The sequence below is a fragment of the Dactylosporangium sp. NPDC049525 genome (assembly GCF_040676755.1).
GTDB lineage: Bacteria > Actinomycetota > Actinomycetes > Mycobacteriales > Micromonosporaceae > Dactylosporangium.
Window position 1 is genome coordinate 1 of the sequence record NZ_JBFAPO010000077.1, and the last position, 45,308, is coordinate 45,308.

The 45,308-nt window shown below is 72.3% G+C and carries 32 protein-coding genes; 10 read left to right on the forward strand and 22 right to left on the reverse strand.

The features are described 5' to 3' along the window. The 9 genes from AB0K00_RS51600 to AB0K00_RS51640 all read right to left on the reverse strand — a co-directional run. Positions 1-1,768 (reverse strand): hypothetical protein (locus AB0K00_RS51600; RefSeq protein ID WP_363538208.1); only part of this gene is annotated, 1,768 nt, incomplete at its 3' end. A 20-nt stretch (positions 1,769-1,788) separates the two neighbouring features. Continuing rightward, complete coding sequence (locus AB0K00_RS51605) at positions 1,789-3,438, reverse strand: CHAT domain-containing protein (RefSeq protein ID WP_363538209.1); 1,650 nt, start codon at positions 3,436-3,438, stop codon at positions 1,789-1,791. Positions 3,439-3,541: 103 nt separating this feature from the next. Beyond that, positions 3,542-4,564 carry a hypothetical protein gene (locus AB0K00_RS51610; protein ID WP_363538210.1) on the reverse strand — a complete coding sequence of 341 codons (1,023 nt, stop codon included), beginning with the start codon at positions 4,562-4,564 and terminating at the stop codon, positions 3,542-3,544. 242 nt (positions 4,565-4,806) lie between these two features. After that, a complete protein-coding gene (locus AB0K00_RS51615) occupies positions 4,807-5,031 on the reverse strand; it encodes a hypothetical protein (RefSeq protein ID WP_363538211.1) in 225 nt (74 codons plus the stop codon). A 71-nt stretch (positions 5,032-5,102) separates the two neighbouring features. Continuing rightward, positions 5,103-7,643 (reverse strand): caspase family protein, encoded by a 2,541-nt coding sequence (locus AB0K00_RS51620; RefSeq protein WP_363538212.1) that lies wholly within the window; start codon positions 7,641-7,643, stop codon positions 5,103-5,105. A gap of 28 nt (positions 7,644-7,671) precedes the next feature. Continuing rightward, a complete protein-coding gene (locus AB0K00_RS51625) occupies positions 7,672-10,590 on the reverse strand; it encodes an AAA family ATPase (RefSeq protein ID WP_363538213.1) in 2,919 nt (972 codons plus the stop codon). A gap of 127 nt (positions 10,591-10,717) precedes the next feature. Next, entirely contained in the window at positions 10,718-11,638 is a 921-nt protein-coding gene (locus tag AB0K00_RS51630; RefSeq protein WP_363538214.1) for an alpha/beta hydrolase, read from the reverse strand. A 179-nt stretch (positions 11,639-11,817) separates the two neighbouring features. Beyond that, positions 11,818-15,756, reverse strand: coding sequence for an FxSxx-COOH system tetratricopeptide repeat protein (gene fxsT, locus AB0K00_RS51635; RefSeq protein ID WP_363538215.1), 3,939 nt, complete (start codon positions 15,754-15,756; stop codon positions 11,818-11,820). After that, positions 15,756-17,000: a TIR-like protein FxsC gene (locus AB0K00_RS51640; RefSeq protein ID WP_363538216.1), complete on the reverse strand. Its 1,245-nt coding sequence runs from the start codon at positions 16,998-17,000 to the stop codon at positions 15,756-15,758. Before AB0K00_RS51640 ends, fxsT begins: the two co-directional genes overlap by 1 nt. A gap of 129 nt (positions 17,001-17,129) precedes the next feature. Between AB0K00_RS51640 and AB0K00_RS51645 the strand changes: the two genes are divergently transcribed. Then, a complete protein-coding gene (locus tag AB0K00_RS51645; RefSeq protein ID WP_363538217.1) occupies positions 17,130-18,101 on the forward strand; it encodes a pyridoxal-phosphate dependent enzyme in 972 nt (323 codons plus the stop codon). A 55-nt stretch (positions 18,102-18,156) separates the two neighbouring features. Continuing rightward, positions 18,157-18,882, forward strand: a complete 726-nt coding sequence (locus AB0K00_RS51650) for a TylF/MycF/NovP-related O-methyltransferase (protein WP_363538218.1) — start codon at positions 18,157-18,159, stop codon at positions 18,880-18,882. A 31-nt stretch (positions 18,883-18,913) separates the two neighbouring features. Here the strand turns inward: AB0K00_RS51650 and AB0K00_RS51655 are convergent, their stop codons facing one another. The 11 genes from AB0K00_RS51655 to AB0K00_RS51705 all read right to left on the reverse strand — a co-directional run bounded on the left by AB0K00_RS51655 (position 18,914) and on the right by AB0K00_RS51705 (position 32,935). Then, positions 18,914-19,366: a hypothetical protein gene (locus AB0K00_RS51655; RefSeq protein WP_363538219.1), complete on the reverse strand. Its 453-nt coding sequence runs from the start codon at positions 19,364-19,366 to the stop codon at positions 18,914-18,916. 90 nt (positions 19,367-19,456) lie between these two features. Further along, positions 19,457-20,407, reverse strand: coding sequence for a sortase (locus AB0K00_RS51660; protein WP_363538220.1), 951 nt, complete (start codon positions 20,405-20,407; stop codon positions 19,457-19,459). Then, positions 20,404-23,160: a hypothetical protein gene (locus tag AB0K00_RS51665; protein ID WP_363538221.1), complete on the reverse strand. Its 2,757-nt coding sequence runs from the start codon at positions 23,158-23,160 to the stop codon at positions 20,404-20,406. Before AB0K00_RS51665 ends, AB0K00_RS51660 begins: the two co-directional genes overlap by 4 nt. Further along, a complete protein-coding gene (locus tag AB0K00_RS51670; RefSeq protein WP_363538222.1) occupies positions 23,157-24,794 on the reverse strand; it encodes a substrate-binding domain-containing protein in 1,638 nt (545 codons plus the stop codon). The genes AB0K00_RS51665 and AB0K00_RS51670 overlap by 4 nt, the downstream gene beginning before the upstream one ends. A gap of 50 nt (positions 24,795-24,844) precedes the next feature. Continuing rightward, positions 24,845-25,990, reverse strand: coding sequence for a phosphate ABC transporter permease PstA (gene pstA / locus AB0K00_RS51675; RefSeq protein ID WP_363538223.1), 1,146 nt, complete (start codon positions 25,988-25,990; stop codon positions 24,845-24,847). Positions 25,991-26,011: 21 nt separating this feature from the next. Then, on the reverse strand, positions 26,012-27,049 hold the full coding sequence (gene pstC / locus AB0K00_RS51680; RefSeq protein ID WP_363538224.1) for a phosphate ABC transporter permease subunit PstC: 1,038 nt from the start codon (positions 27,047-27,049) through the stop codon (positions 26,012-26,014). After that, complete coding sequence (locus AB0K00_RS51685) at positions 27,046-27,903, reverse strand: phosphate ABC transporter ATP-binding protein (RefSeq protein WP_363538239.1); 858 nt, start codon at positions 27,901-27,903, stop codon at positions 27,046-27,048. The genes pstC and AB0K00_RS51685 overlap by 4 nt, the downstream gene beginning before the upstream one ends. Before the next feature lie 251 nt (positions 27,904-28,154). Next, complete coding sequence (locus AB0K00_RS51690) at positions 28,155-28,988, reverse strand: LPXTG cell wall anchor domain-containing protein (RefSeq protein WP_363538225.1); 834 nt, start codon at positions 28,986-28,988, stop codon at positions 28,155-28,157. Continuing rightward, positions 28,985-30,016, reverse strand: a complete 1,032-nt coding sequence (locus AB0K00_RS51695) for a DUF916 domain-containing protein (RefSeq protein ID WP_363538226.1) — start codon at positions 30,014-30,016, stop codon at positions 28,985-28,987. Before AB0K00_RS51695 ends, AB0K00_RS51690 begins: the two co-directional genes overlap by 4 nt. Before the next feature lie 92 nt (positions 30,017-30,108). Further along, entirely contained in the window at positions 30,109-31,827 is a 1,719-nt protein-coding gene (locus AB0K00_RS51700) for an Ig-like domain-containing protein (RefSeq protein WP_363538227.1), read from the reverse strand. A 55-nt stretch (positions 31,828-31,882) separates the two neighbouring features. Continuing rightward, positions 31,883-32,935, reverse strand: a complete 1,053-nt coding sequence (locus tag AB0K00_RS51705; RefSeq protein WP_363538228.1) for a hypothetical protein — start codon at positions 32,933-32,935, stop codon at positions 31,883-31,885. A 411-nt stretch (positions 32,936-33,346) separates the two neighbouring features. Here AB0K00_RS51705 and AB0K00_RS51710 point away from each other — a divergent pair, with 411 nt between their 5' ends. The 6 genes from AB0K00_RS51710 to AB0K00_RS51735 all read left to right on the forward strand — a co-directional run bounded on the left by AB0K00_RS51710 (position 33,347) and on the right by AB0K00_RS51735 (position 39,602). Continuing rightward, positions 33,347-35,164, forward strand: a complete 1,818-nt coding sequence (locus AB0K00_RS51710) for a serine/threonine-protein kinase (RefSeq protein ID WP_363538229.1) — start codon at positions 33,347-33,349, stop codon at positions 35,162-35,164. A gap of 207 nt (positions 35,165-35,371) precedes the next feature. Beyond that, the gene (locus tag AB0K00_RS51715) at positions 35,372-35,782 is read left to right on the forward strand and encodes an Rrf2 family transcriptional regulator (RefSeq protein ID WP_363538230.1); all 411 of its coding nucleotides are present in this window, start codon (positions 35,372-35,374) and stop codon (positions 35,780-35,782) included. Between the two features lie 71 nt (positions 35,783-35,853). Then, a complete protein-coding gene (locus tag AB0K00_RS51720; protein WP_363538231.1) occupies positions 35,854-36,891 on the forward strand; it encodes a sulfate ABC transporter substrate-binding protein in 1,038 nt (345 codons plus the stop codon). Then, positions 36,888-37,736, forward strand: coding sequence for a sulfate ABC transporter permease subunit CysT (gene cysT / locus AB0K00_RS51725; protein WP_363538232.1), 849 nt, complete (start codon positions 36,888-36,890; stop codon positions 37,734-37,736). The genes AB0K00_RS51720 and cysT overlap by 4 nt, the downstream gene beginning before the upstream one ends. Further along, positions 37,729-38,595: a sulfate ABC transporter permease subunit gene (locus AB0K00_RS51730; RefSeq protein WP_363538233.1), complete on the forward strand. Its 867-nt coding sequence runs from the start codon at positions 37,729-37,731 to the stop codon at positions 38,593-38,595. The genes cysT and AB0K00_RS51730 overlap by 8 nt, the downstream gene beginning before the upstream one ends. After that, positions 38,592-39,602: a sulfate ABC transporter ATP-binding protein gene (locus AB0K00_RS51735; protein WP_363538234.1), complete on the forward strand. Its 1,011-nt coding sequence runs from the start codon at positions 38,592-38,594 to the stop codon at positions 39,600-39,602. The genes AB0K00_RS51730 and AB0K00_RS51735 overlap by 4 nt, the downstream gene beginning before the upstream one ends. A 211-nt stretch (positions 39,603-39,813) precedes the next feature. On the opposite strand, the gene AB0K00_RS51740 is transcribed toward AB0K00_RS51735, so the two are convergent. After that, positions 39,814-41,670 carry a M14 family zinc carboxypeptidase gene (locus tag AB0K00_RS51740; RefSeq protein ID WP_363538235.1) on the reverse strand — a complete coding sequence of 619 codons (1,857 nt, stop codon included), beginning with the start codon at positions 41,668-41,670 and terminating at the stop codon, positions 39,814-39,816. Positions 41,671-41,801: 131 nt separating this feature from the next. Further along, positions 41,802-42,134 carry a VOC family protein gene (locus AB0K00_RS51745; protein WP_363538236.1) on the reverse strand — a complete coding sequence of 111 codons (333 nt, stop codon included), beginning with the start codon at positions 42,132-42,134 and terminating at the stop codon, positions 41,802-41,804. Between the two features lie 108 nt (positions 42,135-42,242). Here AB0K00_RS51745 and AB0K00_RS51750 point away from each other — a divergent pair, with 108 nt between their 5' ends. Together AB0K00_RS51750 and AB0K00_RS51755 are read left to right on the forward strand one after the other, a co-directional pair. After that, positions 42,243-43,070, forward strand: a complete 828-nt coding sequence (locus tag AB0K00_RS51750; protein WP_363538237.1) for a ceramidase domain-containing protein — start codon at positions 42,243-42,245, stop codon at positions 43,068-43,070. 106 nt (positions 43,071-43,176) lie between these two features. Beyond that, positions 43,177-45,308: BTAD domain-containing putative transcriptional regulator (locus tag AB0K00_RS51755; RefSeq protein ID WP_363538238.1), on the forward strand; the 2,132-nt coding region annotated here is incomplete at its 3' end.

Consider the following 45,308-nt stretch of genomic DNA (forward strand, 5'->3'; position numbering starts at 1 on the left):
CGGCCTCCAGCGCCGTGAACGCCTCCGCGGCCCGGCCGTCGGCCAGCATCCAGCCGGCGAAGCAGGCGGCCCAGGCGGCGTCCTGGCCGGCGCCGCGCAACGCGGCGAGTCCCGCGGCGCGGCACTGCTCGGCGTCCCCGGCCATGCCGCGGCGGCGGTGCGCGGTCGCCAGCCGCCACCAGGTCCTGTCCCTGAGCCCGCCACCCACGCCGCCCGTGCCGGCCGCGTCATCCGCGTCGGCCGCGTCGAGCGCGTTGGCCGCCGGGCGCAGCACGGCGATCGCCCCGTCGAGGTCGTCCTGCTGCAGGAGCACCGCCCCGGCGATCGCGGCCTCGAGCGGGTGCGTCGCGGGCAGGTCGCCGGCCGCCGACCGCAACGCGGCCGCGTCGTCACCGTCGAGGGCGACCAGGACCGCGGCAAGCGGTGACGGCTCGGCCGCCGCGGCGGCGCGGACCCGGGCGTGGTCACCGGACCGGACCGCCTCGGCGAGCCGCAGGTGGACACCCGCTCTGCCGAGCAGCGGGCAGAGCGGATGGCCGGCGGGCACCGCCTCGACGGCACGGACGAACGCGTCGGCGTGCACGGCCCCACCGTCGCGCAGCGCGGTGATCGACCGGCACAGCAGCCCGAGCGCGGTGACCACACCGGTCGGGCCGGCGACCGCCGCGGCGTAGCCGCCGAGCGCGGCCGCGACGTCGGCGCCGGGTCCGCACAGCGGCCGGGTGCCGTCGAGGAACGATCCGAACGCCTCGACCACGGCGCCGGCGGCCGGGTGCGCGGGCGGGATCCGCTCCGCGGCGGCGCGCAGGTGCCGCGCGCCGGTGCGCAGGTCGCCGCTCGTCTCGTAGGCCGCCCCGGCTCCCCAGCCGCCGTCGTCGGAACGGCCGCGCAGGCACAGCGCCGCCGCCAGCAGCAGCAGGTCCAGGCCGGCGCCCGGCGCCTCCTCCCGCGTCGCGACGTCGACGGCGTTGGTCGCCGCCCCCACGAAGGCATCGAGCTCACCCACCGGCAGGTCCGCCGGCCCGGCGCCGAGCAGCCGCAGGACCTGCGTCCACGGTTCGCCGTGGCGGTCACCGCTGAGCCCGGCCAGCCTGACGCGGGCCGCCCGGCGTGCGGCGCCCAGACCGACGCCGGCCACCGCCGGGACCGCGCCAGGCACGGGTGCGGCCCGGCTCCTCGGATCATGCACCGTCGCGGGACGGCCCGGCGGGCCGGCCGCGACCGGTGCGGACGGCGCCACCCCGACGCCGGCCGCCACGAACGCCGGCAGCTCCCGTTCGACCTGTTGCAGCATGGCCATCACCCCCGTCATCCGGCCCCCGTCCACCCCGTGGCCGGGGCGTATCGCTTGCAGTGCTTCGGCCGCGGTGAGCAGGTGCTCGACCGCCGCCGCCGTCCCGGTGGCCGCCGGCGGCCCGTCCCGCACCTCGCGCAGGCACCGCACCGCGTCCTCGATGTCGGACCCGGCGGCCGGCCGGAGCTCGCCGGCGGCGCCGGACGAGCGCAGCCGCACGGCCGCGCGGCCGAGATACAGCTGCCCGAGCATGAGCCGGGCCAGGGCGCCCGGCCCGGGCGGCAACTGCCCGGATCGCAGCGCTTCCTCGCAGGCGTCGATCGCTGCCGTCAGGTCCGCCGGCCCGGCAGGGTCAGCGGGACCGGCACGCCGGCACCGTTCGCTCAGCGCCCGGCCGAGTTCCAGCAACGTGGCGGCACGCGCCGCGCCGGACAGCTGTGCCAGCCGTGCCCGCAACGCTGTGACGTCGTCCATGGTGTCGTCCCTCCGACCGGTCACTGTCCCGAGTGAACGAAGCCGGCCCACGCGACAACGTGCGCCGGGTCGGTGTTGCCGAGCATCTGACGCAGGCGGACGGGCATGGTGACGGGCGCTTGGCGGGCGTCGTCGAGCATCCACAGCTGCGCCCGGCGCAACGCGTCCCAGGCTGGGCGGCGTTCGGCCATCAGGTAGTGGTGGAACATGAACATCAGCAGTGCGGTGGCGCGCTCCGGCCCGCTCCACCGCGCCGACAGCACGCTGCGCACGCCCGCGGCGAGCAGCGCCGTGCCGAGGTGGTGGGTCTCGTCGTAGCCGTGCGCCGGCTGCCCGGTGTGGCAGGCGGCGAGCACGACGAGTCCGACCGGGTGCCGGGCGCCGGCCGTGCCGGCGGCCAGTTCGTCGGCGGTGAGCCGGGCGCCGCCGGCGAGCAGCAGCTGGGCCGGGGCGGCCCGCATGCCGTGCTGCGTCTCCCCGTGCGTGGCGAGGTGCAGCACTGCGCCGGCCTCGGCCCCGTCGGCCCGCAGCCAGTCCCGCACGTCGTCGGGCGAGCCGGCGCCGGACCGGCTCGTGCGGCCGTCCGGGTACCGGCCGACGTAGCGGGCGCCCAGGTAGAACGCCTGGTGGATGGCGTAGGCGTCGACGCGGGCGGCGGCGAGGTCGGCAGCCTGCCCGCCGGTGTCGGGGTCGGCGACGATGAGGCCCGCGGACGTCAGCGGCACCGGCACGGCGGCGGCCGAGGCGCACAGCATGCGGGCCGAGGCGGCCTGCGAGAACGCGGCGCGCTGCACCGCGTAGACCCGGTCGGGATCTCGGGCCGCATGCCACGGGACCCTTGCGAGGTCGCCCATCGGCACCAGCACGAAACGCGGCACGCTACCCGTGGCGCGGCCGGTGTCGAGGGACCGCTGCAGCAGCGGGCCGACGGCCGCGGTCCACGCCCAGCCGCACAGGTCCTGCATGCTCTGCCGGAGCTGGTTCGACGCGTCGTCGCCGGTCCCGTCAGGCCCGGTCGGGCCGGCGGCGAGCGCCCGCAGATACCGCGCGACGGGCGAACCGTGCTCGACGGTCAGGTCGGCCAGCGGGATGGACAGCGGCGCGCCGTGCGCGGGAGCGAGCACCGCCCAGCCGCCGTCGGGACGGACGCCGGGCACCAGGTACACCAGGGCGTCGGCGTCGAGGCGGCGCAGCGCCGCCTGGATCTCGGCGAGCCCGGGCGGGTCCAGCAGGCCGGCGTCGCGGGTCAGCACCTCGAGCACCGCCCGGCGCAGGTCGGTGCCGGGCGGTCCGGGTGCGGCACCCAGCCAGCGCCCGGCGAGCTCGGCGTGGCCCGCCTCGACCAGCCGGGTGGCCGGGTCGCGCGGTTCGACGGCGGCGAACAGCATCAGCCCCCGGCCGGTGTCCAACGCCTGCAGGGCGCCCGCCGGGTCGTGCTCGACCAGGCACCGGACGGCGAGTGCCGTGGCGCCTTCCTCGGCGTCCCGCGCCGCGCTGCGGGCCGACGCCCGGTCCGGCTGGAGCAGGACCCGCCAGGCATCGTCCCGCAGCCCGTCCAGGGCGACCTGACGCGCCGGCGCCGGGTCGTCGACGAGGCGGACGCCGTCGACGAACCTCCAGCTCACGGTTGCGGCGCCAGGTGCGAAGATGTCGGCGGGTTCGTCGGACACTGATACTCCTCGGTCCGGGTGGACGAATTAGGTGCTTCCTGCTCTGACGGACGGCAACGGCGGTCCGTGCCGGTGTTCCGGAACGAACCGCCGTCCGGGGCCGCTACCGGGCGGCCTCCTCCCGCAGCAGGACGAGGACCGCGTGGACGATGCGCTTGCGCCGGGCCGGGTCGCGGACCAGCTCGGCGGCCCGCTCCAGGCCGTCCGTGCGTGTGCCGGGAAGGCGGTCGAGCCCGTGCGTGGCCGATGGCGACCCGAACACCGTCTCGATCACCTCCGGCACGACCCGGTCGGCCGGTTCGCCGCCGCGGACCCGGCTGCGGACCGTGTCGAGCGCCGCCGCGGCGAGCTCGGTCATCAACATGTCGTTGACCTCGTCGACGCCGACGAGGATCAGGGGTTCCGGGTCCGCCGCAGTCCCGTCCGGCGCCGGCCATTCCTTCCAGACGGGTGCCTGCTTGCGGCCCAGCGGGCGTTCGATGTTGCGGTCGTACCATGCGGGCTTGCGGCGCATGGCGGTCAGGACGGTCTCGACGTCGGCCGCGACCGCCGCCTCGTCGGGCCGGTGGTCGCCGAGACGGACCGCACGCCGCTGCGCCCAGACCGTCAACGGCCACACGTAGCTGCCCGCGGTCGACTCGACGCCGACCCAGTCGAGGATCGCCACCGACAGTTCCAGCAGCCACGGGTCGTCCCCGAGGGCCCGCCGGATCCAGGTCGTCAGGCGCGGCCGCTGCGCGGCGCCCCGCTCGCTGCGGCGCCGGCGGTGCCCGTCGACGGTGGCCCGCTGCAGGCACATGACCAGCCAGCCTTCGAGATTCTGGATGGGGATGCCGGCGTTGGCGAACAGGTGGTCCAGCACCGCCTCGACGTCGTCGTGGAACCGGTCGAGGCACTCCGGTTCCAGCCGGTGAAACGCGGTGGCGCACAGGAAGTGGCCCCGGCTGTGCTCGAACCGCTTGGTCACCCGGGCGTACACGAGCGGCCAGACGATCTCGCAGGCGCCGGCCCGCAGCCACCGCCGCCGCGCCTGCGACCCGGTCGACATGTGATATTTGAGTGTGCCGTTCCGGGCGAGTTCACGAACGAACTCCGCCGCGCCGGGCAGTTCATCGGTATTCACCACAGGCCCGCGCCTCCATGTCGACTGTTGTGTCACCGCAGTCGCCGGAGGGCATGGAGTTACCCGCGGAAATATCCCGCGAAGCGCCTTCGAGCTGCGGACATCGATGCTTCGATTCGACCGCAGCGAGACGTGGGAATGTATTTCTGGCCGGCGATGTACCGTGGATTACGTAGGCGGCCGGCCGGCTACGTACGGGTGGGCCGGGTTCCCGCGCAGCGGGCCCCGGCCCAGGTCCGTGCCGGTCAGGCCATCTCGCTCGGGCGCGGGTCGTCGTCGAGGTCGAGCACCGCGGTCGCCGCGATCCTGCCGTTGAACAGGACGGTGACCGTCCGGCCCGTGTCGTCGACCAGGGGCAGGTCGACCAGCGAGCCGGTCTCCATCGCCTCCCGGACCTGCTTGACCACGACCGGCGCGTCCCGGTCGCTGATCTCCCACTGCGACTGGCCGACGATCAGCTTCTTCGCCATTGTTCGGTTCCTTTCGTCGTGCTTCGGATTCGGGTGTTCCCAGTGCTTTCCTGACGGACCGCTCCGGTGATTCAGGCCACCGGCTCGACCGAGAATGTGAACGAGAAATCCTGCGGGTGCCGCTCGTGCCGGCCGATACCGAACTGCTCCTGGGCGAGCAGCGACGTCCGGTACAGGCCGATCGCCGGCCCGATGATGCCCAGCAGCGCCCGGTACGCGGTGTTGACGACGGTCGCGCAGGCACCGGCCGTCGCCACGGCAACCGCCGCGTGCGGCGCGACCCCGGCCAGCTGCACGCTGGCGGCCTGCAGCGCGGGGTCGTTCAGGCTCTGGGTGAGCAGGTCCCCGATGGAGAGGCTGCCCTTGGTGTCCCGGGACACCCAGATCGCGATGTCGAGGAAGTCGACCGCGGGGCCGTGGTAGATGAGGAGGTCGTCCAGCGGCAGCCGGTGGCCGTCGCGGATGTTGCTGCACCGCACCGTCTCCGCGCGGTAGACGGGCAGCCCCGCCTGGTCGCCGGTGAGCACCACGGTGTCCAGCCGGACGTCGGCCTCGCCGAAGGCGCGGTTGCGATGGACGACGACGTCGGTCAGCCGCACCGCGACCCGGCCCGGCAGCGTGCCGCGCGGCGACAGCAGGCGCACCGGTTCGGTGGGCCGGTCGTCGAGGAGGAACGGCGCGTCCTCGGCCGTCGGCGGCGCGGTCGGGCTGACCGTGAAGTCGATCGGCACGACCGCATAGCGGACCTTCGCCCCCGGCGCGCTGCCGACCTCGCGGAACGCGCCGGTGACGGCCTGGGCCAGCAGGCGTTCCAGCGCCGAGCCGTGCACCAGCCGGTCCGGCACGGGCCCGGCGCCGCGGACGCCGGCCTGTTGCAGCACGCTCACGTCGACCGGCCGGTTGCTGATGACGGCCAGGACCGTCTCGGGCCGGGGGAACGTCGTCTCCACCCCGACCGGCCAGGTCACGTCGACGCCCACCAGCCGTTGGCTGTCGTCGTTCCAGCCGTACGTGTAGCTCGTGCGGGGTTCGATCTGGATGCCGCTCGGGTCGGCCCCGGTCAGCAGCCCGATCCGGGACGAGATGCCGATGTCCACAAGGGACACATACACCGGCGTCGTGCCGTCGTTGTGCAGCTGGATGTAGATGCGTTCGTCGCGGTGGGCGTACAGCAGGGCGCCGGACGCCGGCAGCGGCTCCCGTTCGTCGCCGCGCACCCGCCCCAGCTCCACCCGCACCTGGTGCTCGAACGGTGCGGTGTCCGACCCGAGCCGGCGCAGCGCCGCGGCCTGGGCGAGCCGTTGCAGGTTCGCCACGATCCGCGCGATGTCGTGCGGCGCCGACCCGCACGGCTCGTGCAGCGGGCCGACGAGGTCGTGGACGGTGAGCCGGCCCGCGGCGTCGACCTGGACCGAGACCGCCGTCTCCTCGCCCGGGTCGGCGACCCGCACGAGCGGCCGCCCGGTGATGGCGTCGCGCAGGTCGTCGCGCACGGGATGCCCGTCCGGCAGGCGGACCGGCAACGCCGGCGCACCCGCGACGGTCCGGTGCGCGCGGGCGTCCACGGGCACCTCGTCCCACCCCGGCGCGAGGTGCAGCGTGGCCGTGGCCGCCATCTGGACGACCTCCTCGACCGTCGCCGTGGCGATCGCGCGCGGGTCCGCCGGGTCGGTGACGGCCTCGGCCGTGTCGCCGGGCATGATGACGAACTCGTCGCCCCGCTGTACCTCGATGAGCGGCGCGCCGAGCAGGCTGATCCGGTTCCGGCCGGTGGCCACGACGGGGAGCGTGGCGAGCGGGGTCAGGTCGGTCACCTCGAACGGTTGCCGGTTCGACGGGCCTTCCGCCTCGGGGCGCTGTGCGGACTCGAAGTTCTGCACGTCGCGGCGGATCGCGTCCATCAGCGTCAGCCAGTTGACCCGCATGTCCTGCGTGGCCAGGAGCCTGCGCGTCAGCGCGTCGGTGAGCAGGCCCATGTCGACCCCGTCGACGTTGGCGCTCTCGAAGGCGGACTCGTGCGGCGCGCACGCCACGATCCGCACCGCGTTGCGATTGCTGTGAATATCCCGGGGGGCGTCCTTGAGCCCGTTGGCGACGAGCTGGTCGACGTGCCGCCGCACGTTCGCGTACGTGACGTTGGTCGACTGCCGCAGCAACGCCTTGACCCGCCGGGGCTTCTTGGACAGGTGCGCGGAGTGGCAGCAGTCGAGCACGACGGTGGCGTTCGGGGTGACCGCCGTCAGCTCGGCCAGCAGCGCCGACAGTTGCGTGCCGGTGATGCCGCGGAAGTCGTCGTCGGTGGAGTCGGTGTAGTCGTGCGGGACGATGAACTGCAGGTCGGCCTGCGACCTGCTGGTGCCGTCCCGCTCGGCCGGCGCGCGCAGCAGACCGCCGTGCCCGCTGTAGTAGACGACGCAGGCGTCGCCGGGACGGGTGTCGGCGATGAGCTTGCGGTAGGCGTCGAGGATCCCGTCCCGGGTCGCGTCGGAGCCGGTCACCGTGTCGATGCGGAAGTCCCGCGGCTGCAGCGCGCGGACCATCGCGGCGACGTCGTTGTCGACCCCCTGCAGCCCGTTGGTCTGTGCGCCGATCAACAGCGCCCTGTGCGTCATGCACCTCTCTGACGGACGGCGGTGGAGGTCAGCGGCCGAACGTCCCTTCGCGCAGCGCCTTGACGATCGCGTCGGACCGGCTGTGCACGCCGAGCTTGGTGTAGATCCGGCGCAGGTGCGTCTCGACGGTGCGGGTCGAGATGCTGCGACGCTTCGCGATCTCCGTGTTCTTCAGCCCCTCGTACAGCAGCCCGAAGATCTCGAACTCGGTCCGGGTCAGCTCATACGGCCAGCCCACCGGTTCGCGCCGGACGGCCAGGTCGAGCTGGGCGGCGGCGGCGAGGGCCTCCACCTGCCGCTGCAACGGTTCGGCGCGCAGCGCGTGGGCGGTGGCGTACGCCGCCCGGGCCGCGTCCTTCGCCTGATCCGGGTGCTGCTCGGCGACGGCGGCCTCGGCCTCGCGCCACCGTGCGTACGCCGCCGGGTACCGGCGGTCCAGGTTGGCCCAGCCCTGGGCGACACCGGCCCACATCATCGTCATGTTCCGGCCGCCGAGCAGCCGTTGCCGTTCGGCCTTGCCCAGCAGGACGAGCTGCTCGATCTCCGCGGTGCGCGACGCGTCCTTCACCGCCACCGCGGCCAGCTGGGCCAGCCGGTCGCTGAGCGAGCTGCCGGAGTCGCCGCGGTCCGCCGCGCAGCGCAGCCCGATCGCGCACAGCCGCAGCATCTCCAGCACGTTCTCGCCGCCCTGGACCGCCGCGATGCCGAGCCGCACCTGCTCGACCGCGTCGGCGTGCCGCCCCTCCCACAGCGCGAGCTCCGCCTGTACCGCATGGAACGGGCCAAGGAACCGCACGTCGGTGACCTGTTCGACGATCGACAGCGAGGCGATCATCTGCTTCGCCTGTGCGAACCGGCCGCGGGCGACCTGCACCTCGGCCAGCGTGAGCCTCGGGTACAGGCTCTCCCCCACCTGCCGGCTGAGCATCGACTGGGTGATGATCGCTTCCGCCTCGTCCCAGTACCCGAGCAGGACGAGCACGACGCTGGCGTTGTTGGCCAGCACACTGCCCTGGCGGGTGTCCTGCACGTCCAGCTGCTGCGCCTCGGCCAGCCCTTCCTTCGCCAGCTCCGCCGCGTCCATGAGCCGGCCGCCGTGCTCGAGCACCAGGCAGAGGTTGCTGTACGCCCGGAACAGGTCCTCGAGGTTGTGCACCTCCCGGGCGATGGCGAGTGCCTCGCGCAGGTGCCGCTCGGCCCCGGCGACGTCGTCGAGCATGCCCAGCGCCACCCCGGAGACGTTCAACGCCCGGCCCTCCTCGGCGCGGGCGTCGACGTCGCGCGCCATCACCAGCGCCTTCTGCGCCATCCGGCGGCCGTCGCGGTGCCGGCCCGCCCGCAGCTCCGCCAGCGCCCTCGCCGCCACGACGCGGGCCTTCCCGGCCGAGGCGGGCCGGTCGGTGAGCAGCGCGGCCGCCCGCGCGTACGCCTCGTCGGACCGCTTGCGCTGGCCGTCCTCCCAGAGGTGGTTGCCGAGCCGCTCGTGCAGCTCCCCGGCGAGGTCGGGATCGGTGACCGGGTCGACCAGCGCGATCGCCGCCTCGACGTGCCCGACCGCCTCCTTGAGGTGCCCGGACCAGCGCGCCGCGTCGGCGGCCGCGGCGAGGACCTCGACCAGCGGCAGGCCGGCCTGCTTCTCCGCGTCCTCGACCGCGTTCCACAGCTCCAGCACCCGGTCGAACTGCAGCTCCGCGGACGAGAAGGCGAGGGTGCGTTCGGCCGCCCGACCGGCGCGGACCGCAGCCCGCAACGCTTCCGGCAGCCGCCCCGCCCGGTGCCAGTGGTACGCCTCCTCGGCATCGGCGGTGACCGCCTCGCCGACGCTGAGCCGGGGGTCGGCGACGATCGCCTCGGCCATCGCCACGTGCAGCTCGGCCTTCGTGCCGGTGGCGGTGCGCTGGTACATCGTCTCGCGCAGCAGCGCATGCCGGAACCGGTACACCCCGTCGGCCTGGTCGGGCACCAGCATCCTGCGGTCCAGGCACACCTGCAGCGCGTCATTGAGCGTGTCACCGGCCAGCCCGCTGACCTTCCGCAGCAGCCGGTGGCTCATCCGCCGCCCGGCGACCGCGGCGACCCGCAACACCTTGCGGGCCTCCTCGCTCGCGCCGGAGACCTGCGACATCATGACGTCGTCGAGGATCGGCGGCAGGCGCACGTCGTCCTCGTCCAGCACCCCGGCCGCCATCAGCTGCTCGGCCTGGAAGGCGATGCCGTCCGACCACTCCATGCAGCGCCGCAGGACTGCGTCCGGGACCGGCGCGCCGCCGATGTCGCCGAGGAACTGCCGCAGCTCCTGCTCCGTGAACGCCGGCAGCGTCATGTGCTCGACCCGGCGCACGAAGTCGGCGTTGGCCAGCATCCCCCACAGCGGGGTGTCGCGCACGAGGTCGCTGGGGCGGTGGCTGCACACCAGCATGGTCCGGCGGCCCTCGGGCCGGGCCCGGGCCAGCGCGCTGACCAGCCCGAGCGTCGACAGGTCGGCCCAGTGCAGGTCCTCCACCACCAGCACGACCGGCCTTTCGGCGCCGATCTGGTCCAGCATCCGCCGCAGGGCGAGGAACACCTGATGCGGTGCGCCGAGACCGTCGGCGGCGGGCTGCCCGGTGCCGTTGAACAGGTCGGTCAGCAGCGAGTAGGAGGGCCCGCCGAGCTCCTTCGCCTTCGCCGTGCCGTGGTCCCGGTCGAAGCCCTCGAGCGCCTCCATGAGCGGCAGGTAGGGCATCAGGCCACCGAGGTGCTCGTCGCACGAGCCGTGCAGCAGGTATGCGCCGGAGTCCCGCGCGATCCTGGTGAACTCCCGCAGCAGCCGGCTCTTGCCGACCCCGGCGTCGCCGCTGACCAACATTGTCTTGGCCAGGTTGTCGCCGCTGACGGTGGCGAGGCGGAGCCTCAGCCGCTCGAGCTCCTCAGCGCGCCCGACAAACGTCTGGTCTTCGCTGTGCATGACCCATCCTCAGCAGCCTCCCCCGTGGCTGTCATCGCCCTTGCGTGTGGTCAGGTTCACCGTTGGCCTTCGCGACCCTACCCTCCGGGCGGTGCCGCGCACATCAGTCGCCGGTGTACACGGCGCCTCAGCGCTCCCATCGCCGGCCCGAGCGGGCACTGACCAGCTCCGGTGCCGGCCAGGATGCGCTCGCGTCCGGAGCGGCCAGCCAGGTGAGGACCTCGGGGAGCACCTCGACGGCGCCGAAGTGCGCGGTCTCGGTCTCGACCCGGATCTCCGCCCGGGGGATCCGGGCCGCGAGCCACCGCGCGTGACTCACCGGCGAGAAGTTGTCGTCGGCGCCGTGCCAGACGAGCACCGGCTGGCGGATGTCGGCGACGTTGAACCCCCAGTCGGACCGCAGCGCATAGACGTCGTCGATCCAGCCGTACGGCCCCGGCCGCAGCGCCTCGGCGTAGGTTTCGGCGAGGAGGCGCTGGATCGCGATGTCGTCGACGACCCGCAGGTCCGGGTCGGTCATCTGCCGCTGCAGCGACTTGACGAGGCTCACCGGGTCGCGGCGCACCCGCTCGGCCTGCAACCGGACGCGTTCGACGAGCTTGTGCCAGTCGGCGTCCGCGGTCGAATACTCCCGGATGTTGGCGTCGGTCATGCCGGCGTACCAGTCGAGGTCGTCCGCGTTCGCGGGCGCGACACCGACGAGCACGGCCGTCCTGGTGACGTGCTCCGGCAGGCAGGCGGCGGCGGCGAGCGCGTGGGGTCCGCCGCCGGAGCGGCCGACGACGGCGAACCGGTCGACGCCGAGTTCGTCGGCGATCGCCTGGATGTCTGCGGCGGCCGACGCGACCGTGCGCTCCCTGTCCCGATCGGATCCGCCGTACCCCGGACGGTCGTAGCAGATCAGTTGAATGCCGAGCCGGTAGAGGACGCCGCTCCTGGGTTTCGGCCCCACCCTGCTGCCGGGGGTGCCGTGCAGGAGGAACACCGGTGAGCCGGAAGGGTCGCCACTGATCTCGACCCGCAGGGCCCGGCCGTCACGAGCCTTCACCGCGCGTTGTGTGGCTCGTTCGTCGGACACTCGAGCCCTCCCGGGGGGTGTCTTTCGCCACGGAGGCCGGCCGACAGTGCGTCGCGGCGGCCTGGGGAACACGTCGATGTGTCTGCATAGGTTACGGGACTGTCGACAATCCATCACCGGTTCTGCGAATTTGTCGATACCGGACAAGGTCAGAACGGGTGCGGATCCAGCATCCGGTGGGCGTGACGACCCGCTCGCAGGGCGAGCACCGCCGGGTGGTGCTCGCCGAGCCGCTGCGCCAGCCGATCGAGCACGTCCGCGAGGCCGGCCGGGTCGGCGCCGTTGAACTCCCGGTGGATCAGCCCGAGGTTCGCCTGGCACCGCAGCGTGTCGGGGTGCTCCGGTCCGGCCACCCGCTGCTGCTCGGCCCAGGTCCGGCCGACCAGGTCCCGTGCCCCGCCCAGGTCGCCCAGCTCGGCCTGGATCACGGCCAGGTTGAGCCGGGCCGCGAGGGTGTAGGCGTGCCCGGCGCCCAGCACGACCGCCAACTGCCGCTCCGCCTGCGTGGCCAGCCGCTCCGCCTGGACCAGGTCCCCGTCCGCGCGGGCGATGGCGGCCCGGTTGTTCATGCAGACCAGCGTGTGCGGGTGCCGCCGGCCCAGGCTGGCCGAGTACGCCGCCTCGACCTCGCGCGTCTCGCTCCCGGCGGTCTCGTAGGCGAACCGGCGCATCGGCTCGGGTTCGCCGGTGCCGACCGCGAGGATGTTGCACGCCCTGCTCAGCCGGACCGAGAGCGTGTCGGGGTTGGCCGGTCCCCGCAGGTCGTTGAGCTTCTCGTAGGCGTCCTCCAGCAGCGGCGCCGCCTCCGCGGCCCGGCCGGCGCTGCGCAGCGACACCGCGAGGTTGGCCTTCGACACCAGGGCCCGCGCGGTGTCCGGCAGCACCTGCTCGAAGCGGTTCGCGACGGTGCTGAGCAGCCTGACGGAGCCGTCGTAGTCGCCGGCCTCGCGCAGGTCCCGGCCGAGGTTGTCGCCGGCGGCGAGCGTGCTCGGGTGCAGCTCGCCGAGCACCTTGCGGCGTCCCTCGTACGCCTCGACGTCGCGTTCGCGGGCCTGCCGGAAGTCGCCGGCCAGCCGGTAGGACACCGCGAGGTTGTTCAGGGCGCCCAACGTGCGGGGATTGTCGTCGCCGAAGAACTCCGACCAGGTCTTGTAGGTGATCTCGTCGCGGGCCAGCGCCTCGGCGTACATGCCGAGCGCGCGCAGGTCGCCGCCGAGGCCGCCGGCGGTCATCAGCGTGTGCGGGTGATGATCGCCGAGCAGCTCCAGCTGCTGCCGCAGGACCTCCTCGTCGAGCCGGCGGGACTCCTCGAACAGGCCGGTCTCGCGAAGGACGTTGGCCAGGTTGAAGCGCAGGTGCAGCAGCTGCCGCAGCAGGGTCTGGCGTTCCCGCTCCCCGGTGGTGCGCGCCAGCATCGCGGTCCACGTGGCGTCGATGTCCCTGCCGACCGCACGGCCGTCGGTGATGCCGCCGGTGAGCCACACGTACCGCAGCCGGTCGATCATCAGCTGCCGGACGGACTCGTCCTCGCACTCCATCGCCCCGGAGAACTCCAGGTGCGGCCAGAGCATCCGGTACCGCCTCCAGGAGTCGGGGTTGTCGACCTCGTCCTTCGCGTCCCTGGGCCGCGACGCCGCGAGCACCAGATGAACCTGGTGCTTCGCGCCGGCGAGCTCCTCGCTCGTCATGCGGCTGCGCACCACGTGCTGCAGCAGGCGGTGCACCTGGATCTGCCCGCCGCCGACGTCGACCTTCAACAGCGCGAGCCGGTTGATCTCCTGCACCAGCACGCCGCGGTACATCGGCTCCGACATCGCCGGATCCAGCTCGACCAGCGCGGCGGCGAGCTCGTCGCTGTAGATCAGGTCGAGGGCGATCTCCGGTGCCATCACCGAGCACAGCTGCAGCAGGCGGTAGGCGGCCGGCGACCGCTCCCGCAGCCGCTGCAGCGACAGGTCCCAGGTGGCCTCGACCGACTGGTTGGTCGGCGGGTTGACGAGGTTCGCCGGGCCGTGCCGCTCGATGTGGCGCAGGTACTCGCGGACGTCGGTGCCGGTCTCGGCGATCCACGCGCCCGCCGCCGCGACCGCGATCGGCAGGTCGCCGAGGAGCTCGGCGACCCGGTTCGCCTCGTCCGGCTTGATCGTCGGCACCCGCTGGCGCAGGTGCGCGATGCTCTCCCCGCGCTGGAACACCTCGACCTGCATGGCGGTGGCGCGCTCGGCCCACTCCTTGTTCCGCGACGTGATCAGCACGTGGGCGCGCTCGGCGGGCAGGAACGGCACCACCCGCAGGACGTCCTCCGCGCTGTCGAAGATCAGCAGGACCCGCTCGTAGGGCACGCCCCGGCCGATCGCGGAGACCACCGAGCGGGCCATGTCCGGGATGCCCGCCTGCTGCGGCAGGTCCAGCCGCGCGGCGAGGTCGGCCAGCTCGGTGTCGACGAAGTTCACCGGATCCGCCGGTATCCACCACACCACGTCGTAGGCGTTCTTGAAGCGGTGCGCGTACTCCATCGCCAGCTGGGTCTTGCCGATGCCGCCCATCCCCTGCAGGGCGACCGGCATGTCGCCGATCAGCAGCGCGGCGCTGCGCCGGCTCAGCAGGTTGGCCCGCAGCTGGCGCAGGTCGGCCTCCCGGCCGGTGAACTTGGTGTTGCGGACCGGCACGTTGAAGGCCACCGGTTCGGCGCCGGGGAACCGGACCCCGACGTCGCCCGGGTCGGGTGTCGGCCGGTTCGCCGGGAAGCCGACCAGCCGCAGCACCCGGTCGACGGCCTGCTGCTGCGACTGCCCGGCGAGGAACGCCGACCGGTCGATCGGGTAGCTCCGCAGGGGCCGCACGTCGGCCACGTAGATCGCGAGGGCACCGCGGGCGTCGCCGCGGTCCGGCACGGCCGTGTGCGCCTCGGTGTCGGCGTTCGCGTGCGAGATGATGGTGAGCTGGCGCGCGAGATGGTTCGCGGCGCCGCCCCCGCCGGCCGCGCCGGCCTGCAGGTCGTAGACCCGGATGCCGGCCTCCAGCAGCAGCTTCTCCACCCACTCGGCCCACATCTGGTCGGCCGGGGCGTAGCGCAGGGCGACGACCTCCTCGGCCACGACGACCTGCCGCACGAACCGGTTCAAGGTCCGCAGGCGCACCGACTCGTCCATGGCCGGCATGCGCTCCACCGCCCCGTCGGTGATGTGCGAGGCGAGCGCCTCGAAGGCGGCGAGCGTCGTCCTGGGCGATCTGGGCCAGTCGCCGAACGCGGCCAGGGTCTCCTCGTAGTTGTAGAAGGGCCGGTACGGCACCTCCACCGCGAACCAGTACGCCTCCCGGTCCGCCTGGCTCATCCCCTCCGGCAGGCCCGTGAAGCGTTCCAGCGCCACGGCCCGTCCCGCGTCGGCCTTCTCCTTCTCCGCCGGGTCGACCCGCATCGCGACCGGCAGCACCCGGATGGCGCGCTTGCGGCGCGTCTGGTGGACCGTCCGGGCCACCCTGGACGTGCCGTCGATGCCCTGTTCGCTGTAGGTGAAGCAGGCCACGAGGATGTCGGGCAGCTGCATCGTGCAGATGCCGGCCACGTCGCCCACCCCGGTGCGGCTGTCGATGAGCACGTAGTCGTACTTCGCCCGCATGTCCTCGCGCATCGCGTCGAGGAACTGGCCGCCGCCGAGGCGGTCGTAGAAGTCGTCCCAGTTCATGGCGTTGAGGTCGCGGGCGTAGGCGGTGTTGTGCTGGCCGGCGGCGAGGAAGTCGATCGCGCCGCCGGCGGGGAAGTGGTCCCACTCGAGGGAGAACGCGTGCGGCTGCACCTTGGCGTACTGCGCGAACCAGCCCTCGCCGGACGCGTCCTCACGGGTCGTCGCCCACTCGTAGGCGCGGATCATGTCGATCACGCCGGTGGCGACGTCGAGCGCCTCCTCACGGATGAACGGCTTGAAGAACCGGTGCAGGCCCGGTGAGTCCAGGTCCCAGTCGGCGACCAGCACCCGCTTGCCGTTCGACGCGAGAATCCAGGCGACGTTGGCCAATGCCATCGTCCGTCCCGTCCCGCCCTTGAACGAGTAGAACGTGACGACCTTGCCGGCCTGGTGCTCGCCCATCAATTCTCCCTCCCGGTAGTGCCTGGACCGTCCTGGCGACCGCGAAGGGTCGGGCGGGTCTCGTGCGGCCCCTGCGGCGGGAACACCATCCCGGTGCTGAGGTACTCCTTGCGGGTGCTTTCGACGATCGCCGGCATCCGGTAGGCCAGCTCGTCCACGTCCAGCACCGTGACGATCTGGCGGGCACCGACGCGCCCGAGCCTGGCGGTCACCTCCGCGGACAGGTCCGCGCCCCGCCCGGCGTGCTCCGGATCCTGACGGTCGGCGACCACCAGGCACACCACCCACGGGTGGAGGTGCTTCGCGACGAGGGTGAGGACGTCCCCGCCGCCCGGCGTGGCGAGGGTCCACGGGTCGACCAGCAGCAGCGTCGGGCAGCTGTCGAACAACTCCACCGCGCCGTCCTGGGTGGAGTCGATGATCCGGGTCGGCAGGCCCCGCCGCTCCGCGGTGTTGGCGGCGTAGTCGGCGACGGGCAGCTCGCGCATCGCACCGAACGGCCGCCACCGCTGCCGCGTCGCGCCGTACGGCGTCGCGGACCGGCCCGGCGGCAGGTGGTCGAGCGTCGGGCAGAGCACGCTCACCAGGAACGGCTTCTCGGTGTCCCCGGCGGGCCGGACCGCCTGGCGCTCGATCCGCACGTCGTCCAGCCGCATCGGCGCGGACGGGCGGACCGGCGACGTGCGCGCCACGTCCACGATGTGCCGCGCGAGCCGCTCCAGGATGCGCCGGTAGGCCGGTTCGTACCCGCGCAGCATGCACAGCGCACGGAGCCCGTTCTCCGCGTACTCCGGCACGCCCTGCCCGAGGGCGAGCGCCGCACCGTGCTCCGGGGTGTCCTCCCACGGCGGCAGCGGCACCCACAGCACCGGCACGACGTGCCGCAGGCGCTGCTCCGGCGCCGGCAGCACGGTGCTCAGGCGCTGCAGGAACGCCTCCCGCTCCCGCATCGGCCAGGACCTGTTGAAGTAGTTCGGGGAGTGCAGCGCGACGAACACGTCGGCGACGGCGAGCATCTCGCCCTGCACGGCCCGCCAGTCCGAACCCGGCTCGGCGAGGCCGGCGAAGAACCCTACTGTCGCCCCCTCGCGCGCGCCGGTCAGCTTGGCGACCTCGGCGGACAGGTGACGGAAGAAGATCCGCACGTTGCCGTCGGTGTCGGTCTCCTCCCGTCCGGGCAGCGGTTGCGAATGGGCGTAGCTCAGGAAGAACCAGCAGCGCGGCTTCGGTGGCGCCGATGTCATACGTCCTCCTTGCCGAACGTGGTGCCCTGGACGGCACCGGCGGCTCCACCTCGTGGACTCGGCGGTGGTGCCCCGCCATTGTCCGGCGAATCGGGTGTCGCCGCGGCCGTTCCCCATAGACTTCCTGACATGTCTTCTCCCGCGGGGCTGCTGTCCGGGCCGACGCCGATGGACCGGGCGGATCGGCTGGGCGACGCGATCGGCCTCGCCCCCGGCCGGCTGTGGATCAAACGCGACGACCTGACCCCGCTCGCCGGCGGTGGCAACAAGGTCCGCAAGCTCGACCACCTGTGCGCCGCGGCCCTCGCCGCCGGCGCCGACGTGCTCGTCACCGGCGGCGGCGCGCAGAGCAACCACGTGCGGCTCACCGCCGCGGCCGGTCGCCGGCTCGGTCTCGACGTGGTGGCCGTGTTCGCCGGCGAGGCACCGGCGGCCGCCTCCGGCAACATCGTCATCGACGCGCTCCTCGACATCACCATGATCTGGACCGGCAAGACCCGGCTCGCGGAGGTCGAGGCGGAGATCGCGGCCGCCGGCGAACGGTTGGCCGCGAGCGGGCGCCGGCCGTATGTCATTCCGGTCGGCGGCGCGGACCAGGTGGGCTCGCAAGGGTACGTGGTCGCCGCCGCCGAGCTCGAGCTCCAGGTCCCCGGCTTCGACCTGGTGGTCGTGCCCGCGGGCAGCGGCGGGACGCACGCCGGGCTGGCCGCCGGGCTCGGCGATCACGACCGGGTGCTCGGCGTGAACGTCGGCGCGTTCGAGGACGTGGCCGTGCGGATCGCGCGCCTCACCGACCAGACCGCCGCCTTCGCCGGCCGGCCGAACCCTTCCGGATCGGTGCGGGTCGATGAGCGCTACACCGCCGCCGGTTATGGCGCCGAGCTGCCGGACGCCCGGACCGCGATGCGGCTGGCAGCCCGCACCGAAGGGCTCATCCTTGATCCGGTGTACACCGGAAAAGCGCTGGCCGCACTCATGGCCGGGATCGCAGAGCGATCCATTGCCGTGGATACAAGAATCATTTTCGTGCACTGCGGTGGCACTTATGGCCTGCTCAGTGACAGATATTCGAACTGGATCGCGGACTGGACATCGTCCTGAAATATCCGATCATCGTATGTCGATGTTGATCGCGGCGTCATTACCGTCAGAGTTCGTGACCACAGTCGATGCAACCCAGGAATGGTTCGTCGGGCGGCGCGGGGACTGGACCGAATCCAGCGGCCGCATCACGTATCCGACCCGCAGCCAGGTCCTCGAAATCGCCGTCCAAATCGCTCGTCCGGTGCCCGGACACATTATGGACTTCGGCGTCTATCAAGGGTATTCCACGAGGATCATCCGGGACGAGCTGTGGCGGGCGAAGATCTGGGACCGCCGGCAACGCGGTAAGCGGATCTACGCGTGCGACTCCTTCGAAGGCCTCGCCGAGGACTACGAGAACCTGCCGGCCGGAAACTTCGCCACGCCGGTGCCGACACTGCGCCGGGTGCGCATCGTCAAGGGATTCTTCGACGACTCACTCACCCCGGAACTGGCCGCCGAGGTCGGCACGGTGAGCCTGGCCCACCTGGACGCCGACCTCTACAGCTCGACCGTCTGCGTCCTGAACTGGCTCGGGCCGCTGCTCGCACCGGGCAGCCTCCTGCTCTTCGACGAGTTCTACGGCGACGACCCCGCCGAGGCCCGCGCGTTCACCGAATGGCTGGAACGCACCGGGATCAAGGTGGCGATGCTCGCGCTGTTCGGCCGCGAGCCCAGCGGCCAGGGCGGCACGAGCGACCGGCGCGCGCTGTTCCAGGTCGTGTCGGACCAGCCGATCACCAAGGCCGCCCCGTTCCTCCCGACCCGCCTCCGCCGCCGGCTCAGCGCCAACTGGTGACGCCCCCTGCCGGTCCGCCCTGCCGTCAGCGTCAGGTGTCGTAGTCGCCGCTGTCCCATGGTTCGGTGAAGGCCATGTAGTCGCCGGGTTCGACGGTGACGTACCACCCGTCGTCGTCGTCCTCCGGCGGGTTGAGGATCAGGCCGAAGGTCGTGCCGAACCGGTCGACGGCGAACGGGGCCACCTCGATGCGGGTGAAGGTGACCTCGCCGAGTTCGCGCAGCCGCGCCTCGCGCGCCGCGCGCCACGCCGCGTCGTCCACCTCAGCCCTGGGACCGAAGGCGTCAATCCTCGCCTCCAGCAGGGCGCCGTGCTCGTCGAACAGGTACAGGGCGATGAACTCCTGCCCGCCGGTCCCGTCGGCGCCGGCGGGCTCGAACGGGGTGGTGAGGAAGAACTGCCGGCCGTCGGCGGTCCGCCCGACGTGCTCGGCGTGGTAGTCGTCGTGATCGATCGCGATGCGGCTCGGCGGTCCGGCGTCCATGCGGCGCACGCTACCCGCATCCGCGGCGCCACCACCCGGCCGCCCGGCCCGCCGCGGCAGGCCGGCAGGCAGGGCGGCGGCGGGTGGGCGTCACGAGAGGTTGGGCAGGAACTCCGCGAGGGTCTCCACGGTGCCCCACAGGCAGGCGAGCAGGATCGGCACGCCGACGAACCAGGTCTGCAGGCCGCCCCAGCGTTGCCGGGCCCACGTCGTGGCGAGGGCCGCGAACACGAACAGCTGCAGCCAGAACACCAGCGGCACCAGCGCGTCCGGGTCGGCCTGCATCGCCTTCTCGGCCACCGCCACCGAGGTGGGGCGGCCCGGCAGGCCCGGCTGGAGGTCGCCGCTCTTGAGGATCGCGTCGACGTACACGACCCGGTTCGGCGCCCAGCCGCTGCGCCACCCGTCGGCCTCGGCCGTGACCAGCGTCAGCCGGGCACCGCCGGCGGCCAAGGGGGCGGGCAGCGGGTCCTTCTCCCGGCGCAGCCCGGTCACCTCGTACCGCATGATCCCCAGCCCGCTGGTGACGGTGATCGCGTCGCCGGGCTGCAGTTCGGTGATCCGGCGGAACGGGCCGCCGAACGCCGCCGCGTGGCCGTAGATGACGGACGTGCCGGGCTGGCCGGGCAGGGCGGTGTCGCGGCGGTGGCCGGGGCCGTCGCGCATGACCCCGGAGCTGGTGCCCTCCACGATGACCTGGCTCAGCCCGATGTTCGGCACCTCGATCAGCGCGACCGCGGTGCCGGCCTCGATCTCGCCGCCGATCGGCGCGGTGGCCAGGGCCAGCTTCTCCCGGAACCCGTTGTAGAGCTGGTGCTGGGTGCGGGACTCCTGCACGGCGCTGACCCCCAGCGCGTACGCGACGAGCCAGCCGGACAGCAGCGCCAGCGTCAGCAGCGACCGCACGGCGATGGTGACGGCCGGCGGCACCGGCACCTTGCTGAGGCGGACCGGCTCCGGCTCCAGGTCGTCGAAGTCGTCGAAGTCGTCCGGGTCGTCGTCGGCCAGGTGCTTGGGCCCGGACTTGAGTACCGCGGTCATGTCGCCTTCCACCAGGTCACGACGAACGTCACGGCGCGGGTGACCGAGCCGATGAGGAAGGCCGCCAGCGCGATCACCACGGCGACCGGCAGCGCCCAGGCGGCCAGGGCCGAGGACAGCCCGGCGGTGAACCCGGCCGGTCGCTGTGCGGCCACGGGCGGCTGCGAGGACGACGCCGACGGTGTCGCGCCGGAGGGGCGCGACCCGGGGGCGGGCACGGTGGCGTTGCCGGTGCCCGTCCCGCCACCGCCGGCCGCCGGGGCCTGGGTGGTGGGGGCCGCGGCGGCCGGGACCAGCAGCGGCACCGCGCCCGCCTGCGCCGCCACCGCGTCGGCCGCGCGCAGGGTGTAGGCGACGAAGTCACCGAGCCCGTTCGCGGCGGTCAGCGGCAGGTAGCCGGGCGGGAGCTGGCCGTTGCCGAGCCCAGGGGTCTGCCCGTCGCCGACCGCGAACCGCAGCAGCTGGGCGAGGTGCGTGCCGTCGGCGGCCTCGAGGTTCTGGGTCGGGACCGTGGCGTAGACGACCATGGTGCCCGGGTAGGCGCCGACGGCGTCCGCGCTGACCAGCTTGTCGTACTGCATCAGCCAGGTGTTCGTGGCCGCGTCGGGCTTGGCGAACTTCATCGCCGCCTTCATCGAGTCCTCGGTCGGCTCGACGAAGGTGCGGCCTTCCCGCCCGTCGAACTTCTCGGTCGTCGACGCCGTCGAGTGCGACTGCAGCGCGGCCGTGTTGAGCTGGAGGAACTCGGCGTCGGCCAGGCTGGTGATGCCCAGCATGAAGCGGCCACGGAACTCCTGCCGGCCGATCGCGCCCATGTTGACGCCGATCGGCTGGCCGCCCTCGTCCCGCAGCAGGGTGCAGTTGACGTGGGCGTTGGACAACGCGTACTGCACCCGCAGCGCGATGCTCGCGAGGTCCGCCACCGGGGAGGCGACCAGCGGCATGTACGGGATCTGCGCCAGGCCGTCGGTGAACTCCGGCTCGGAGCAGCCGGTGTAGGGCGTGAAGTGCTCGGAGACGAACGAGTCCAGCAGCGGCCAGCTCGTCTGCGGCAGTTCGATGCCCTTGTACTTCGGGTTCACCACCATCTTCCACGGGTCCGGCGTGCCGTTGAGGAACGCCCGCGCCTCCGGGTCGGCGTTGAGGTACGCCGACAGCGCGTACATCACGTCGGAGTTGCCCGACAGCGCCAGCAGCGTCGAGGAGCTCAGCACACTGGCGAACGCATCGCCGACGGTCGGGTTGAGCGCCTTGAACTCCGGGTCCAGCGCGACGGTCAGCGGGTTGCCGGCCATCGTCTGGTACCCGTCGGCGGCGGGCGCCTTGCCGTAGGCGGCGAGCAGGTCGCTCTTCGTCGGGTACGACTCGCTGAGCAGCTTCGCGAGCAGCCGCGCGTTGAGCTTCAGGTCCTTGTACTCGTTGCCCTTCTCGTCGTCCATGACATAGCTGATCGCGAAGCCGGTGACCGCGATCGGCGCGCTGACCGTCGGGATCGGATACGGATCCGGCGGCGGGACGCTGACCAGCGCCGCCTTCACGCCGTTGGCCACCAGCGCGGACTTCGCCTGCGGCTCGCCGAGACGCACGTGCCGGAACTTGAAGCGGCTGGGGTCGGTGCAGAACGCCGTCGCCCACTGGTCGGTCGCCTGGACCATCAGCTCGGAGCCGACCAGGTCCACCGGGGTACGGGAGTCCGCAAGGTCGCACAGGTTGACGGGTGGCCCGAACGAGAGGGGGACGGTGATCCGGTTCTGCCAGTTCGAGGCGCTCCACCAGAACTTCGCGGTCACCGCGACGTCAACCTGGTCGGGGTCGCTGTTGTCGTAGAACTCCCCGACGCCCTTGCGCCCGGTCGCCTTGCACTTGGGCCCGGCGAAACGCAGGTCGCTGGCCGTCGGGCGGTCCGCGGCCGGCAGCGCCGCGGCGGCGAGGTCGCAGCTCAGGCCGATGATGGGCAGCACCACGAGGGTGCACACCACGGTCATCGAGCAGCCGAGCGACTGGTTGTACTCGTCCGACGTCACCACGAACTTGATGCTGCCGGCGCCGTCCTTGTTGCTCGCCGCGTAGGTGGTGTTGGTCGGGGTGGCGTCCTTGTCCTCGACGTTGACCATGTCGGGCGCCAGGACCGGGCCGCAGGTCTTGTTCTCGCGCCGGTTGAGCGGGTAGTAGGTGACGTTCTGCGGCGCCGGGCCCACGAACGGCACGAACCGCGACGGCGGCGTGACGTCGGACAGGTCGCAGCCCTCCGGCAGCGACGGCGGGAGGCCGACGGTCGCCTGGCGGTTCGCCGCGCTCTCGTACCGGTCGAGCCGCCACGGCGGGAACGCCAGGACCGGGTCGGTGTACCGGCGTTCACCGACGCCCTGCGTCCAGCACGTCGTCGGGTCGAGCGGGTGCTCGGCGGTGTCGGCGCCCCGGCACTGCATGACGACGACCGGGTACTCCTGCAGCGGCGCCTGCACGCTGTTGGGGTTGCTCGACGTGGCCAGCGTCGGGTGCGCCCCGGTCCAGCTGACCTTGATCTGCTGCCGGTTGCGCAGGTTGGTGACCTGGCTGACCGACGCGGTGACGGTGAGCGGGTCGCCGGTCGTCTTCGTGCCGTCGGCCTCGATGTGCTCGCGCACCATCGTCTTGGAACCGGTGAACTCCGGTGTCACCTCGTCGGACGGGGCCGTGTAGCCGGCCCCGGGCAGGACCACGCCGGCGCAGATGAGCAGCACGACGAAGCTGGCCACGCGGCGGCGCCTCACGACTCCTCCCGGCGGCGGCGCAGCCAGCGGCCGAGGAGGGCGGGGCCGAAGACGACGAGCAGCAGCAGCGCCGCCGCGGTCGGGCCGAGCACCTTCATGTGCTTGCCGGTCTTGAACGCCGCGAGGTCGTTGGGGACGCCGACGGCGTTGGCGTCCCCGCCACTGCCGCCGCCGTTGCCACCGCCGCTGATGACCTCACCGGTGTCCGGGTCGATCTGGGCGCCGGCGGTCGCCCCGGCGCTGCCCGACGCCGACGGGTTCGTCGTGGTGCCGCCGTTGTTGGTGCCGCCGTTGTTGGTGTTGTTGTTCGTGCCGGTGTTGCCGGTCTGGGATCCGGTGCCGGAGCACGGTCCGGCGCCGCGCTTCGCGCAGTCCGGCGGGTTGGGCGCGATCTCCGCCAGGTGGTTGCGGGTCGGATCGCCGGCGATGAACGTCGGGTTGTTGCACTTGTTGACCGGCTGCGTGGTGACGGTGACCGCCGGGTCGATGTCGTGCAGCTTCTGCAGCTGCTCGAAGCCCGCCTGGACCAGGTTGATCGGCAGCGGCGAGTAGCCCGCGATGCCCATCGAGGCCTGCCCGGCGCAGATCGAGTAGGACATGAAGTCGACCAGCGTCTGGCGTTTCTCGCTGTTCATCTTCGCGTCGTTGCCCGTCGGCAGGATCATGTACGAGTAGGACGAGAGCGCATACGTGCGCTTGTCCGGATTGACGTAGACCTGGTCGAGCTTCTGCAGCAGGTACTTCAGCGGGTCCGACTTGTCCATGTTGATCTCGGCGGCGCGCAGCGCGACGGCGACGTTGAAGTCGGTCGGCTTGGTGAAGTAGCCGGCCTGGTTCTCCAGCTCCACGACCGGGTAGCCGGCGTTCTGGGCGTAGGAGTACTCGTCGTAGCCGATGGCGCCGTTGCTGGAGCCGGCCTTGACGGTGTTGATGACCGAGTCGGAGCCGTTGACCGAGATCGGTTGCTTGCGGGGCCCGTCCTTGCCGGTGATCGGGAAGTACTCCGTGAACTCCGACGAGCCGCTGTAGGCCCGCCACAGGCTCGGGTACTGCTTGGCCAGGTACGAGGTGAACTGCGCCGTGGAGCCCGAACCCTCGGAGTGCACGACCACGATGATGGGCAGCGAGGGCAGCTTCCGGCCGTTGTTGTCGGAGGTGACCTGCGGGTCGTTCCAGTCGGTGATCTTCCCCAGGAAGATCTTCGCGAGGGTCTCGCCCGACAGCCGGATGTTGCGCACCAGCTGGCCGCCGACGCGGACCTGGTAGACGAACGCGGTGCCGCCGGCGACGATCGGCAGGTAGGCGAACGGCCGGCCCTGCGCGTCGTCGCGCTGCCCGGTCGTCGAATCCGTGCCGCGGAAGCCGATGTCGGAGATGGCGAAGTCGTTGGCGACCGCGGCGAAGTCCTTGCGGCCGGTCGCCGAGCCGGTGGAGGTGAAGTCCACCTGCAGGTTCTGCTTGCGCACGTCGGCCACCCACTGGGCGATGGCGTTGGCGCTCCAGGACGAGCCGGTGCCGGTGATGCGGGCGTGGCCGGCGGCCGAGGCCGGGGCGGCCGGCACGATCAGGCTCAGGACGATCGCCAGCACGGCCACGATGGCCGTCCGCGAACGGGCGGCGGCGGAAGTCTGCACGATGGTTCCTCGTCTTGGGGTATGACGGTCGGTGGTTGGGCGCATCGGGATCACACCTTCGGCCGGGCGAGCCAGCGGGTCACGGCGAACAGCAGCAGCACCAGCGTGAGCAGGACCGCCGCCGCGCCGAACCCCCGATCGATGTACGTCGGCTGTCCACTTCGGACACCGGTGAAGATGAACAGCGGCAACGAGTTCATCGTGTTCTCGGTCGGGTCGAAGTTGAGGAACGTCGACGCGCCGGAGACGATCAGCACGGGCGCGGTCTCGCCGATGCCGCGGGCGATGCCGAGGATCAGCGCGGTGGCCAGGCCCGGGCGGGCGGTGGGCAGCACGACGTGGCGGACCACCTGCCACTGCGACGCGCCGAGCGCCAGGCCCGCCTCACGCAGTCCACCGGGCACGACCCGCAGCACCACGTCGGACGCCCGGGCGATGATCGGCACCATGGTCACCGCGATGGCCAGCCCCGCGGCCAGGCCGGACTTCGGGAACCCGAGCGCGACGATGAGGGTGGTGTACACGAACAGGCCGGCGAGGATGTCCGGCACCGCGGTCATCGCCTCGACCACCGTCCGCACGATCTTGGACAGCCGCCCGCCGACCTCGACCATGTAGACCGCGGTCGCCAGGCCGAGCGGCAGGGAGATCACGACCGCGATGCCGACCTCGATGAACGAGCCGACGATCGCGTGCAGGATGCCGCCCTCGTTCAGCGGCGCCGTGGGGCGCACGCCGCTCATGTCCTTGGTGATGAAGTTCAGGTGCAGCGCCACCGGCAGGCCGCGGATGTAGGTGTAGAACACGGTCGACAGCAGGGCAATGGCGACGATGGCCGCCCCCGCCTGGACCATGGCGCCGGCCACCCGGTCGACGACGACCGGCCGCGGGCTGGACAGGCTGGTCACCGTCGCGTACATCACCAGGAACACGACGTACCAGACGATGACGAACCCGATCAGACCGGAGAACGGCAGGATCTTGCCGTAGAGGACCCAGGTCAGCGCGAGGGAACCGGCCGCGGCACCGGCGAAGCTCAGCTTGTCGTCGAGCGTGCGGGCGCGCAGCCGGCGGGGCCGCTCGGGACCCGCCGCCGGTGGCGTGGCGGGTGCCGCCGGCTGTGGTGCGGCAGGAGCCTTCGTGGTCGGTGCGGCGGCGTCGGTACGGGTCGTGGTGGTGGTGGTGGTGCTCGTCATGGTCACGCTCCTCCCTCGGGTCTAGATCTCGGTCGACGCGCCGCTGCGACCACGGCTGACGATGATGGCGGCGATGGTGTTGACGATCACCGTGATGACGAAGAGGACGAAGCCCGCCGTCAGCAGCGCGGCGAGCTGCGCGGAGGTCGCCTCGCCGAAACGGTTGGCGATGAGCGACGACACGGTGATCGTGCCGACCTCCAGCACCCGGATCTTGATGTCGAACGCGAAGCTGATGGTCATCAGCACGGCGACGGTCTCACCGAGGGCGCGGCCGAGCCCGAGCATCGTGCCGCCGACGATGCCGCCCCGGCCGAACGGCAGCACGACGGTGCGGATCATGCCCCAGCGGGTCGCACCGAGCGCGAGTGCCGCCTCCCGCTCGCCGACCGGCGCCTGGGCGAACACGTCCTGCATCACGGCGCTCGCGATCGGGATGACCATCATCGCGACGACCAGCCCGGCGGCGAACGCGGACTGGGTGTACTGCGACTGCGCCCAGACCGGCGCGTTGGGGTCCGTGTCGACGTCGAAGAACGGGATGAAGCCGAGGTTCTGGTGCAGCCAGTGCGCGACCGGGATCAGCTGCGGGCCGAACAGGAACACGCCCCACAGCCCGTAGATGATGCTCGGCACGGCCGCCATCAGGTCGACCATCGCCACCAGCGACTTGCGCAGCCCGGGTGTGGCGTACTCGGTGATGTACAGCGCGCACGACAGCGCGAGCGGGAAGGCGGTGAACATGGCGATCAGGCTCACCATGAGCGTGCCGAGCAGCACCGCGGACATGCCGACGGTGTCGCGCTCCGGCAGCCAGTCGTTCTCGGTGAAGAAGGCCCACCCGTAGTGCTTGAGCGTGGGGAACGACTGCAGCGCCAGGAAGAAGCCGATGGCACCGAAGATGACCATCACCAGCACGCCGATGCCCATCGACCCGCCTCGGAAGATCCGGTCCGGCAGCGACCGCGCAGAGGCCAGCGACCGCGGCCGGTCCTGCGCCACCGACGGCGGCTCGTTGAACGGCGGCTCCTCCATCTTGGACAGCGACACGGTGCTCATCCGAACCGGCCGTTGACGTAGTCGGAGGTCCGCTGGTCGACGGGCGAGCCGAACATCTGCTCCGTCTCGCCGCTCTCCACGATCGCGCCGGGCGCGCCGTTCTCGGCGAGGAAGAACGCGCACTGCTGCGAGACACGGTTCGCCTGCTGCATGTTGTGCGTGACGATGACGATGGTGACCTCGGCGGCGAGCTCGGCGATCGTCTGCTCGATGACGCGGGTGGAGGTCGGGTCGAGCGCGGAGCACGGCTCGTCCATCAGCAGCACCCGCGGCCGGATGGCGAGGGAGCGCGCGATGCACAGCCGCTGCTGCTGCCCGCCGGACAGCGCGCCGCCGGGCGAGCGCAGCCGGTCCCTGACCTCCCGCCACAGGCCGCCCTTGATGAGGCACTCCTCGACCAGGGCGTCCTTCTCCGACCGCCGGACCTTCACGCCGGTCAGCTTGAGCCCGGCGACCACGTTGTCGTAGATGCTCATCGTGGGGAACGGGTTCGGCTTCTGGAACACCATGCCGATCTGGCGGCGCGCGTCGGTGAGCCGGCGGCCGGTGTCGTAGATGTCGACGCCGTCGAGCAGCACCTCGCCGGCCAGCTGCGCCGACGGCACCAGCTCGTGCATCCGGTTGAGGATCCGCAGGAACGTCGACTTGCCGCAGCCGGACGGCCCGATGAGCGCGGTGACCCGGCCCGGCTGCATCGTCAGCGACACCCGGTCGAGCACCTTGCGGGTGCCGAACCAGGCCGAGATCGCCCGCGCGTCGAGCGTGGCGAGGGGCGCCGGGGGCCGGTACTGCTCCACTGTGGACTGCTGGTGGCCCGGGTACTGGTACTGCGGCGGAACGGGACCGAACCGCATCGTCTCCTGCGGCACCGGGCCGTACGGCCCGGCCGGCGGCACAGGTCCGTACGGGGCCGCGGGCGGCACAGGTCCGTACGGGCCCGCGGGTGGCACCGGTCCGTACGGGGGCGCGGTCGGCACCGTGCCGTACGGCACGGCGGCCGGCCCTGTCTCGTACGGCGCGGCGGCGGGCGGCGGCGCGGTGTCCGGCGGCGCGAACCCGGCCGGCTGCGTGCCGTACGGGTAGGACTCCTCGGCGGAAGCGGTGGTCATTCGCGGGCCTCCCGACGGCCGATGGTGGCGGCACGGCGGCGCCGGCCGAGCAGGACGGCGGCGACACCCACGACGACCAGGGTCAGGCCCCCGCCGACGAGCGTCATGACGTCGGTGCCGGTCCGCGGCAGCGGCCCGCCGCCCCCGCCGGTCGGCGTCGGGCTGGGACTGTTGGTGCCCTCGACGCGGACCTCGATCGGGACCCCGGTCTCCCCGTCCCGCACGGCCTTGCCCACCATCGCGGCGCCGACCAGGTTCCCGGTGCGCGGGCCGGCGGCGGAGCCGGTGGCGCCGCGCACCACCGTCCAGGTGCCGCCGCTGACCTTGATGTCCGCGGTCGTGTAGCTCGTCGTCAGCGTCTCCTCGCCGGGCACGCCGAGGTAGATGCGCAGCTGGACGAGCCCGTTCCACTGGGTCGGGTAGACCTCGAGGAAGTCGGCGAGGGAGCCGGCCTCCGCCGGCGCGACGACCGTCGGGTGCGCGACGTCGGTGTAGGGGCTGGCGCCCGTCAGGAACCGGCCGTGCCACTGGGTCGGGTCGGCGTCCTTGCGGGGCAGGAAAGCCAGCAGCGTCGCCTTGCGGCCCTCCCGGTCGTACGGCTCGGGCGCCCTGGCCTGGCCGACGGCCTTCGCGACGAACGGCTTGTCGGCCGTCTTGCCCGAGGTGACGGCCTTGCCGTCCTTGTCGTACAGCGCGATGCTCCCGACCGACCGGCTGTCGGCATACGGCACCTGCTCCGGCTTGCTGTCCGAGCACGCGGCGGTCGCCACGGCGGTCGCCACCAGTACCGACGCGGCGAACGCGAACCGGGTGACTGGACCGCGGGTCATGCGGCCGCTCCGGCCTTGCTCTCCTTGCGGGCGCGGCGGCGCTCCAGGGCGGCGGCCTCGGCCCGGGCCAGCCGGCGGCGGATGAGCCAGCGCCGCACCAGGAAACCGGCGCCGGTGCCCAGGATGAGCAGCGCGACCAGCAGCAGCCACGGCCACGCCCAGATGGTCGTGTGTCCCTCCGCCTTCGGCACGGCCTGGCCGACGGGCTGCTCCGGGTCGCCGAACGGCTCCAGCTCGATCCGCACGGTCAGCGGGCCGGACGGGAAGACGCCACCGACCTCGGCCTGGTGCGGCACCCGCTGGCCGGGCAGCAGCTCCGGCAGGTCGGGCAGCTTCTTCTCGGCGAGCGTGATGCCGGTGAGCGCGGACTTGACGACCAGCTTGGCGCGGCTCTGCAGCCGGATGTTGCCGGTGTTCTCCGCCGTGTACGACACGGTCACCGTGCCGGAGCCGAACGGGTTGCTCACCCCGGCGTAGTGCGCCTCCACCTTTTGGGCCGCGAGAACGGGGCGCAGCAGCCCGGCAATCCTGAGGTAGAGCCGGACCGCGACCCGGGTGTCGACCTTCACGTCGGTGCCGGTGGCGAGGGAGACCACGACGCCGCCGGCGTGGTCGCCGGGGGTCGCGTTCGCCGGCACGACGACCTTGAAGGGCACCGCGACGGTGGCGCCGGCGTCGATGGTGATCGTCGGGGCCTGGAACTGCATCCAGGAGCCGATGTCGGTGGGCTTCTGCGCGGCCGGCAGCAGGTCGAACGCGCCGGTCGCGGTGTTGAACGCGTCGGTGCCGTAGATGACGAACGAGGCGGGGACCTTGCTGCTGTTGGTGACCAGTACCTTCTCCTCCACTGCCGCGCCGGGGATGCCCTGCAGCGTGTAGTGGGTGCGCTTGTCCGGCTTGCCGTCGGGCGTGCCGGGCCGCATCGACCAGGCGCGGTTGCCGTCGTCGACAGGCTCGGCGTGCGCGGCCGCGGGGGTCAGCACCGCGGCCATGGCGGCCGCCGCGACCAGTGCGAAAAGGCGTCTCATTGCAGGGTTCCCGTCCGTCGGATGTTCAAGAGAGGCGCAGGCCGGCCCGGGGTCGTCCCGGGCCGACCTGGCGTTACTGCGTTATGTCACCGTCAGGGGCTGACCAGGGTCAGCGTGAGGGTGCTGGTGTAGAGACCGGTCGGGGACGTGTCGGGGATCCGCAGCTCCAAGCTGGAGGTGAGGTTCTTGGTGCCGAGCCCGTTGCCCGGGGAGGCCTTCGCGAACTGGCTGCTGGTCTGCAGACCGTTGCTGGTGGCCGTCTTGAGCTTCGAGTCGACCGCCGCACCGGCGGCCACGGTGCCCTCAGCGTCGCCGCCGCTGGCAGCCGGAACCCAGCCGAGGTTGGTGGCCGGCACGACGGTCTGGCCGTTGCGGAAGTCCGCGGCCTGGCCGTTGAGCGTCCAGCCATCCTGGGTGGGCCGGGTGTCGTTGACCGAAACGCCGGTCAAGTTGCCCGTGAACACCCAGGCGTGACGGTGACCCGTGGGGTCGGTCGCCTGCGCCGGGTGGCCGTTCGGGTCGTTCACCGGGACCTGGGTCAGGTGCACGGCGGTGCCCGCCGCGACCTGGAGCACCAGCGCGCCCGCGAAGGGCTCGCTGTTGTTCTGCGCGTCCAGCGGCACGGCCGCACCGTTCGCGCCGACCACCGCGTAGTTCAGGATCGCCGAGGACGACGACTGGAAGCCGCCGACGCTCGGGGTGAACGTCGCGATGAGCAGGTGGTTGCCCGTGGCGAGGGCCTTCACGAGCGTCGCCGTACCGGTGGCGACGTCGTAGGTGCCCGCGCCCAGGTCCGTGGCACCGTCGAAGAAGTGGACCGAACCGGCGGTGCCGGCCGGGGCCACGACTGCCGAGAGCGTCGCGTCGAGCGTGCCACCGGCGCCGGCCGCGGTCCCGCTGGGCGGGGTCACGGTCAGCGTGGTGGTGGTCGGCGTGCCCGGAGCGTTCACGGTGAAGGGCAGCGCCGTGGAGGTGGAACCGTTGAAGGCGGAGGTGTCACTCGGCGAGAACTGCGCAGTGAGCGAGTGACTGCCGACCGACGGCGTGACGCTGAACGTCGCGTCGCCCGTCGCCGGGTTGTACGTGCCCGCACCCAGGTCCGTCGCACCGTCGAAGAAGTGCACCGAACCGGCGGTGTTGGCCGGGGTGACGTGCGCGGTCAGGGTGACCGCGGTGCCACTGTTGACCGGGCTGGCCGGGTTGGCGGTCAGCGTGGTCGTGGTCGCCGTCGCCGACGCCGGGTACGCGACACTCCAGGTGCCGGCCGCGGTGTCGACCAGGACGTCGACGCGGAAGTAGTTCACGTCGGGAGACTGGCCCGGGGCGGTCGTGATCAGGCGAAGCTGGTAGATGTTCGCCAGGTTCGCGGCCGTCTCGGTGTTCGGCTTGGAGGCGATGTACGCGCCCAGGGAGGTGCCGGCCGTGGCGCTGACAAGCGGGGTCGTCAACGCGTTGAGCGGCGCCGGAGCAGCCGTGTTCGGGAAATTGGTGGTGTTGGTGACGACCGCCGACTCGAACTGGTCGGTCGGCGTGGCCGCCTTCGGGGTGGCTACCCGGAGGAAGGCCCTCGTGTCCCCGGAGCGACCCGCGCCGGAGGCCGCCGCGAACGCCACCATCGGGCTGTCGCTGAGGCTGCCGCCGGTGATGACGGCGCCGCTGGCGTTGTACAGGGTGATGCTGCCGATCGCAGCGGGGTCCGGCTCGAAGGCCGGGGTCACCGCCGCGTAGGCGACACCTCCCCCCACCAGAACGCTGGCCGCAACAGCCAGGGCTGCCGCCCCGACCATCAGGGACCTAGAGCGAATCTTCAACTGGGACTCCATTTCGAAGGAGATGATGTGGTGCCTGTTTGCCCGATCAGCCGACTCAGGCGGTGTGGCAGAGACCCGCGTCGGCGTACTGGTACGCGAAGCCGGCCGAGTCCTCGATCAGGGGCTGAGCGAGGAACGACTGGGACAGGAACCCGTTCGGTGCGAACAGCGCCTTGTTCCACGAGGTGTTGATCTCGCTGTTTCGGACGATGAAATACACCGGGCGGGTCACGTCGAACGCCGATCCGCCGGACTGCAGCGTGATCGGGTCCTGCGGGCCACCAGCGTTGAAGTAACCGTTGTGGATCATGACCAGACGGGCGGTCGAGAACGGCGCGATGGCATTCGCGTTGCTCTGGATGACCGACGGGTCGTGCTCCTCAGCCCGGATCAGGCCCTCGGTGGAGGTCCGGACCTGGGCCTCGGTCAGGCCGAGCTGCGCGATGAAGAACTGCTCGGTGCCGGAGGTCGCGGGCGGCAGGATCGGAACGATCGTGGCGCCCGGGTTCGGACCGTTGTACCCGGCGACCTGGCCCCACGTGGTGATCTGCGGGGGGCTGCTGTAGATCTTCTTCAGGTCGGCGGTGCTGATGCCGGCGGTGCCGGCGTTCGTCGCGACCGTCTTGGACACGGCGATCCGCAGACCGTCGAGGCCGAGCTGGTAGCAGCGCAGGCCGCCCCAGCCGTTGGCGATCGCGCGGTCGTCCTCGGCCTTGGTCGGCTTGCGGGAGCTGCGCACGAACTGCACCTTGTGCACGGCGCCGATGTCGGTCTGCGTGAAGTACGTCAGACCGCCGCCGGAGCCGTTCGGGCGCACGACCGGGAAGTTGCCGCCACGCAGCACGACGGTGGCACCCGCCGTGAGCTTGCCGCTGGCGTCGCCGGTCGCGTCGAAGTTGAACACCCGGCCGCCCGCGGCGTTGAAGCCGGGGTTGCCCTGGTAGTCGCCGTCGGCCAGGAAGTCCGCGGCGTACTGGATGGTGTCGGAGCCGATGCCCACGATGTCATTGCCCTGAGCGGCGACATCCGCGTGAGCGGCGGTGGCCTGGGTGAGCAGGAGCACCGCTACCCCCGCCACCCCCAGCCCGACCTTGCTGATCTGTCGCATTCCATGACCTTTCCGCCTTGCACTCAAAGTTGAATGCGACGCTGACCTTCGCAGTGGAGAACCACTGCCGAGTGCTGCATCAATGAACGACGGATGAATCGTGCCGTCGAAATACACAATGAATGAGGGAGCGCTGACCATTCGGCCCATTGTGCGGGCACCGAACGACGATATGTACCGACTGACCTGCGACATTACAAAAGAGTGAGCCTTTTGCAATCGCATGAAGAAATGCATTGGACATTGCCTGCGCCAGACATGCAGCAGATGAACAGCGCCTCGGGTCCGGGCCAATCAACGTATCTGCGCCAAACGGACGTGGGTGACAGATCGGGTGGGAACGCCGGCGGATTCGCGGCCGGTCGCTACGGCAACGGTTAGAATCGGGCGGCCCTGCCATCGGGAGGCTTCATGGTCACCGCGCCGCGGATCCGTGGCTACCGCGACCTCACCCTGATCAGCGGCAGCGGCGGCCAGGCACACGTGTATCGGGCGCACAAGGCGACCATGGACAATTCCCCGGTCGCCATCAAGGTGTACAAACGGGAACTCGACGACGCCGACGGGCGGCGGTTCCTGCGCGAGGTCCGCGCATTGCAGGCGCTGCAGGGCCGCTCGCACGTGGTGCGGCTGCTGGAGGCGGACTTCACCGCGGACGGCCCCGGATACGTGGTCATGGACCTCTACACCGGGTCGGTCGCCGATCGGCTCGCGGCGGAGCGGACCCTGCCCGTCGCCGACGCGCTGCGCATCGGCGCGCAGGTGGCCGAGGCGCTCGTGCACACCCACGAGGCGGCGGACCGCATCCTGCACCGCGACATCAAACCGAGCAACATCCTGCTCACCGCCGACGGCGCCGCGGTGCTCTCCGACTTCGGCATCTCCGCGATCCACCGCGAGGACGGCAGGTACACCGCCACCGCCATGATGGGCACGAAGGGGTACATGGCCCCCGAGGTGCACGCCGGGCGGCCGGACAGCGTGGCATCGGACCTGTACTCGCTGGGCGCGACCCTGCACACGCTGCTGCTCGGCGAGCCGCCGTCGGCGCTCGCACCGCACGCGGCGCTGCACGCGGTGCCGAAGCCCGTCGCCGCGGTCCTGCGGCGGGCGCTGGCCCCCGACCCGGCGGACCGGCAGGAGTCGGCCCGGCGGCTGCGCGAGGAACTGCTCCGCGCGGCGGAGCTGGTGCCGCAGGAGACCGGGGCGTTCGCCTCGACACCACCCGCCGCAACCAAGGTCCTGCCGCCGGAGACCACGGCGGTCGCACCCGGGGCGGCCGTCCGCCCGCGCCTGCTCGACCTTCCGGTCGCCGAGGAGGACCTGGGCCGCAACATCGCCGTGAGCGGGCTCGCCGGGCTCGGCGGCCTGGGCGTGCTGACCCTGCTCGACTGGACCTGGTGGTCGAGCGCGCTGATCGTGGCCCTGCCGGTGGGCGCGGCGTTCGTCCTGCGCCGGGCGCTGCACCTGCGGCGGCTGGCGGGGCCGGCCGCCGCGGCGACGTTCGTCTGCTACGCCGCACCGTTCGTGGCCTACGTGTCCCGCCTCGGCGAGCAGCCGTGGCTGAACCTGGTGATGGCGCTGTTCACGCTCGTCGCGGCCGGCGGCCAGGCCGTCGCGACGCACGAGATCGAGCGCTACGTCCGGCACGACCTGGCGCAGGCCGACGCGATCCGGGCCAACCACGAGCGCCGGCAGCTGTTCGAGGGCGTCCGCGACCGGTACTGGCTGGCCGACACCTACCCGCCGGACTGGCTGGACGACGTCCTCGGCCCGTTGCCGGCGGCGCGGGCCATGCCGTGGCGGGACGGCCCGGTCCGCTTCGCCGTGGTGTGCGACCGCAGCGTGGTCCTGCTCGCGGTGCTCGACGGCGTGCGCCCCGGCACGTACGAGCTCAACCCGGCGCACGGGCATGCCTGCCGGGTGTACGCGGACGGGCGCCCCAACACCTTGGTCGACACCCGGCTCAAGGAGCTCGCCCGCCGGGTCGAACCCGAAGGCTGGGGCACGGCCGGGGTCGGCGCCGGCTGCGTGGTGGTGCTCACCACCGACGGGACGCGGTCCGACGGCATCCGCCTCGCGCCGACCCAGTTCGAGTCGACGGGCCTGACGGTCGTCGTCGCGCGGGACGCCGGGCCGACCGTCGTGCGCCAGCTGGCCGGCGCCGATCCGCTGGTCATCGATCCCGTGCTGCTGCGGATGGTGCACGAGCGCGCGGCGCGCCCCTGACCGGGGCGACCTCCCCCGATCGACCGACGTAACGCAACCCACACGGGTCGACTGCGGACCGCAACCTTGACAGCCGCCGCCCAGCAACTATTCTATTCCTACCTACTAACTAGACTTGCTAGACAATCGCTACCAGCGGGAACGGAGACAGGCAGCGTGCGCAGTTGTTGTCGCCGACCTCAGGCGATCTGATCGGAGCACAGCGACGTGCACATCTCTGTCCGCGCCGACTACGCGATCAGGGCGATGCTCGCGATCGCCGCGGCGGACCCGGGCCGCGTCACGGCGGCACAACTGGCGCAGAGCGAGCAGATGTCCATCGGCTCACTGCAGACGGTCCTGCTCGAACTGCGCCGCGTCGGGCTCGTGCACAGCCACCGCGGCACGGAACGCGGATACGGTCTCGCCCGACCGGCCGGTGCCATCACGGTCGGCGAGATCCTCCGGGCCATGAACGGGGCGCTGACCACGGTGCGTGGCCTGCCCACCGAACAGGCCACGTATGACGGGGTCGCCCGCGGGCTGCGCCGGGTCTGGCTGTCCGTCGACACCGCCGTCAACGCGATCGTCGACCAGGCCACACTCGCCGACCTGATCGCCGAGGAACGCACCGCGTAACACCGCGTAACACCGCAAGCCACCGCACCACCCCCATATGAGCACTGCCGATCCAGGAGGACAGGTTCCCCATGAAGCACCCGATCAGAGCGACCACCGCTCTCTTGCTCGCCGCCGGCTTACTGCTGTCGGCGTGCGCGGGGACCACCAAGAAGGACGACGCCGGCGCCGGCGGCGAGTCCACCACGCTCAGCATCGTCGGCTTCGCGGTGCCCGAGGCCGCGAACAAGGCGATCGCCACGGAGTTCAACAAGACCCCGGCCGGCAAGGGCGTCAAGTTCCAGACCTCCTACGGCGCCTCCGGTGACCAGAGCCGCGCCGTGGTGGCCGGCCTCAAGGCCGACTACGTGCACTTCTCGGTGTCCAGCGACGTGACCCGCCTGGTCGACGCCAAGCTGGTCGACCCGAGCTGGAACACCGGCCCCACCAAGGGCATCGTGTCCTCCTCGGTCGTGGTCCTCGCGGTGCGCCCCGGCAACCCGAAGAACATCAAGGGCTGGGACGACCTGATCAAGCCCGGCATCGGCATCGTCACCCCGAACCCGGCCTCCTCCGGCGCGGCCCGCTGGAACGCCCTGGCCGCGTGGGGTCACATCACCGCCAACGGCGGCACCGACGCGCAGGCCGGCGAGTTCCTCACCAAGCTCTTCAGCAACGTCGTCGCGCTGCCCGGCAGCGGCCGCGACGCCACCACCGCCTTCCTCGGCGGCACCGGCGACGTCCTGCTCGCCTACGAGAACGAGGCGATCCTGGCCCGGCAGAGCGGCGAGAAGCTCGACTGGGTCTACCCGGCCACCTCCATCCTGATCGAGAACCCGGGCGCGATCCTCACCAACGCCAACCCGAAGGCGAAGGACTGGCTCGACTTCGTGCTGAGCCCGGCCGGCCAGCGCCAGTTCGTGCTCAAGGGCTTCCGCCCGATCATCTCCGGCGTCGACACCAAGGGCGTCGAGGGCGCCATCGACCCGAACAACCCGTTCCCGACCCCGACGAAGCTGCTCACCGTCGACAAGGACTTCGAGAGCTGGTCGAAGCTCTCCAAGAAGTTCTTCGACGAGAAAGAGGGCCTGATCGTCAAGATCATCGCCGCGTCGGGCAAAGCCAAGTGACATCCGCGACCCTCAACCCGGGCCGACCGGCGGGCAACCGCCGGTCGGCCCGGGCCGGGCACCCACTCACACGCGTCTCCGGGCTCGGGCTCGGGGTCGCGATGTTGTGGTTCAGCCTCCTGGTGCTCATTCCGCTCGCCGCCGTCGTGGCGGTCGCCGGCTCCGAGGGATGGGGCGGCTTCTGGGACGCGATCACCGCCGAACAGACCCTCGCGTCGATCGAGCTCACCATCTTCACCTCGATCGGCGTCACGCTGGTCAACGTCGTGATGGGCACGCTCATCGCGTGGGTGCTGGTCCGGGACCGGTTCTTCGGCAAGCGCGTGCTCGAGGTGCTCGTCGACATCCCGTTCGCGCTGCCGACGATCGTCGCCGGCCTGGTGCTGCTCTCGCTGTACGGGCCGACCAGCCCGCTCGGCATCGACATCGCCAACACCCGGGTCGCGGTCTTCGTCGCGTTCCTGTTCGTGACGCTGCCCTTCATCGTGCGGACGGTGCAGCCGGTCCTCGCCGAGCTCGACCAGGACGTCGAGGAGGCCGCCGCCTCGCTCGGCGCCAGCCGGTTCACCATCTTCTGGCGGGTCATCCTGCCCAGCCTCACCCCGGCCATCACCGCCGGGGCCGCGCTGTCCTTCGCCCGCGGCGTCAGCGAGTACGGCTCGCTGGTGCTGCTGTCGGGCAACCTGCCGATGCGCACCGAGGTGACCTCCGTGCGCATCTTCAGCAGCATCGAGAACGACCACCTGGAGAACGCCGCGGCCGTCGCCACCGTCCTGCTGGTGATCTCGTTCGCCGTCATCGTGATCCTCGACCTGATCCAGCGAAGGACGGTGCGCCGTGGCTGACACCCTGACGAAGCCCGCGCCGGTCCAGCGCAAGGCCGCCGGCAAGGCGTGGACCCGCAAGCGCGGCCCGGTCACCTACCTGATCCGGCTCGTCGTCATCACGTACCTGTTCTTCCTGGTCGCCTGGCCGGTGTACCTCGTCGGCCAGAACACCTTCAAGAAGGGCTTCGACGACCTGCAGGCGATCCTCACCGACCCCGACATCGTGCACGCGTTGCACCTGTCGGTCGAGATCGCCATCATCTCCGTCATCATCAACACGGTTTTCGGCGTCACCATCTCGATCCTGCTGGTGCGCTACCACTTCCCCGGCAAGCGCCTGCTCAACGCCCTGCTCGACGTGCCGCTGTCGGTGTCGCCGGTCGTCGTGGGCCTGTCGCTGGTGCTGGTCTACGGCGGCCGCAACGGCTGGTTCGGCCCGACCCTGGAGAGCTGGGGAATCCAGATCATCTTCGCCGAGGCCGGCATGGTCATGGCCACCGTCTTCGTGGCCCTGCCGCTGGTCATCCGCGAGGTCGTGCCGGTGCTCGAGGAGGTCGGCGAGGAGCAGGAGCAGGCCGCCCGCAGCCTCGGCGCCAACGCCTTCCAGTCCTTCCGCCGCATCACGCTGCCCTCGATCAAGTGGGGCATCACCTACGGCGTCGTGCTGAGCCTCGCCCGCTCGCTCGGCGAGTTCGGCGCCGTGAAGATCGTGTCCGGCAACGTGCTGGGACTCACCCGCACCGCACCGCTCGTGGTCGAGGAGAAGTACCTGAACTTCGACAAGGGCGGCGCCTACGCCACCGCCTTCCTCCTCGCCCTCGTGGCCGTGGCCAGCATCATCGTCGTATCCGTCCTCCGGCCGAAGGAAGAACGTTGAGCATCGAGATCAAAGGAGTCGGCAAGCGCTTCGGCGACTTCGTCGCGCTCGACAACGTGTCGGTGAGCATCCCGTCGGGCCGGCTCACCGCCCTCCTGGGCCCCTCCGGCGGCGGCAAGTCGACGCTGCTGCGCATCATCGCCGGCCTGGAACGCGCCGACACCGGCCGGGTCGAGATCGAGGGCATCGACGCGACCGACCTGCCGCCGCAGAAGCGCAACGTCGGCTTCGTGTTCCAGCACTACGCCGCGTTCAAGCACATGTCGGTGCGCCGCAACGTCGCCTTCGGCCTGCAGATCCGCAAGCGTCCCAAGGACGAGATCGCGGCCCGCGTCGACGAGCTGCTCAAGCTCGTGCACCTCTCCCAGTTCGCCGACCGGCTGCCCGCCCAGCTCTCCGGCGGCCAGCGCCAGCGCATGGCCCTGGCCCGGGCCCTGGCGATCAAGCCGACGGTGCTGCTGCTCGACGAGCCGTTCGGCGCCCTGGACGCCAAGGTCCGCAAGGAGCTGCGCGACTGGCTGCGCCGCCTGCACGACGAGGTCGAGGTGACCACCGTGTTCGTCACCCACGACCAGGAGGAGGCCCTCGAGGTCGCCGACGAGATCGTCGTGATCAACGACGGGCGCATCGAGCAGATCGGCTCCCCCGACGACCTGTACGACCGGCCCGCCAACAACTTCGTCATGCAGTTCCTCGGCCCGGTCACCCAGCTCGGCGACCACCTGGTGCGCCCGCACGACCTGCAGATCAGCACCACCCCCGCGGGCCCCGACGACGTGACCGGCCAGGTCTCCCGCATCACCCGGATCGGCTTCGAGATCCGCATCGACGTCACCACCGCGGCCGGCCAGGCCGTCATCGTCACCGTGACCCGCAACGAGTTCCTCGCGCTCGGCCTGGACGTCGGCACCACCGTGCACCTGCGGATCAGCCCCGGCAGCCCCACCACCCCCGTCGCGCCCGCCCCGGCCGGCGCCGTCCCCGACCTCGCCGCGACCAGCATCTGACCGTTCGCCGTACCCGGCCAGGTGACGTCGCACGGAATCCCGGTTCTCCCCTTCTTTTCGGGTGATTTCTTCTAGATTGCCCGAAGGAAGGCGGGGATGGCGATCGGCTGGAGGCTGCCGCGGCTGCCGCCCGGCGTCGCCTACAACCCCTGGCCGTGACGCGGCGAGCCGCCCGTGCCGTGGACACGGGCGGCTCGTGGAACACGACCCGCTACGACTGCCGGATGGCGACGTTGTCGACGCCGGCCTCGACCAGGCTCGCGGTGGAGGCGTCCGCGGCCTGGATCAGGATCTGGACGCTCTGCCCCGCATACGGGGTGAGGTTGACGCTGCCGGTGGCCCAGGACGCGTCCCGGTCGGTGGCGGCGCCCGCGGCCGTGAACAGCACCGTGGTGCCGCTGCCGGTGACCACGCTGATGCGCAGGAAGTCGGCGGACGAGGCGTTGCTGCCGTGCCCCAGGTACCACGAGTAGCTCAACGTCAGCGTCCCGGTCGCCGGCAGCGTGATGCTCGGCGAGCGCACGCTCGTCGTGCCGCCGTCGACGTCGTTCGCGCCGGCGCTGGAGCCGGCGAGGCGCGCCGTCACCAGGTCGTTGCTGCCGCTGACCGTGGTGCCCAGCTGCTTCGGGCCGCTGGAGTCGGTGGCCTCGGGGTCACCGCGCTCCCAGGCGCCGAGGGTGGCGGTGTCCGTGCCGGACGGGTTGACCGTCCAGCCCAGGTTGGTCTCGAAGTCGTCGGACCAGACGGTGGTGCCCGGGCTCGCGCCGCAGTACTGGGCCTCCTTGCCGATCACCCGGTACGGGCAGTCGGCGTACTCGGCGATCTGCAGGCTCGACTCGCGGTTGAGGGCGGTCTGCGCCGCGATCACCTCGTCCGGCGGGTAGAAGCCGCCGCCGCCGGAGTTGCCGGGGTACATCTCGAACGTGTACGACCAGATGCCCTGCGTGCCCCACATCCAGTCGTCGATGGAGCCGTCGGTGATGTACAGGTCGCTGGCCTGTTCGGGGGTGTATCCGTTGGTGCCGGCCATCTGGATGCCGAGGGTGCGGAACGTGGCCTCCTGGTCGGCGTCAAGGCCGGGCGCGGTGTTGGCGGTGGTGTAGCCGAACGGCCAGAGCACCAGCTTGCCGTAGGTGTGGAAGTCGATGTGCGTCTTGATCTGCTGCACCCCGCCGACGCGCCGGCCGAGCGTGAAGTCGCGGACCCGCTGGGTCTCCGGCGCGGAGAACGCCGACGGCCCGCGGTAGGTCTCGGAGCTGGTGGTGCCCGACGACCCGCCGCAGCAGCCGAAGTTGTACGACCAGTTGCGGTTGAGGTCGGTGCCGACGTTGCTGCTGCCGGTGTTGGGCTGCCGGTTCTTGCGCCAGGACCGGTAGGAGCCGGTCGCGATGTCGTACTCGCCGCCGTCGGGGTTCATGTCCGGCACGATCCACAGCTCGCGCGAGTTGACCACGTCGGTGATCCGCGCGTCGGTGCCGTAGCCGTCGGTGAGCTGCCGGATCAGGTACAGCGCCATCTCGACGGTCAGGTGCTCGCGGGCGTGCTGGTGCGCGGTGTAGAGCACCTCGGGCTCGTTCTCGTCGGTGGCGACGTTGTCCGAGATCTTGATGACCGGGATGTCCCGGCCCTCGTACGAGGTGCCGAGGCTGGTCTTGCGCAGGATCGCCGGGTGGTCGGCGACCGCCTGGTTGAGCTCGGCCGTCATCTCCGCGTAGTTGTGGTACGCCGAGTCCGCCGACGGGAAGTCGAGGATCGTCGGCGGGCCGCCCGGGGTCGCGGGCCGCAGCGCCCGGTTGACGGTGAAGCCCTGCTGCCGCAGTTGTGTGACCTCCGACGGCGTCGCGGTGATGTCGGCGACGCCGTGGTCGATGCCGTCGATCGCCGCGCCGGTGGCCGCGATCCGGTTGCGCTGGTCGAGGGTGTCGACCCCGGTCACCAGGTAGGGAGCGGAGGTCTCGGCGGGCGCCGCGTCGGTCGGGGCGGCCCCGGCCGGGCTGATCGCGGCGACCACGAGCGCACCGGCGAGCGCGATCGTGAATGGGATGGAGAGCCTACGGGTGTGGCTCATCAAGCCTCCTTGGGTGTGGAGGTGCACGAGAGCTACCAGATGACCACCCAAGGCAAGGTCATATCAACATACGTCTTTTCGATAGCACGGGACGCCGGGGCGGTGCGGTGCCGCCCCGGCGTCCCGGTCCGTCACTTGCCGCGCAGGCCGACCGGGTTGCCGTCGGTGTCGAGCAGGACGCACACCCGCGCGCCCGGTGCGACCTGGCGCGGCGCGTCGCGTTCGGTCGCGCCGGCGGCGAGCAGCGCGGCGCGGGTGGCGTCGAGGTCGTCGACGTCGGCGTAGGCCACCGGCCCGCCGCTCGCGTCAGGCTGGGGGGCGAGGCTGATCTCGAAGCCGTCGGCGTTGTAGCCGACGTAGTAGGGCTGGTCGGTGTGCGGCGCGCCGTACAGGGCGGTGTAGATCGCCTTCGCGGCGTCCAGGTCCGACACGGGGACCACCACGCTGCGGATCGTCGGGCTCATCTGCGCTTCCTTTCCGTCGAAGGCGGCGGTCGCCGCTCGCCGCTGACGTTACGGACCGGCGGGCCGGCGCGGGCGGCGTTCCCGGTGCGCGCCGTTATCGTGGCGCGCATGGACCGTGATCTCAGGCCCGTCGCCGCCGCCGGGGTGACCGCGGTCCTCTCGTGCGGGCTTCTGGCGGCGGCGGTACGGAGCAGCTGGCTGGGCGCCGACGTCGGCCGCGGCGCGGGCTTCTGCGAGGCGGGCCGGGACTGGGTCGTCCGGCAGCCGGCGAACACGTTCAGCAACGTGGGCTTCGTCGTGGCCGGGCTGCTCATCGCCTGGCACGCCGGCGCCCGCGGCGATCTCGGCGCCGCCGCCGGCTCGGCCGGACCCCGCCGCCGGGCCACCGCCCTGGCCTGCCTGGTGGTGCTGCTCGGGCCCGGCAGCGCGGCGATGCACGCCACCCAGTCCGCGCTCGGCGGGCACCTGGACCTGTTGAGCATGTACCTGGTCGCCGCGTTCGCCGTCGCCTACGCCACGATGCGGTGGCTGCGCGGCGGCACCCGCCTGCTCGCCGGGGTGTTCCTGGGCGCGCTCGCGGGCTGCGAGGTCATCGGCTCGTGGGACGTGGAGCTGCCGGTCGTGATGCACCCGGGCAACGCCGTGTTCGGGGCGCTGCTGCTCACCGCGACGGCGCTCGAGGTCGCCGTCATGCGCCGCGGCGGGACGTCCGCGCGGCACGGGTACGCGTACGGGTCGTTCGCGGCGATCCTGACCGCGTTCGCCATCTGGAACGTGAGCAAGGCGTGGCTGTGCGACCCGCACTCCCTCGTCCAGGGGCACGCGATCTGGCACCTGCTGTGCGCGGTGTCGGCGTACCTGCTCTACCGCTACTACGCGAGCGAGCGGTCGCCGGCCGCCGCCATACCGTCCCCAGACCCCGCGCGCAGGCGGTGATCCGACCGGTTCGCAGTACGGCATGCGACACCACCGCACCGCAACCTCCGGCGTCCGCCAGACATCTGACCGGTGACCGCGCAAATGATCACCGGTGGGAGCGTGCATGGCAGATCCGCGTTTCGGCGTCCTCGGGCCGCTGGAGGTGACGCACGGCGGGGACCCGGTGGACCTCGGCGGGCCCAGGACCCGCATGCTGCTCGCCCTCCTGCTCAGCGCCGGCGGGCAGGAGGTGCCGTTGCACCGCATCGCCGAGGTGCTGTGGGGCGAGGAGCCGCCGGCCACCGCGCTGGGCACCGTCCACAGCCACCTGGCCCGGTTGCGCCGGGCGGTGGAGCCGGACCGGCCGCCCCGGTCGCCGTCCCGGGTCCTGGTGCGGGTCGGCGCCGGCTACGCGGTGCGACCCGCCCCGGGCCGCCTCGACGCCGAACGCTTCAGCGTCCTCGCCGCCGAGGGGCACGACCTGGTCGCCGCCGGGCGGCCCGGGCCGGGCCGGGCGAAGCTGGACGCGGCGCTGTCGCTGTGGCGGGGCAGCGCCTACGCCGACTTCCCCGACGCGTCGTTCGCGCTGGTCGCGGCCCGGCAGCTGGAGGAGCAGCGGGTGCAGGCCCGCATCGACCGGGTCGCGGCCGACGTGGGACTGGGCCGGCACGAGACCGTCGTGGCGGAGCTGTCCGGGCTGGCCCGGGAGCACCCCGGCCGGGAGCAGCTGTGGTGGCTGCTGGCGGTCGCGCTGTACCGCTCCGGCCGCCAGGTCGACGCCCTCGACGTGCTGCGCGAGGCCAGGGCGACGCTGTCCGAGCGCTTCGGCGTCGACCCCGGCCAGGCGCTGCACGACCTGGAGACGGCCGTCCTGCGCCGCGACCCGGTCCCGCCCGCCGACCCGGCGCCCGAGGCCGCGGCGGCGCCGCCGGCCCCCGCGGCCGGGCCGGTGCGCCGCGCGGCCGGGCCGATGCTGCCCGCCTCCGCGACCGGCCTCGTCGGGCGCGCGGCGGAGCTGGCCGCCGTCGACGAACTGCTGCGCACGGCCCGGGTGGTGACCGTGACCGGGCCGCCGGGGGTCGGCAAGAGCCGCCTGGTGGTCGAATACGCGCACCGGCACGCCGACCTGACCGGCGTCCCGCCGGTGCTGTGGCCGGCCGAGCCGGACCCGGCCACGCGGCTGCTGCTGGTCGACGGCGCCGCCGACGGCGAACGGCTCCGGGCGCTCACCGGCGCCGCCGCGGGGCTGCGGGTGCTCGTCGCCGCTCGGGAGCCGCTCGGACTGCCCGGCGAGGCGCTGCTGGAGCTGGCGCCGCTGCCGCTGGACGACGCCGTCGACCTGTTCGCCGAGCGGGCCGCGGGCGCACCGGACCGGCGGCTCGCCGCCGTCGTGTGCGAGGCCGTCGGCCGCCTGCCGGCGGCGGTGGAGCGGGCCGCGGTCCTGGCGCGGGCGCTGCCCCTCGCGGCGCTCGCCGTGCAGCTGCGCGACGATCCCGCCGCGCTGCTCGGGCCGGCCGCGGACCCGGTCGGCGGGGTGCTCGCACCCGTGGACGCGACCCTGCTCGGGCACCTCGCCGTGTTCGACGGCGGCTTCGACCTCGACGCGATGGACGCCGTCGCACCCGGCCGGCGGGGGCGGCTGCCGGGGCTGGTCGGCCGGTCGCTGATCCAGGTGGACCGGGACGGCGGGGCCGCGCACCGCTACCGGCTCGGCCGGCCGCTGCGTCAGTACGCGATCGGCCTGCTCGACGACGACGAACGGGCCGAAACCGTGCGGCGGCACCGGGACTGGGTGCGCCGGCTCGCCGGGGAGGCCTCGACCGGCCTGCGCACCGACGCCGCCGACGACTGGCTGCGCCGGCTGCGCGCCGAGCGGCGCAACGTGCGGGCCGCGCTGCGGGACGCGCTCGCGGAGGGCGACGGCGCGGCGGCCGTGGACGTCGCCGGCGGCGTCGCGTGGTCCTGGTTCCACGAGGGCGCGATCGTCGAGGGGACCGCCTGGCTGCGGGCCGGGCTCGCGGCCGGCGGGCAGGACCGCTCCGCCACCGGGCAGGCGGCCCGCGCCCGGGCCCGGATCGGCCTGTCGGCGCTGCGGTCGATCGCCGGCGACGTGCCGGACGCCGTCGCCCAGGCGCACGCCGCGGTGTGGGACGCCGGGCGCGCCGGGCACGACGCCCTGCGCGCCGACGCGCTGTGCGGCCTGTCGTTCGTGGCGGCCGCGGCCGGCGACGCGGCGTTCGCGACCGCCGCGGCGGC

Coding starts and splice junctions, on each gene's coding strand:
- AB0K00_RS51615 (WP_363538211.1), bottom strand. CDS start 5,031: ATGGCGAAGAAGCTGATCGTCGGCCAGTCGCAGTGGGAGATCAGCGAC.
- AB0K00_RS51620 (WP_363538212.1), bottom strand. CDS start 7,643: ATGACGCACAGGGCGCTGTTGATCGGCGCACAGACCAACGGGCTGCAG.
- AB0K00_RS51625 (WP_363538213.1), bottom strand. CDS start 10,590: ATGCACAGCGAAGACCAGACGTTTGTCGGGCGCGCTGAGGAGCTCGAG.
- fxsT (WP_363538215.1), bottom strand. CDS start 15,756: ATGGGCGAGCACCAGGCCGGCAAGGTCGTCACGTTCTACTCGTTCAAG.
- AB0K00_RS51640 (WP_363538216.1), bottom strand. CDS start 17,000: ATGACATCGGCGCCACCGAAGCCGCGCTGCTGGTTCTTCCTGAGCTAC.
- AB0K00_RS51645 (WP_363538217.1), top strand. CDS start 17,130: ATGTCTTCTCCCGCGGGGCTGCTGTCCGGGCCGACGCCGATGGACCGG.
- AB0K00_RS51655 (WP_363538219.1), bottom strand. CDS start 19,366: ATGGACGCCGGACCGCCGAGCCGCATCGCGATCGATCACGACGACTAC.
- AB0K00_RS51660 (WP_363538220.1), bottom strand. CDS start 20,407: ATGACCGCGGTACTCAAGTCCGGGCCCAAGCACCTGGCCGACGACGAC.
- pstA (WP_363538223.1), bottom strand. CDS start 25,990: ATGACGAGCACCACCACCACCACCACGACCCGTACCGACGCCGCCGCA.
- pstC (WP_363538224.1), bottom strand. CDS start 27,049: ATGAGCACCGTGTCGCTGTCCAAGATGGAGGAGCCGCCGTTCAACGAG.
- AB0K00_RS51685 (WP_363538239.1), bottom strand. CDS start 27,903: ATGCGGTTCGGTCCCGTTCCGCCGCAGTACCAGTACCCGGGCCACCAG.
- AB0K00_RS51690 (WP_363538225.1), bottom strand. CDS start 28,988: ATGACCCGCGGTCCAGTCACCCGGTTCGCGTTCGCCGCGTCGGTACTG.
- AB0K00_RS51695 (WP_363538226.1), bottom strand. CDS start 30,016: ATGAGACGCCTTTTCGCACTGGTCGCGGCGGCCGCCATGGCCGCGGTG.
- AB0K00_RS51705 (WP_363538228.1), bottom strand. CDS start 32,935: ATGCGACAGATCAGCAAGGTCGGGCTGGGGGTGGCGGGGGTAGCGGTG.
- AB0K00_RS51710 (WP_363538229.1), top strand. CDS start 33,347: ATGGTCACCGCGCCGCGGATCCGTGGCTACCGCGACCTCACCCTGATC.
- AB0K00_RS51720 (WP_363538231.1), top strand. CDS start 35,854: ATGAAGCACCCGATCAGAGCGACCACCGCTCTCTTGCTCGCCGCCGGC.
- AB0K00_RS51740 (WP_363538235.1), bottom strand. CDS start 41,670: ATGAGCCACACCCGTAGGCTCTCCATCCCATTCACGATCGCGCTCGCC.
- AB0K00_RS51745 (WP_363538236.1), bottom strand. CDS start 42,134: ATGAGCCCGACGATCCGCAGCGTGGTGGTCCCCGTGTCGGACCTGGAC.
- AB0K00_RS51750 (WP_363538237.1), top strand. CDS start 42,243: ATGGACCGTGATCTCAGGCCCGTCGCCGCCGCCGGGGTGACCGCGGTC.